Annotated in this window: 55 protein-coding genes and 2 pseudogenes (2 of these 57 running past the window's edge); 36 read left to right on the forward strand and 21 right to left on the reverse strand. The window is 64.0% G+C overall.

Annotation, left to right across the window (positions count from 1 at the left end):
• A pseudogene (locus EYQ35_04140) lies at nt 1-1,081 on the reverse strand (phosphoenolpyruvate carboxykinase (GTP)); it reaches 698 nt to the left of the window's first position.
• Between the two features lie 138 nt (nt 1,082-1,219).
• Nucleotides 1,220-1,861 (reverse strand): class I SAM-dependent methyltransferase, encoded by a 642-nt coding sequence (locus EYQ35_04145; protein HIF63333.1) that lies wholly within the window; start codon nt 1,859-1,861, stop codon nt 1,220-1,222.
• A gap of 95 nt (nt 1,862-1,956) precedes the next feature.
• Here EYQ35_04145 and EYQ35_04150 point away from each other — a divergent pair, with 95 nt between their 5' ends.
• Both EYQ35_04150 and EYQ35_04155 read left to right on the forward strand, forming a co-directional pair.
• A complete protein-coding gene (locus tag EYQ35_04150; GenBank protein ID HIF63334.1) occupies nt 1,957-3,393 on the forward strand; it encodes a hypothetical protein in 1,437 nt (478 codons plus the stop codon).
• Entirely contained in the window at nt 3,390-4,808 is a 1,419-nt protein-coding gene (locus EYQ35_04155) for a hypothetical protein (protein HIF63335.1), read from the forward strand. The genes EYQ35_04150 and EYQ35_04155 overlap by 4 nt, the downstream gene beginning before the upstream one ends.
• Nucleotides 4,809-4,824: 16 nt before the next feature.
• Here the strand turns inward: EYQ35_04155 and EYQ35_04160 are convergent, their stop codons facing one another.
• On the reverse strand, nt 4,825-6,237 hold the full coding sequence (locus EYQ35_04160; GenBank protein HIF63336.1) for a hypothetical protein: 1,413 nt from the start codon (nt 6,235-6,237) through the stop codon (nt 4,825-4,827).
• 16 nt (nt 6,238-6,253) lie between these two features.
• On the opposite strand from EYQ35_04160, the gene EYQ35_04165 reads away from it, so the two are divergent.
• Nucleotides 6,254-7,723 (forward strand): hypothetical protein, encoded by a 1,470-nt coding sequence (locus EYQ35_04165; protein ID HIF63337.1) that lies wholly within the window; start codon nt 6,254-6,256, stop codon nt 7,721-7,723.
• Here the strand turns inward: EYQ35_04165 and EYQ35_04170 are convergent.
• A complete protein-coding gene (locus EYQ35_04170; GenBank protein ID HIF63338.1) occupies nt 7,711-9,192 on the reverse strand; it encodes a hypothetical protein in 1,482 nt (493 codons plus the stop codon). The two genes, EYQ35_04165 and EYQ35_04170, sit on opposite strands and share 13 nt — an antisense overlap.
• Before the next feature lie 197 nt (nt 9,193-9,389).
• Between EYQ35_04170 and EYQ35_04175 the strand changes: the two genes are divergently transcribed.
• Both EYQ35_04175 and grxD read left to right on the forward strand, forming a co-directional pair.
• Nucleotides 9,390-9,656 (forward strand): BolA family transcriptional regulator, encoded by a 267-nt coding sequence (locus EYQ35_04175; GenBank protein ID HIF63339.1) that lies wholly within the window; start codon nt 9,390-9,392, stop codon nt 9,654-9,656.
• Between the two features lie 4 nt (nt 9,657-9,660).
• Nucleotides 9,661-9,978, forward strand: a complete 318-nt coding sequence (gene grxD, locus EYQ35_04180; protein HIF63340.1) for a Grx4 family monothiol glutaredoxin — start codon at nt 9,661-9,663, stop codon at nt 9,976-9,978.
• A 6-nt stretch (nt 9,979-9,984) separates the two neighbouring features.
• Here the strand turns inward: grxD and EYQ35_04185 are convergent, their stop codons facing one another.
• Genes EYQ35_04185 through EYQ35_04195 form a run of 3 tightly spaced genes read right to left on the reverse strand, consistent with a single transcriptional unit; the run spans nt 9,985 to nt 12,190 of the window.
• Entirely contained in the window at nt 9,985-11,235 is a 1,251-nt protein-coding gene (locus EYQ35_04185; protein HIF63341.1) for a VWA domain-containing protein, read from the reverse strand.
• Complete coding sequence (locus EYQ35_04190) at nt 11,235-11,753, reverse strand: hypothetical protein (protein ID HIF63342.1); 519 nt, start codon at nt 11,751-11,753, stop codon at nt 11,235-11,237. Before EYQ35_04190 ends, EYQ35_04185 begins: the two co-directional genes overlap by 1 nt.
• The gene (locus EYQ35_04195) at nt 11,750-12,190 is read right to left on the reverse strand and encodes a pilus assembly protein (GenBank protein HIF63343.1); all 441 of its coding nucleotides are present in this window, start codon (nt 12,188-12,190) and stop codon (nt 11,750-11,752) included. Before EYQ35_04195 ends, EYQ35_04190 begins: the two co-directional genes overlap by 4 nt.
• Nucleotides 12,191-12,424: 234 nt before the next feature.
• On the opposite strand from EYQ35_04195, the gene EYQ35_04200 reads away from it, so the two are divergent.
• A complete protein-coding gene (locus tag EYQ35_04200; protein ID HIF63344.1) occupies nt 12,425-14,032 on the forward strand; it encodes a DUF4301 family protein in 1,608 nt (535 codons plus the stop codon).
• Here EYQ35_04200 and EYQ35_04205 read toward each other — a convergent pair whose 3' ends face one another.
• Nucleotides 14,033-14,521: a hypothetical protein gene (locus EYQ35_04205; protein HIF63345.1), complete on the reverse strand. Its 489-nt coding sequence runs from the start codon at nt 14,519-14,521 to the stop codon at nt 14,033-14,035. It abuts the gene before it with no gap.
• A 253-nt stretch (nt 14,522-14,774) separates the two neighbouring features.
• Nucleotides 14,775-17,606: a hypothetical protein gene (locus EYQ35_04210; protein HIF63346.1), complete on the reverse strand. Its 2,832-nt coding sequence runs from the start codon at nt 17,604-17,606 to the stop codon at nt 14,775-14,777.
• A gap of 247 nt (nt 17,607-17,853) precedes the next feature.
• Between EYQ35_04210 and EYQ35_04215 the strand changes: the two genes are divergently transcribed.
• Nucleotides 17,854-18,165 carry a type II toxin-antitoxin system RelE/ParE family toxin gene (locus EYQ35_04215; GenBank protein HIF63347.1) on the forward strand — a complete coding sequence of 104 codons (312 nt, stop codon included), beginning with the start codon at nt 17,854-17,856 and terminating at the stop codon, nt 18,163-18,165.
• A gap of 122 nt (nt 18,166-18,287) precedes the next feature.
• Complete coding sequence (locus EYQ35_04220; protein HIF63348.1) at nt 18,288-18,545, forward strand: hypothetical protein; 258 nt, start codon at nt 18,288-18,290, stop codon at nt 18,543-18,545.
• On the opposite strand, the gene thiE is transcribed toward EYQ35_04220, so the two are convergent.
• Genes thiE through thiS form a run of 3 tightly spaced genes read right to left on the reverse strand, consistent with a single transcriptional unit; the run spans nt 18,526 to nt 20,229 of the window.
• Nucleotides 18,526-19,206 (reverse strand): thiamine phosphate synthase, encoded by a 681-nt coding sequence (thiE, locus tag EYQ35_04225; protein HIF63349.1) that lies wholly within the window; start codon nt 19,204-19,206, stop codon nt 18,526-18,528. The two genes, EYQ35_04220 and thiE, sit on opposite strands and share 20 nt — an antisense overlap.
• The gene (locus tag EYQ35_04230; GenBank protein HIF63350.1) at nt 19,196-19,990 is read right to left on the reverse strand and encodes a thiazole synthase; all 795 of its coding nucleotides are present in this window, start codon (nt 19,988-19,990) and stop codon (nt 19,196-19,198) included. Before EYQ35_04230 ends, thiE begins: the two co-directional genes overlap by 11 nt.
• A gap of 23 nt (nt 19,991-20,013) precedes the next feature.
• Nucleotides 20,014-20,229 (reverse strand): sulfur carrier protein ThiS, encoded by a 216-nt coding sequence (thiS, locus tag EYQ35_04235; GenBank protein HIF63351.1) that lies wholly within the window; start codon nt 20,227-20,229, stop codon nt 20,014-20,016.
• On the opposite strand from thiS, the gene alr reads away from it, so the two are divergent.
• The 8 genes from alr to EYQ35_04275 are packed head-to-tail and all read left to right on the forward strand — an operon-like array spanning nt 20,093 to nt 28,311.
• On the forward strand, nt 20,093-21,511 hold the full coding sequence (gene alr / locus EYQ35_04240; protein ID HIF63352.1) for an alanine racemase: 1,419 nt from the start codon (nt 20,093-20,095) through the stop codon (nt 21,509-21,511). The two genes, thiS and alr, sit on opposite strands and share 137 nt — an antisense overlap.
• Nucleotides 21,504-23,138 carry a bifunctional phosphoribosylaminoimidazolecarboxamide formyltransferase/IMP cyclohydrolase gene (gene purH / locus EYQ35_04245; GenBank protein ID HIF63353.1) on the forward strand — a complete coding sequence of 545 codons (1,635 nt, stop codon included), beginning with the start codon at nt 21,504-21,506 and terminating at the stop codon, nt 23,136-23,138. Before alr ends, purH begins: the two co-directional genes overlap by 8 nt.
• 33 nt (nt 23,139-23,171) lie before the next feature.
• A complete protein-coding gene (gene purD / locus EYQ35_04250; protein HIF63354.1) occupies nt 23,172-24,458 on the forward strand; it encodes a phosphoribosylamine--glycine ligase in 1,287 nt (428 codons plus the stop codon).
• 39 nt (nt 24,459-24,497) lie between these two features.
• On the forward strand, nt 24,498-24,998 hold the full coding sequence (purE, locus tag EYQ35_04255; protein HIF63355.1) for a 5-(carboxyamino)imidazole ribonucleotide mutase: 501 nt from the start codon (nt 24,498-24,500) through the stop codon (nt 24,996-24,998).
• A gap of 31 nt (nt 24,999-25,029) precedes the next feature.
• Nucleotides 25,030-25,671: a threonylcarbamoyl-AMP synthase gene (locus EYQ35_04260; protein HIF63356.1), complete on the forward strand. Its 642-nt coding sequence runs from the start codon at nt 25,030-25,032 to the stop codon at nt 25,669-25,671.
• Between the two features lie 5 nt (nt 25,672-25,676).
• Complete coding sequence (locus EYQ35_04265; GenBank protein ID HIF63357.1) at nt 25,677-26,987, forward strand: DUF1015 domain-containing protein; 1,311 nt, start codon at nt 25,677-25,679, stop codon at nt 26,985-26,987.
• 11 nt (nt 26,988-26,998) lie between these two features.
• Nucleotides 26,999-27,793, forward strand: a complete 795-nt coding sequence (locus tag EYQ35_04270) for a thymidylate synthase (protein ID HIF63358.1) — start codon at nt 26,999-27,001, stop codon at nt 27,791-27,793.
• Nucleotides 27,794-27,810: 17 nt separating this feature from the next.
• Nucleotides 27,811-28,311, forward strand: a complete 501-nt coding sequence (locus tag EYQ35_04275) for a dihydrofolate reductase (GenBank protein HIF63359.1) — start codon at nt 27,811-27,813, stop codon at nt 28,309-28,311.
• Nucleotides 28,312-28,329: 18 nt separating this feature from the next.
• On the opposite strand, the gene EYQ35_04280 is transcribed toward EYQ35_04275, so the two are convergent.
• The 4 genes from EYQ35_04280 to EYQ35_04295 form a co-directional block, all read right to left on the reverse strand.
• Nucleotides 28,330-28,944: a tetratricopeptide repeat protein gene (locus EYQ35_04280; protein HIF63360.1), complete on the reverse strand. Its 615-nt coding sequence runs from the start codon at nt 28,942-28,944 to the stop codon at nt 28,330-28,332.
• An 82-nt stretch (nt 28,945-29,026) separates the two neighbouring features.
• Entirely contained in the window at nt 29,027-29,239 is a 213-nt protein-coding gene (locus EYQ35_04285) for a hypothetical protein (protein HIF63361.1), read from the reverse strand.
• A 97-nt stretch (nt 29,240-29,336) separates the two neighbouring features.
• The gene (rlmD, locus tag EYQ35_04290) at nt 29,337-30,668 is read right to left on the reverse strand and encodes a 23S rRNA (uracil(1939)-C(5))-methyltransferase RlmD (GenBank protein HIF63362.1); all 1,332 of its coding nucleotides are present in this window, start codon (nt 30,666-30,668) and stop codon (nt 29,337-29,339) included.
• Between the two features lie 260 nt (nt 30,669-30,928).
• Entirely contained in the window at nt 30,929-31,546 is a 618-nt protein-coding gene (locus tag EYQ35_04295) for a hypothetical protein (GenBank protein HIF63363.1), read from the reverse strand.
• A gap of 424 nt (nt 31,547-31,970) precedes the next feature.
• On the opposite strand from EYQ35_04295, the gene EYQ35_04300 reads away from it, so the two are divergent.
• Nucleotides 31,971-32,714, forward strand: a complete 744-nt coding sequence (locus tag EYQ35_04300; protein ID HIF63364.1) for an MBL fold metallo-hydrolase — start codon at nt 31,971-31,973, stop codon at nt 32,712-32,714.
• Here the strand turns inward: EYQ35_04300 and EYQ35_04305 are convergent.
• The gene (locus EYQ35_04305) at nt 32,711-33,316 is read right to left on the reverse strand and encodes a CoA pyrophosphatase (GenBank protein HIF63365.1); all 606 of its coding nucleotides are present in this window, start codon (nt 33,314-33,316) and stop codon (nt 32,711-32,713) included. The two genes, EYQ35_04300 and EYQ35_04305, sit on opposite strands and share 4 nt — an antisense overlap.
• Between EYQ35_04305 and thiI the strand changes: the two genes are divergently transcribed.
• Entirely contained in the window at nt 33,109-34,614 is a 1,506-nt protein-coding gene (gene thiI / locus EYQ35_04310; protein ID HIF63366.1) for a tRNA 4-thiouridine(8) synthase ThiI, read from the forward strand. The genes EYQ35_04305 and thiI overlap by 208 nt on opposite strands.
• 31 nt (nt 34,615-34,645) lie before the next feature.
• Here thiI and EYQ35_04315 read toward each other — a convergent pair whose 3' ends face one another.
• The gene (locus EYQ35_04315) at nt 34,646-35,095 is read right to left on the reverse strand and encodes a DUF721 domain-containing protein (GenBank protein ID HIF63367.1); all 450 of its coding nucleotides are present in this window, start codon (nt 35,093-35,095) and stop codon (nt 34,646-34,648) included.
• Between the two features lie 205 nt (nt 35,096-35,300).
• Between EYQ35_04315 and EYQ35_04320 the strand changes: the two genes are divergently transcribed.
• Complete coding sequence (locus tag EYQ35_04320; protein ID HIF63368.1) at nt 35,301-38,171, forward strand: vitamin B12-dependent ribonucleotide reductase; 2,871 nt, start codon at nt 35,301-35,303, stop codon at nt 38,169-38,171.
• Between the two features lie 33 nt (nt 38,172-38,204).
• Here EYQ35_04320 and EYQ35_04325 read toward each other — a convergent pair whose 3' ends face one another.
• Nucleotides 38,205-38,513 carry a hypothetical protein gene (locus tag EYQ35_04325; GenBank protein ID HIF63369.1) on the reverse strand — a complete coding sequence of 103 codons (309 nt, stop codon included), beginning with the start codon at nt 38,511-38,513 and terminating at the stop codon, nt 38,205-38,207.
• Between the two features lie 102 nt (nt 38,514-38,615).
• Here EYQ35_04325 and EYQ35_04330 point away from each other — a divergent pair, with 102 nt between their 5' ends.
• Both EYQ35_04330 and EYQ35_04335 read left to right on the forward strand, forming a co-directional pair.
• Nucleotides 38,616-39,902 carry a phosphopyruvate hydratase gene (locus tag EYQ35_04330; GenBank protein HIF63370.1) on the forward strand — a complete coding sequence of 429 codons (1,287 nt, stop codon included), beginning with the start codon at nt 38,616-38,618 and terminating at the stop codon, nt 39,900-39,902.
• Between the two features lie 52 nt (nt 39,903-39,954).
• Nucleotides 39,955-40,584: an MgtC/SapB family protein gene (locus EYQ35_04335; protein HIF63371.1), complete on the forward strand. Its 630-nt coding sequence runs from the start codon at nt 39,955-39,957 to the stop codon at nt 40,582-40,584.
• A gap of 174 nt (nt 40,585-40,758) precedes the next feature.
• On the opposite strand, the pseudogene EYQ35_04340 reads toward EYQ35_04335, so the two are convergent.
• Nucleotides 40,759-41,055: pseudogene (locus EYQ35_04340) on the reverse strand (hypothetical protein).
• Nucleotides 41,056-41,353: 298 nt separating this feature from the next.
• On the opposite strand from EYQ35_04340, the gene EYQ35_04345 reads away from it, so the two are divergent.
• Nucleotides 41,354-41,695 (forward strand): SCP2 sterol-binding domain-containing protein, encoded by a 342-nt coding sequence (locus EYQ35_04345; GenBank protein HIF63372.1) that lies wholly within the window; start codon nt 41,354-41,356, stop codon nt 41,693-41,695.
• Nucleotides 41,696-41,732: 37 nt separating this feature from the next.
• Here EYQ35_04345 and EYQ35_04350 read toward each other — a convergent pair whose 3' ends face one another.
• Nucleotides 41,733-42,500 carry a phosphoadenylyl-sulfate reductase gene (locus EYQ35_04350; GenBank protein ID HIF63373.1) on the reverse strand — a complete coding sequence of 256 codons (768 nt, stop codon included), beginning with the start codon at nt 42,498-42,500 and terminating at the stop codon, nt 41,733-41,735.
• 38 nt (nt 42,501-42,538) lie between these two features.
• Here EYQ35_04350 and EYQ35_04355 point away from each other — a divergent pair, with 38 nt between their 5' ends.
• The 14 genes from EYQ35_04355 to EYQ35_04420 all read left to right on the forward strand — a co-directional run.
• The gene (locus EYQ35_04355; protein HIF63374.1) at nt 42,539-43,732 is read left to right on the forward strand and encodes an anhydro-N-acetylmuramic acid kinase; all 1,194 of its coding nucleotides are present in this window, start codon (nt 42,539-42,541) and stop codon (nt 43,730-43,732) included.
• Nucleotides 43,546-44,814 (forward strand): hypothetical protein, encoded by a 1,269-nt coding sequence (locus tag EYQ35_04360; protein HIF63375.1) that lies wholly within the window; start codon nt 43,546-43,548, stop codon nt 44,812-44,814. Before EYQ35_04355 ends, EYQ35_04360 begins: the two co-directional genes overlap by 187 nt.
• The gene (locus EYQ35_04365) at nt 44,811-45,572 is read left to right on the forward strand and encodes an NDP-sugar synthase (GenBank protein HIF63376.1); all 762 of its coding nucleotides are present in this window, start codon (nt 44,811-44,813) and stop codon (nt 45,570-45,572) included. Before EYQ35_04360 ends, EYQ35_04365 begins: the two co-directional genes overlap by 4 nt.
• Complete coding sequence (locus EYQ35_04370; GenBank protein HIF63377.1) at nt 45,358-46,923, forward strand: hypothetical protein; 1,566 nt, start codon at nt 45,358-45,360, stop codon at nt 46,921-46,923. The genes EYQ35_04365 and EYQ35_04370 overlap by 215 nt, the downstream gene beginning before the upstream one ends.
• A gap of 205 nt (nt 46,924-47,128) precedes the next feature.
• A complete protein-coding gene (locus tag EYQ35_04375) occupies nt 47,129-47,485 on the forward strand; it encodes an NADH-quinone oxidoreductase subunit A (GenBank protein ID HIF63378.1) in 357 nt (118 codons plus the stop codon).
• Nucleotides 47,455-47,988, forward strand: coding sequence for an NADH-quinone oxidoreductase subunit C (locus tag EYQ35_04380; GenBank protein HIF63379.1), 534 nt, complete (start codon nt 47,455-47,457; stop codon nt 47,986-47,988). Before EYQ35_04375 ends, EYQ35_04380 begins: the two co-directional genes overlap by 31 nt.
• 29 nt (nt 47,989-48,017) lie before the next feature.
• Complete coding sequence (locus EYQ35_04385) at nt 48,018-49,199, forward strand: NADH-quinone oxidoreductase subunit D (protein ID HIF63380.1); 1,182 nt, start codon at nt 48,018-48,020, stop codon at nt 49,197-49,199.
• A gap of 27 nt (nt 49,200-49,226) precedes the next feature.
• Entirely contained in the window at nt 49,227-49,745 is a 519-nt protein-coding gene (locus EYQ35_04390; protein ID HIF63381.1) for an NAD(P)H-dependent oxidoreductase subunit E, read from the forward strand.
• On the forward strand, nt 49,738-50,841 hold the full coding sequence (locus EYQ35_04395) for an NADH-quinone oxidoreductase subunit H (GenBank protein HIF63382.1): 1,104 nt from the start codon (nt 49,738-49,740) through the stop codon (nt 50,839-50,841). Before EYQ35_04390 ends, EYQ35_04395 begins: the two co-directional genes overlap by 8 nt.
• Nucleotides 50,691-51,401, forward strand: a complete 711-nt coding sequence (locus tag EYQ35_04400; GenBank protein ID HIF63383.1) for a hypothetical protein — start codon at nt 50,691-50,693, stop codon at nt 51,399-51,401. The genes EYQ35_04395 and EYQ35_04400 overlap by 151 nt, the downstream gene beginning before the upstream one ends.
• A gap of 1 nt (nt 51,402) precedes the next feature.
• Nucleotides 51,403-51,705, forward strand: a complete 303-nt coding sequence (gene nuoK / locus EYQ35_04405; protein ID HIF63384.1) for an NADH-quinone oxidoreductase subunit NuoK — start codon at nt 51,403-51,405, stop codon at nt 51,703-51,705.
• Nucleotides 51,705-53,648: an NADH-quinone oxidoreductase subunit L gene (gene nuoL, locus EYQ35_04410; GenBank protein ID HIF63385.1), complete on the forward strand. Its 1,944-nt coding sequence runs from the start codon at nt 51,705-51,707 to the stop codon at nt 53,646-53,648. The genes nuoK and nuoL overlap by 1 nt, the downstream gene beginning before the upstream one ends.
• A 3-nt stretch (nt 53,649-53,651) precedes the next feature.
• Nucleotides 53,652-55,169: an NADH-quinone oxidoreductase subunit M gene (locus EYQ35_04415; GenBank protein ID HIF63386.1), complete on the forward strand. Its 1,518-nt coding sequence runs from the start codon at nt 53,652-53,654 to the stop codon at nt 55,167-55,169.
• On the forward strand, nt 55,166-56,366 hold the 5' portion of the coding sequence (locus tag EYQ35_04420; GenBank protein ID HIF63387.1) for an NADH-quinone oxidoreductase subunit N. Its footprint extends 284 nt past the window's final position; 1,201 of the gene's 1,485 nt are visible here — the first part of the coding sequence; its start codon is at nt 55,166-55,168; its stop codon lies off the right edge, out of view. The genes EYQ35_04415 and EYQ35_04420 overlap by 4 nt, the downstream gene beginning before the upstream one ends.

Below are 56,366 nucleotides of genomic sequence, written 5' to 3' on the forward strand. Positions count from 1 at the left end.
GGGCCGCTTTCTCTTCACTGGCCGGTGTCCAGTCGTTGCCGCGCCAGTCGGTGGCGTGGGCCGGCGGGTCACCGTCCATGCCTTCCCACCAGGGCTGGCCGTCATCGGTCAGCGCCACGTTTGTGAATATGGTGTTGGCCGAGGCGCTGATCATCGCGTTGGGGTTGGTCTTGCTGCTCGTGCCCGGCGCGACACCGAAGAATCCGTACTCCGGGTTTATGGCGTAGAGGCGGCCGTCTTCACCGAATTTCATCCAGGCGATATCGTCGCCCACGGTCCAGATTTTCCAGCCGTCCTGGCACTCGGGCGGCACCAGCATGGCGAGGTTGGTCTTGCCACAGGCGCTGGGGAAAGCCGCCGCCATGTATGTGATGTCGCCCTCGGGGCTTTCGAGCCCGAGGATGAGCATGTGCTCGGCCAGCCAGCCCTCGTCGCGCGCCATGGTCGACGCGATTCGCAAGGCGAAGCATTTCTTGCCCAGCAGTGCGTTGCCGCCGTATCCCGACCCCACGCTCCAGATCTCGCGACGCTCGGGAAAGTGCATGATGAAACGGCGATCGGGTGAAAGGTCGCCCAGCGAGTGCAGGCCCTTGACGAACTGGCCGTCGTCACCGAGCTGGTCGATCGCGATCTGTCCCATGCGCGTCATCGTGCGCATGTTGATGACGACGTAGGGCGAGTCGGTTATTTCGACGCCTACCTGGGATATGGGCGAACCGGCAGGTCCCATGATGTAGGGCACCACGTACATGGTGCGGCCCTTCATCGCGCCTTCGTATAGCGGGCGGACCTTTTTCTCGGCGTCTGCCGGCGACATCCAGTTGTTGGTCGGGCCGGCGTTTTTCTCGTCTTCGCTGCAGATGAAGGTGAGGTGCTCCACCCGGGCGACGTCCTGGGGGTCGCTGCGGTACAGGTAACAGCCCGGGTAGGTCTCCTCGTTGAGGACGGTAAAATCACCGCTGGCCACCAGCTGGTCGATCAGGCCCTGGTACTCCTCTTGTGAGCCGTCGCACCAGACCACGCGGTCGGGGCAGGTGAGCTCTGATATTTCGTTGACCCAGTCGTTAAGAACCTTGTTCATCCTGGTTATGAATACTCCCGTGGCGCTGCCTGCCCAGACCCTCGACTGCTCTTACGGGTGGGCGGTTGGACAGCGTATATCACGCCACACTAGACCGGAAAATAAACGGTTTCCACTTTTGTCGCGTAGCCGGATGGATCAGCCCTTGCCGGCTTTCCAAAGCTCTACGTCGCCCGAAAGGGCCACGAATCGCTGTACCAGGCGGGGCTGGCTGAAGCCGGCCGACTCAAGTTCGTAGCCGGGGCCGCGGTCATCCGGGGGGTCCGGGCCTATGCCGGCGGCCTGGGCCAGCACGCGCGCGGGTGCTGCGGCCAGTGCCAGCCATGCGGGCCAGGCGGCCGACCAGTCGGCGACCAGCACGTGGCCCCCGGTGGCGAGCACTCTCCTGGTCTCGGCCAGCACCTGGTGGCGGGTGGCCAGTCCCAGTTCGTCGAGCACCATGGTGAGTGCGATGACATCGAAAGAGTTGTTTTCAAAGGGTAGCGATTGGCCGCAGCCTTCGAGCAGGCGCACGCGCTCTCCGCTGCCTCCCAGGCGCCGACGGGCTACGTTGAGAGCGTCGGGGGTGGGTTCCACACCGTAGAGCAGCGCCCCTGGTTCGTCGTAGGCCGCGCGCTCGAGCAGCGAACCCGTGCCGCAACCGACATCGAGCATGCGGGTGCCGGATTTTAACTCGCAGGCAGCCACCAGGTCTTCAATAAACGAACTTTCCGGCCACAACAGTGACCGCCAGCTGCGGTTGAAGCTGTCGTACATCGACCAGGTTTCGGCAACGATCATCTATACATTATAGCCCACGCGACGGCGGGCGCAGGCTATTTGTTGCAGGTCCATCCTTGTAAGCATTGTCGCCCGGTGGCAAGCATGGTGCTGCGGTGGGTACGGGGGCCTCAAGGATGATCAGGGCGCTGGCCCTGATGCTGCTGCTCGGGGCAGGGCTGGCCGCATTCTGTCACGACCTGCACCCTGTTGCGTTGGCTACCGGCCCCGACATCCTCCTGGTCACGATCGATACGCTCAGGGCCGACCACTGCTCGGCTTATGGCTACGCCATTGAGACTACGCCTTTTCTTTCCGACCTGGCCCACGAGGGGGTGCTCTACGAGCAGGCGTGGGCGCCCTCGGCTACGACGGCCCCTTCGCACGCGGCACTGTTTGCGTCGAGGTGGCCGCGCTCGATGGGCGTGATGAAGAACGGCCAGCCGGTGCCAGGCGGCGAGCTCATGTTGGCCGAACTGATGTCAAAGGGTGGATACGCCACGGCCGCTTTCGTGAGCTCGCTGCCCGTGAGCTCTCAGTTCGGTTTCGGCCAGGGCTTTGACTACTTCGACGATGATTTCAACGCCGAGGGATCCTCGCGCGATAAACGCAAGGCGCAGGGCCATGGCAGGAAGTACACGCACCGGCTCGACCGTCGCGCCGACGCCACGGCCCGGCATTTTGAGAACTGGTTGCGGCAGCGCGATGACCCGCGGCCACTGTTTGCCTGGCTGCACTTCGTTGACCCCCACTATCCCTACGGCAGCGATCGCCTGTTGGATCTCGAATGGCCAGATTCGGTTGGGGTGTCGATACGCGCTTACGACAGCGAAATTTTGAGGGCCGACCGTGGTCTCGAAACCGTCGTTAACGCTTTTCGCCGACACTCGGCGGCGCTCTCCCCGGGCGGAGAAACTTCGGACAGGGGTTCGGTGGTGCTGGTTACCTCCGACCACGGCGAGGGGCTGGGCGATCATGGCTGGAGCTTTCACGGCATCAACGTGTATGAAGAGGCCGTCAGGGTACCCCTGGTGCTATGGGGCAGCCCGGGAATCGACATCGGCGACACCGTGACTGGCGACACCGTCACTGGCGATACAGTGCCGGGGCAGGTTCGCAGCCAGCCGGTTACCCTGCTCGACGTGGCGCCCACCCTGACCGGCCTCGCGGGGCTTGACCGTGCGCCGTCTTTTCTCGGCCGCGAGCTTACCGGGCCGCTGCCCGAGGACCACGCCGTGTTCCTGCAGCGACGCAACTACCGGTCGCGGAGGGTAAGGGGACGCGAAGTACGGGGGACGCTTACTGCCGTCGTCGCCCAGGGCCACAAGTACCTGGTCACTGTATCGGGGGAGCAGTCGAGTACCGCGGAGCTCTACCACCTGGCCGATGACCCCGGCGAACTCGACGACCTGTCGGCATCCAGGCCCGGGCTGTCGTTGGGACTGGCCCGCCTCTTGTCGGGATGGGAGTCGGAGTACCCGGCCGTGAAGACGGTCCGCGTTTCTGACCGCGAAGTCATAAAGGCGCTGCGGTCGCTGGGCTACGTGGAGTGAAGCGGGGGTTGCAAAGAATAGCTGCCGCCTTGTCGGTGGCCTTGTTGCTTTCGCTGTCAGCCTGCAGCGAGCCGTCATCTACCGAGCCATTCCCCACCGGTCCGTATCCCGAAGCACCGCTGCTGGTGCTCGGCGTCGACGGTCTCGAGTGGAACGTGGTGCTCGAACTGGTCAAGCGCGGTGACCTTCCCGTAATCGCCGGCCTCATGCGCCGCGGCGTGTACGGTAGTCTTGGCGTCGATCGTCCCACCTTGTCGCCGGTGCTGTGGACAACGGCGGCCACCGGTCACCTCGCGGCTGAGCACGGGATTTCCGGCTTCGTGTACAGGCACAAAAAAAAGACCAAGTTGTTTCGCAGCTTCGATCGTCGTCGCCCGGCTTTCTGGAACCTCCTGGGCATGGCCGGCCAGCGAGTGGCCACGGTGGGTTGGTGGCTCACCTGGCCCGCCGAAGAAGTGAACGGCGTCATGGTTTCCCAGGCCAACACGATCACCAACTCCATGCGCCGCGACGGCATGGGTATAAGCAAGGGGGCGTTGTTTACCGGCCTGCAGCGGCAGGTATGGCCGCCGGCCATGGAGGCCCGCGTGTTGGCCGTACCCGCGCGGGTTGAGAGCGAACTCGACGAGCACATGGAGCGGGTGTTGGGACGCCTGCCCGGTGATCTACCCGAGGTAGAGGCGGTACTCATGCGCCACTGTCGCTGGGCCTTGCGAGCCGACGAAACTTATCGTCGCGTGGCGCTCGACCTGCTCGCTGCTGACGAAGGGTTTGATCTGCTGTCGGTGTACTTCGGTGGATCCGACGTGCTGGGGCACCGCTTCTGGCGCTACGCCTATCCGCAGCAGTACAAGCACCCGCCCACCGCCGATATGATAGACGCACTGGGCGATGTTCTGCACGACTACTACCGCTGGCTGGACACGACCCTGGGCGAGTTGATCGCGGCCGGGCCCGGCAACGCCAACGTGGTCGTGGTGAGCGATCATGGCATGCACGCCATTCGACCGCGCGCGCGTTTTGCTTCTGCCGACCGCATTCCGGCCCTCAACTCGGGTGGCCACTCGGACGCGCCCGATGCCTTGCTCATCGCCGCCGGTCCCTCGCTGCCGCTGGGCGACGGTGGCCTGCCGGAGAATCGCGAGGAGATCGTCGAGCTTGGCCGCCTGGTGGATCTCGCCCCTTCGCTGCTCGCGCTGCGGGGGCTTCCCTACGGGCTCAACATGACGGGCAGACCGATGCCGGCACTGCTGTCGGCGTCCTTTGCCGAGAAATTTCCGCTGACCTCTCGCCGTCGCTGGACCAGTGACGATTGGCGTCCGAGCTGGACCACGCCCCTGTCCGAGGAGAGTCTGCAGGACGATGATTCGGAGCAACGGCTGGAGCAACTGCGCTCGCTCGGCTACATAAAATAATCCCTGTCTGTGGGGGTCAGTCGAGGTAACCCAGGGCCTTGAGGGCGGCGCGTTCAGATGGGCTGATGTCCGCCTCGCCGCCATCCTTCCGGCTGCGGGCCGGTGGGTTGGCTTGCTTCCACGCCTCCAGCGCCGCGCTCATCCGGGCCAGGCGAACGGGTTGTTGGTCGGCCCGGTTGCTGCGTTCGCCCGGGTCAAGGTCGAGTCGGTACAGTTCGGGCGGCCGCTGCTCGGCGAGGATGAGTTTCCACGGTGTTTCGAACCAGGCTTCTTCGCTGCCGGCCAGGCGCTTCAGGGGCGGCGAACGAAAGGGACGTCGCTGGGCATAGAACGGCGCCACGGGCGGCTGGGCTTCTACGGACAGCCAGGCCGACAGGTCGCGGCCCTGGGCCGTAAAAGGGCGGGTGGGGTTGAGCAGGCCGGCGACGGTGGGCGCGAGGTCCACCAGCGACATGGGCGTGGTTATTACCCGCGGTGCGAGCTTTCCCTGCCACTGCATTATGAGCGGCACGTGCAGGGTTTCTTCGTACAGCAGCGTGCCGTGGCCAAACCCGATACCGGTTTCCTGTTGCCGTTCGGCCAGAGATTCGCCGTGGTCAGAGGCGACGACGATCAGCGGAGCCTCGCCGCGTGGTGACGATTGCCGGGCGAGTTTCACGATCGCGCCGAGCGCGCTGTCCACGTGGCTGACCTCGCCGTCGTATAGCCCACGTGCAGTCTCGACCTGTCTGCCGGGGAGCACAGCCGAACGAAGAAAACGCGGCGGGTCGCTGAAGCGTCGCGGTAGCTGATCGTGGCGGGCCATCGTGCCGCGACGCAGAGTCGACGGGGGCTCGTAGGGTTTGTGGGGTTCCCAAAGGTGTACCCACAGGAACCAGGGCCCGTCACCGTTGTTGGCAAGCCACTTGCGCGTGAGCTCGACTATTTCCCCGGAGTTGCGCCAGTGTTGCTCGCGCTGTGGCGAGTCGCTGCTGTCAAAGCCCGACAGGTTGCGGCGTGGCGGATCCAGCCCCAGGCGTGCCGTTATCGCGGCGGTGGTTTTGCCTTGCGCGCGCATCCAGTCGGCGAGCGTGGGCAGGTCGTCGACCGCGCGGGACGCGTTTACCAGCAGGCCGTGGCTGCGCGGGTACAGCCCGGTAAGAATGGAGGCGTGCGAGGGGTCGGTGGTGGGCACGGTAGCGTGTGCCGACTCAAAACGTACGCCGCCGGTCGCCAGCCGGTCGAGGGCCGGCGAGCCGTGGCCATTATTGCCGGGGCCGTAGCCCCAGCTCCCCAGGCGATCGGCCCTCAGCGTGTCGATGGTAACCAGCAACACGTTGGCGTTGGCCCGGTCAGTGGCGGGTTCGGGCTGGGAGCAGGCGCCGGCAATCAAGGTCGCGGCGACGAGCGCTGCGGCGATCCTGCCCGACATCATCATCGTGACCTGCATAGAAGGTACAGGTTAGATGTATGGCCCGTCCTTAGCTACAGTCGCCTCCGTGAGAGTCGTGACCGCAGCGTTGTTTAAGCGCAGGCTGAGCCCGCGCGTCGTCGTCCTGTTGTTGGCCCTGGGCGTGGCCTGCGCGGCCGGCTGCGTGGGCGATCCGGGGCCAACTCCACGTCGGGCCTACGACGATAAACCCAACGTGCTGCTGGTGAGTATTGACAGCCTTCGCGCCGACCACCTGGGCTTCATGGGCTACGAGCGCGCCACAAGCCCGGTAATGGACCGCCTGGCCAAGAGCGCGGTCGTCTTCGACAACGCCCACAGCAGCAGTTCGTGGACGCTTCCTGCTCACGCCGCGCTCATGACGGGCTTGCCCGACAGCGCCCACGGCGTGAGTCGTGGAGGGCGAGCAATACCGGCCGCCGCCGAGACCCTGGCCGAGGCTTTTAGTGTTGCGGGCTATCGCACCATGGGCTTCTACTCCGGGCCCTTCCTTCATCCGGTGTACGGCTTTGGCCGCGGGTTTGACGAGTACGTAGACTGCAGCTCCTATGGCCTGGGCTCGGCAGACGCTGACCCCAAGCGCCTGCACTCGGCGTCGCACCGCGACGTGACCGGCCCCATCGTTAAGCGCGAGCTCGAGGCGAGGGCGGCGTCACTGGGTCGCGGGCCGTGGTTTGTTTTTGTCCACCTGTGGGACGTTCACTACGATTACATACCGCCGGCACCTTACGACACGATGTTTGATCCCGATTACACGGGCTCGATGACCGGCGTCAAGTTCAAGGGAAACCGTGATTTTAAACCGGGAATGGACGAGGCCGACCGTCGCCACGTGCTGGCGCTGTACGACGGCGAGATAGCCTCGACCGACGACACGCTGGGCAGCATCGTTCGGGCCTTGCTCGCTGAGCAGGGGGATCTCGATAACAGCATCGTGGTCGTGACCTCGGATCACGGCGACGAGTTTCTCGAGCACGGTGGCAAGGGGCACCGGCGTACGCTTTACGAAGAGGTGTTGAAGATTCCGCTGCTGCTGCGCTGGCCGGCGGGGCTCAATCCACGTCGCGTCAGCGAGGCCGTGGGCCTTGTTGACCTCGCGCCGACCCTGCTCGACCTGGCCGGGCTTCCGCCGATGGCGAGCGTGGTGGGGTCGTCGTTGGCGGGGCTCGCCCGTGGCGGTGTCGAGGCAGACCGCGCCGTCCTGGCGGAGCTCAACGTGCCGCCCTATCTGCTGAGTGCGGTCGTGCAGGGTCAGTCCAAGTTGATTACCCGCCGCCGTGGTCGCCGGCCCGAGTACTTTGACCTGCGCACGGATCCGGGCGAGCAGCGGCCCCTGCCTGCAGACAGCGGGGGCGTTTTGTCTGGCCGCCTGCGCGGGCTGCTCGACGAGGCCGAGCAGCGGGCGCTCGAACCGCTGCTGCTTTCGCCGTCTGATGTTTCGCCGGCGATGGAAGAACAGCTGCGGCAGCTGGGCTACATAGACTGATCGATCAGCATGTAGACCTTGACCTTGTGCGATGCGAACTGGGTGTCGGCTACTCGGCGGTAGTAATTTTTCAGCCAGCGGTTGCCGCCGGGCATGGGGCCGCGGGAGTGCAGCACTACGTTGGGAAGCCGACCGTCGCGCAGCGGCTTCCACGGCAGATCGCCGCGGTCGTGCATCCACGCGGTCATGCCGCGTATGCCCAGGCCCAGCGGCACGTGGTTGTCCATGTGCGAGAAAGCCAGCAGGTGGGTGCAGCCCACCGCGTAGATTGACTGTCCCGACTCCTGCATGGCGTGCACGCGTTCGGACAGCCGGTACTGCGAGGCGAGCTTGTGCCCCCGGGGTACGTTTTTACCGGGCTGCGCCAGGGGCAGCAGGACGGCCACAGCCACCGCCAGCAGCAGGGCCGCGGCGGGGTAACGACTGTTTCGTGCCAGCGCTGAGACGGGCAGGCCCAGCAACAGGCCTATGCCCACGGCCATGAAGGGCTCGACCAGGAAGCGGTCGGGGAAGCCCTGGTAGTCGTACAGCGTAAAGAGCAACGCGGCGTGGCCGCCTGCCACCAGCGCTATCCATCCCGGCCGGGCCGACAGCCAGCCGCCCACGCGAGATGGCCTGGCCAGGCACCAAAGCCAGGCCCCGGCCGCCGCGGCCACCGACAGGGCTGGCAAAACGCTCGCGCTGTTGAATCCCTCCTGCACGCGCAGGAACCAGGCCACGTGGCGGCCGAATAATTTGAATCCCGGGCCGTGGACCATGTACACCGAGGGGTAGATGATTGTCTGCTCCCACTGCTGGGCCAGCGCGTCGTGGGCCAGGAAGTAGAGCTCGTAGGGCAGAAGCGCCAGCGCGAAGCCGGCGCAGTACAGCGCAAAGCTGCGCAGGCGCCCAGGTGCCATGAGCAGGTCGACCAGCGCAAACACGGCAACCAGCGCCGTTGATTGCCAGCACAGGAAGGCCAGTGCCGAGGCCGCGCCGCAGGCCAGCGGACGCCGCCGCGATGAAGCAAGCACGGCCCCGAGCGTGAACAGCGCCATGAAAACTTTAGGGCGCACGCCCATGGCGCCCATGCCTATGAAGCCGCTGAAGCCCAGCATCGACAGGGCGGCCACCAGTCCGGCTGCGTTGCCGCCCAGGCTGCGCGCGCACAGGAAGACCAGTGTCACCACCCCGGCGGTCGCGGCCACGCTCAGCGCGCGGGCCGAGTGAAGGTCGTTGACGCCCAGTGTTCGACCGCTGCGTATGGCGGCCGCCGTGGCCAGCATGGTGAAGGAGGTCTTCGGATCGAACTGCGACACGTGCGGGGCCACGCCCGAGGCGGCCCGTTCGGCTATGAAGAAGTAGTGCTGGTTGTCGCTGATCAGCGGTCCATCGAAGGGCGCCACGGATAGCACTCGCAGCAATGCGAAGGCCAGTACCGCGAGGGCGGCCATCGAGAACAGCCCAGCTGGTTTTTCGATTGCTGTCACGTCGGGTGTTGGGTGCCCGGTTAGCTCGGATGGGCACCACGGATTGTAGCTGATTCGGGCCTTTTTCGTGCGCAGGGGCCAACGCGGGCCTGGAGTTAGCTTGCATGCTGATCGTTCAAGCGGCGCTTGCTTAACGGGGGAGATTGGTAGAGCTTGAAGGTCTACGATGCGTAGCGAGCGCAGCAGGACGAACAGATATGGAAGCCAGTGAAATAGAAAAAATCCTGGGCGAGGCTATCGCCGGTGCCCAGGTGCAGGCAGAAGACACCAAGGGCAACAGTGGCGATCACTTCAGGGTGATCGTCGTGGCCGAGGTCTTCGAAGGCTTGGGCATGGTTGCGCGACACCGCGTGGTCTACGAGGCCCTGGGCGACAACATGCGGGAGCGTATACACGCCCTGACCATGGAGACGCTGACGCCCGAACAGTACCGCTCACAGATCGTAAGCCTCGAGGAGGGCTGAAGACATGGCCACCGATATATTCAAGACCATCGAAGAACAGGTAAAAGCCGAACGCGTTGTCGTTTATATGAAGGGCACGCCCGATCTTCCCCAGTGCGGGTTTTCTAAAACTGTCTGCGAGGCCCTGCGCCTGTCCGGTGCCGAGTTCACCAGCTACAATGTACTCGACGACCCCGAGCTCAGGCAGGCCATAAAGCAGTATTCCGACTGGCCTACCATCCCTCAGCTCTATGTAGACGGCGAGCTGGTAGGGGGCTGCGACATAGTGGTGTCGCTGTACGAGAGCGGCGAGCTCGAGAAGACCCTGGCCGCCTCGGGCTGAGACCGGTCAGCCGGTTATTCGTCGCAGGATACGGTCGGCTATAAGCGAAAACATTTCTTCCAACTCGCTGTTGTCCGGCGAGAACACCATCGTTCCCTCGGGCTGGTTGGGGTTGACCATGCCGTTCTCATTTGCCAGCCGACGCAGAAACTCGAGGTCGGGTTGGGCGTATTCGTAGGGCGACGTGGGGTTGCCCAGGGCGATGGTGTAGACCGTGTAGCCCGACGCGCGCAGGAGGTCAGCTTGGTCCTCGGCCTGGGAGATGCCCAGCGCACGGATGTTGTCGCCGTTTACTGACAAGCCACCTGGCAATGAGAAGGGCCACGGCGACCAGTAGTACGACAGGTTAGGGTACAAGACCGGGTTGCCGCTGCTGTAAAATCCTACGACCTTTTTGCCGTTGTCGGGATCGAAGAGTCCCCGGTACCAGGAGCTGCTTCCGTAGGCAGCCACCACCCCGTCGTAGGGTTCGGGTGCGTAGTAGTGGTTGATGGTAAAGGTGTCACGAAACGCGGTCGGCCGCCCGTCGGTAAACAGCACCACTATTTTTACGGCGTCTTCGCGCACGGGGGCGTTGTCGAGTTCGACGCGTGCCAGCCTGAGCCCCTCGTCTATGTTGGTGTCCGAGATCGGGTCCAGGGATCCAATTATGGACTGGGCTGTCGACTTGAAGTTCTTGGTGATGGGCATGTTGGTCATGCCCCAGGTGGAGTAGGTCACCAGCGCGAACTGGTCGATGTCGTCGTCAAAGTATTCGACGAAGGCCTGTGCCGCGTCCTGCAGGTCGTCGAACGAATTGCTGGTTTCGAGCGAGTACGAGACGTCGAGCACGAGCACGAGGTCGAGCGGAAAGCGCGTTGCCTCGCCGACCGCGTAAAGATCAATGTCGTCCTGGCCGATCAGCCGCGAGAACACTCCTGGCAGTTCGTGGTTACTCGATAGTTCTACGCGTACCGCGTCGGTGCTCGGAAAATCTATGTCGACCTCGTAGTCGAGGTTACCGCCGGCGGTGAAGTTTGCGCGCGCGATGTCGAGCGCGATCTCTTCCATCGCGGCCACGCCCTTGTGGGTGTAGCGCGATGCCGCGAGCGCGCCGGCGTCGATGGCCTTGGCCATGCGCGAGCGGGTTATGTAGGCCGTGCCGAGGTCGACGGCCAGGCCGACGGCCGCGAGCGTGGCCACGAGCGAGAGCACGAAGAGCACCAGCACCACGCCGCTTTCGCCGTTACGCCGAGTTTCCTGGTAGCGCGTCGTCATCAGAACCACGCCACGTCGTAAAGATCGTCGGGCCAGGGCGACATGCCCCAGGCTGAAAGATTGAATACCGGGTCGTAGTCGTGAGCGATTTCCACCGCGGTGAGTATGACCCCGTCGTCGAGTTCGGTTATTCCCGGTATGTTGGCCGTCGCCCCCAGCACGCCGACCTTGCTCGCGAACGAGGAGAGTGGTCCGTTGGCGACCTGTTCAAAGATGACTGGCGTGCCGTCAAAGGCGCCCTGTCGTCGCACGCGCGAGATGATGACTATGCCGTCAACCGAAATGTCGAGCGGGTCGTCGCTCAGCTCGGTGGCGGCCACGGCCTGCTCGGGTGTAGATCCGCGCGACACAAGTGAACCTGCTTCGCGGGTGAGATTGGCCATCACCTGGCTGAAGAAAATGAGCCTGCCCAGGTCGATCGAGCCCAGCAGGATGATCGCGAGCAAGGGGGTTATCAGCATGAGCTCCACGTAGGCCATGCCGCTTTGCCCGCGCGGTTTTCTGTCGACAAGTGTCACGACCCGGCTCCCGGAAATTCTTCGTTGCGAAAGCTGGCCGAGGTGCTGAACTCGTAGCCGTCAGGCGGGAAAAGTGTCCCCAGCAGGGGAGTGATGATGTCAACGCTGTGGGTCACGCGCACAGTCATGACGTCGCCGGGGCCGCCGGGGCCGGCTACCTGCTGGCCACTGCCGTTGATGGCGGTGAGCGATATGTCGCCCTGGTCGATATCGACCAGCGAGTAGTTGTCGATAACCGCGAGTACTGAATCCTGGCGGGAGAGTTGCTGGCCCGGGTTGAGGGGATCTTCCATCGTTCCGCCAATGGTCGCGTAGCGAGCGGCCTCGCTGACGGCGTGTTGCAGCATGGAGCGGACATAGTAGATGTGGCAGAAGTCGAAAATAGAGAACAGGAACATGGCAAACGCCACGCTCGCGAGCGCCGCTTCGGTTACCATGGTGCCTCTCTCGCCGTTTCGTCGTTGTCTCAAAACCGGGTTCCCCGGTCCTCAGTCAGCAATTTGCGTGCCCGGTCGGTACTTCCAGCGAGGCGCGGTGAACTGCGCAGAAACTGTCCCCGCCGCGTCCGTACAGGTGCAGGATCGGCAGCTAAGCGTCAATAAAATGACGCCACGTATGCGTTGCTTGTCCCCCGTGGATAACTCGGCAGGGTTCTTGCGCTATAGTGTACTCTGCCCGCTCGGCGGGCCGATCCCGTGACGGTACTGGACCCCGAAGATATACAGGCCTGCCTTGATCACGGCCTGCCTGCCGGCGAGGCCGAGCGTCAGCTGGCATTGCTGGAGTCGGGCGTGGCGCCGGTGAGGCTGGCCCGGCCCTGCACGGCAGGGGATGGCTTGACCGTGCTGACAACAAGCGAGGCTGACCGCCTGGTGGAGGCCTGGCCGGAGCTCGGGCGCAGTTGTCGACTGGTTAAGTTCGTACCCGCTTCGGGTGCAGCCAGTCGCATGTTCAGTGCCCTGTCGGGCGTGCTGGGCGAGGGCGACCCCCCTGGGCTCGATGAGCTCAAGCACGCGGGCCAAGAGGGTTCTGCCGACGCGGCACTGGTGGCCGAGTTTGCCGAGCGCGTGAGCGAATTCGCTTTTTACGAAGAGCTGGCACTGCGGGTAGGAGCGTCCGCTGAACCTTCCGATACCGGTCATGCCTACCTGGGCTACGGCAGGGGCCTGCTGTCTGCCGAAGGACTTGACTACGCCCGGCTCCCCAAGGGTTTGCTGGCGTTTCATCTCTACGCTGACGGTTCGCGCACGCCGCTCGAAGAGCAGCTGTTCGAGGCCGCGGGCTACGCGGCATCCAGTGATGGCTGTTGTCGTTTGCACCTCACCGTGTCGGGCGAGCACCTGGGGGCCTTCGAAGAACTGGTCGCTCGTGTCGCTCCGCTGTACGAGCAGCGCTTCGGCCTGCGCTTCGAGCTTTCGTTCTCCGAGCAGAAGGCTTCTACCGACTCCTTGTCGGTTGACGACGACGGTGGCTTGTTCTGCGTGGAAGGGGTGCCGCTGTTTCGTGCCGGAGGGCACGGCGCGTTGATTGCCAACCTCGCCGACATCGATGCCGACCTGGTCTTCATCAAGAACATTGACAACGTGGTGCCCGAGTCGCTGGCCGCACCGACCGTGTACTGGAAGAAGGTGCTTGGCGCCGTTCTGTTGGAGCTGAGGCGTGACGTATACGCTTCGCTGGCCGAACTGCGCGCCGAGGATTGCGGTGAATCCGCGCTGGACCGAGCCGACCTTCTGATCAGCGACCGCCTGGGCGGTGAGCCGCCGCGTGGATCGGCCGAACAGCGACGCCGTGGCCTGCTGCAGAGGCTGGATCGACCGATACGGGTGTGCGGCATGGTGCCGGTGACTGGCGAGCCCGGGGGAGGGCCGTTCTGGGTAGAGACCGCCACCGACGAATCCGGTTCCGGGTCGTCACAGTCGGTGCAGGTGGTAGAGCCGGCGCAGGTGGACCTGTCTGATCCAGAACAGGCGCGTGTAATGGCCGCCTCTACGCACTTCAACCCCGTGGATCTTGTTTGTTCGACCAGGGATGAGAGCGGCAGGGATTACGAGCTTGCGGGTTTCGTCGATCCGGCCACGGCGTTTCTCGTTGCCAAGTCGGTGGCCGGTCGCAGCCTGAGGGCGCTCGAGCGTCCCGGCTTGTGGAACGGTGCGATGGCCGGTTGGAATACGGTTTTTGTCGAGGTCCCCCTGGAGACCTTCAACCCGGTAAAGACCGTGAACGACCTGCTGCGCCCGACCCACGTGGGACGGATGCAGCAGGTCGACAACAACTGATCAGCCCTTCCAGGTGTAGCGTGTGCCGCGCTTCTGTCCCTTGCGGCTCACTTTCTTAGCCTTGCGCAAACGGTCGAGCGACTGTCTGAGCTGGGCCGACGTTCCACCCAGGGCTGAGCGGATCTGCTCGGCGCCGGCCTCGCCGGCCGAAGAAAGGAAGTCTGAAACAGCTGCGTCGATCTTCTTGCGCCCCGCGTCGGTGCGGGTGCTGAAGCTCTTGCGGCTTTTCGTTCCTGCATTCTTCGCAGGGGCGCTGCCGGCCGCGGCCTTCTTGCCGCTTCCCGGCGGGCGGCCGCGACGGGGTTTGGAGGCACCGCTCATTGCTTCGAGCAGCTCACCGATGGTGAGGTCACGGAAGCGGTCGAGGTAGGGTGAATCGGCGACCTGGTCGAGCAGGTTACCCACGGGTGTTCCGTGGGCGACAACACCGAGGGCTTCTTTAAGCGCGTTGCGCGAAGCCTCTTCGATGGCACTGGCTACGGTCGCCATAAAACCCTTACGTGGTTTTGCAGCCGCGCGACGACGCGTGGCTTTTTTTCGTGTTTTCCGTTTTGCAGTCTTCTTTTTGCTTGTTGCCATAATGGCGACAATTATCACTGTACTTATTGTGCTGCAATAAAGCCGACAATAAAAAATAAACTGATAGTGTCGTTTAAGGGAGTATTATTAACTCCCTTTATTCAGTCTATTAACGGGAGGTACTAAACAGTGCCCGAGCGGACACCGGTGAAGAGCCCGAAAGTCAGTCTTTCAGCTTGCGACTGAACTGTTCTACGAAGGCGTCGAGTTCGGACAGGGGCAGCAGGTGATCGCGCGTACCCGGGGGCAGCGCGGCTCGCAGGCGGTTGAAATAGCGGCGGTCCGACCTCGGGTCTACCACTACCACTATGCCCTTGTCATCGGGCGTTCGGATTAAACGGCCCACCATCTGCTTGAGCCTCAGCAGCATGCGCGGTATCGAGTAATCGCCGAAGGGGTGGCCGCCGGCTTCCTGTACCAGTTGGCCGCGTCTTTTTATGAGCGGGTCGCTGGGTACGTCGAAAGGTAGTTTTTCTATTATGACGGCCTGGCAGGCGTCACCCGGTATATCTACACCCTGCCAGAAGGCACGGGCGCCGAGCAGTACCGCGTTATCGGTAGACATGAAAGTGCGCACGAGGTCATGCGGGTCGGCGCTGCCGGTGGCGGGCGCGATAACGGTTATGCCCTGCGACGCGAGGCGGGCGTCGAGCGCCTCGGCTACGTACTCGAGTCTTTCGCGGCTGGTGAACAGCGCCAGTGTGCGTCCACCCAGGTGGCCGGCCACCGTGGCGATGGCGTCGGCGGTACGCGGTACGAGGCTGGAGGGATCGGTACGGTCTGAGAGGAAAACGACCTCGAGATTTTTTTCGTAGTCGAAGGGGCTGCCGACTGGTTTTTCCAGGCGGTAGCGGCTGCCCGCTCTCTCTGACAGCTCGAGCGCTCCAACCGATCCGCGCAGGTCTTCACCAACGCACACCGTGGCCGAGGTCCCGAAAAGGGTTTCGATACGGTCGAGTACCTCGCACTGGAAGTCGGCGGCGGGCGACACCGGGGTGGCGACCACGCGCCATGATCTGCGTGATTTACGGGTCAGCCCTCTGAAGCGTACCACGAGGTGCGAAGGGGGACGCGGCAGTATGGTGTTGAGCACTCCGGCGGCGTCGAGCAGCGCCGACGCTGCGCCAGCCTCGGGACTGTCGTCGGGCTTGCCCATGTCGTCGAGCATGCTGCCTATGCTGTCGAGCAGCTCGGCCAGTTCGAGCACGCCGTCAACCAGCGGCTGCCACTCGCTCGAGCTTACCCCGTCAGCCGGTATTGCCAGCTCGTCTACCCAGCCGCGGCGGCCGTCCGAGGCCCCGGACAGCAAGCGTGACTGGTCTGATATCAACTCCACGAGGTCCAACGCCCTCCGGGCAGCGTCGCCCGCGCGGGCATCACCCAGGGGTTTGCGTCCGCCGCTTCCCGCGACCGTTTCGAGTCGGTGGCTGATTTCAACGGCCTCGGCCGACTGCGCGTAGGCGGCGTCGGCGCGCTCGGCGAGATCGTGGATTTCGTCTACCACCAGGTGCGTGAGCGTGGGGTAGTCGGGGGGCCAGCGCAGCAACAGGTCGTGGTTGGTGACGGCGATCTCGGCGCCTTCGAGCCTGGCGCGGGCCTCGCGAAGCACGCAGTCGCCATGGCAGCTTTCGCAAGCCTGGCGGCTGCACTCGCTCGCGTCTGAGCTTGTTATTTCGCGACGGTGGCGGTCGAGGCCGGGGTTCATCTGGTACAGGGCCTGGGGGATACGGTCGACTTCGCCGTGGCCGGCACTGCGCGCGAAGGCGGCCACCAGGGGCACGGCCATCGATGCTTCGAGGCCGGGTTGTTCGAGCTGGCGGTCGAGGAAGTCGTCCAGCCGGGCGCGGCACAGGTAGTTGGCCCTGCCCTTTATGGAAGTGAAGCGCAGGTCGGGGTAACCCATGAGGGCTGCTGCTGCGGGGATGTCCTTTTCGAGCAGTTGCCGTTGCAGCAGCTTGCTGGAGGTGGTCACCAGCACCTGCTCGCCGGTGCTGCGTGCAAACGGTATCGCGACCGCCAGGTAGGCCAGCGTCTTACCGATACCGGTACCGGCTTCGCACAGGCGCACGCTTCGTCCCTCTTCGCCCTTGAAACAGGCATAGACATGGCGCATGAGGTCTACCTGTTCCTGGCGCGGCGCGTAGCCGGCGATGACCGAGGCTCCGGCGTCCTGGTCGAGAAGACGATCGGCGATGGCCTCCACGTCAAAGGGAACGGCTTTGAGCCGGGGCGAGTCACCACTGCGCAGCTCGAGTGGGGGCTCACGTTTCAGGTCGGACACTGGCAAGCGCTTGAGCCTGGGCAACCAGTTGCAGGTGGGCCCGTAATCTTCGAGCGCTTTCCTGGCGTTGGCCCCGGCGGGATCGCCCGCGGCCGATTCTTCGAAAATCCTCAGTACCAGGCGAGCTGTGTCCAGAGTGTCGTCCAGGGCGCGATGGCGTTCGCTGCGCCCGAGTTTCATGCGGCACAGCGTGTCGAGTTTCATATTGGGCAGGTCGGGGTACGCCAGCGCAAACAAGTCCAAGGTTTCGAGAAACTCGTGGTCACCGAAGCGCGGGTTTACCTGTTTTCTAAGCCAGCTGCCCTCGAACGAGGTGTTGTGCGCCACCACGGCCGCGTCGCCAATGAACTCGTCGAGCGCGGCGAACACGTCTGCCGGCGCGGGGGCTGCAGCAAGATCGGCGTCGCTTATGCCGGTCAGGCGGCGGATGAAGGCGCTGAGCGGCTTGGAGCTCTTGATGAAGGTGGAAAAGACGGCGAGGCCTCTTCCGCCGGGATCAACGAGCAGGGCGCCGGCCTCTATGAGGTCATCGTCGTCGGTGTCGAGTCCGGTAGCCTCGAAATCCAGGAAACACAGCGGCCCCGCGTCGGCGAGCCTCTCGAGCAGGTCGGGATCCAGTCCGAGGTCCTCGGCGCTGACCGATGTTGACCAGTTATCGTCAAGCGTAAATCCCATTTCGTCCTGAAACGGGGCCCGTGCCTCTTCGCCAACCATCGCCCGTGAGTATCTCAGCCCGGGGGCAGGCGCCAGCCTACGGCGTACAAAAACCGGCGATGCTGTTCAGCCAGGTGCGTCGCGCTGCGTCGAAACAGCGCCCCCCGGGGTGCCCCGGCGCTGTCAACGCAAGGGGCACGCCATGGCACGGCCGTTGCTGTTGAGAGTGGGCACGAGCGGGGACGGGATAAGTCCCACGGGACAGCCGCGGCAAACAGGTCCCGGCTGTCCAGGCGGAGAATTGATCATGGCTAATGAAGAAACGCATAGAGAACAGGGTAGCGAGAGCGGGCAGACCACCGGCATCGCCATGGCGATGACCTACAGCGCTTACCGCGAGATGGAGATGGTGCCGGCCTCCATAGCCGACACCCTGAGCACGGCGATACTTTCGTTGGCCGATGACCCCAGGCCCGACGGAGTCGTAAGGCTCGATGACAACCGGGGCTGCTATTACCTCCCGGTCAATGGCTGGTACGTGCTGTATCACCTGAGCCTTGACCAGGATTCGCTGACCGTACTCGGGGTGCTCGACGGCCCCTATCACACTGTCCACTGACGCCCGACGGCGGCAGGCGTACCGGTAGCGGTGCCGGTGATTGGACCGGCCGGCACCGCCTTACCGTGGCGATCAGTAACTGCATCTATCACGACAACGGAAACAGAGGGAGAGGAAGGACGATGAGGGTGAAAGAAAAAACAGATGCGCGACTCGAAGCATGGCTCGAATACCAGGGAGAGGGCCGGGGCAGGGCTGTCATAGCCGGGCCCGCCGGTGCCTACCTGCTGCAGAACCTCAGGCTGGCGGCCGCCCACGGGGTGGGCAGCGTTCGCGTCAACCTTTACAACGACCTTGACGGCAGCGCGCGCAAAAGCGTATCTGCCTGTCTCGAAAAAATAGCCAGTCGCGGAGTCAGGGTCAGCTTGAACAGGCGCTGAGGGCGTCCAGCAAGCGGGTGGTTTCCAGTCCTGGATCGGGGGCCGACATTACCGCCCCGATTACCGACACGCCCGCGCAGCCTGTGGCCATGACGCTTTCGACACAAGCGCTCACGATTCCTCCCACAGCGATAACTTTTACGGCCCCGGCCGATTCCACCACCCGCTCCAGGGCTTCTATGCCCTGGGGCGGGCCATATTTTTTCTTCGATCCGGTGGCGTACACCGGGCCGAACTGCAGGTAGTCAACCACGCCCTGCTTGGCCGCCAGCCGGGCTTCTTCGACCGAATGAATCGACAGTCCCAGCATTGCGTGTTCACCCAGCAGGCGCCTCGCGTCGCGGGCATCAAGGCCGCTCGAGGGCAGGTGTGCGCCGTCGGCCCCGGCGGCCAGCGCCAGGTCGAGTCGTTCGTTTACCAGCAACAGCGCGCCAGCACGGCGGGTGATGGCACGAAGTTCCAGTGCCAGCTTGAGCAGCGGTCCACCGGGCAGCTGTCGTTGGCGCAGCTGGACCGCGCGGCAGCCGGCCTCGCAGGCCGCCTCGACCCGCTCAAGCAACTGCTCGTTGGCCAGGGCGTCGTCGGTGATGACGAACAGCGGCGGGCGTGGAAAGGACGGCGTCCGAGGCTCCTGCCGCGGCAATATCTTTTCAGCCGACAAGGCCTGTTACGGGTGACGAGGCCGTGGCGTATTTTTTCATCGCTATGCGTCCCGCCATCCAGGCCTTGCGCCCGGCCTCCACGCCCAGCTTCATGGCCTCGGCCATGAGCACCGGGTTATCGGCGCCGGCTATGGCGGTGTTCATCAGCACCGCGTCGCAGCCCAGTTCCATCACCCGTGCGGCGTCCGAAGCGGTGCCCACGCCGGCGTCAACGATCACCGGTACGCCCGAGTGTTCGCGGATGATCGAAATGTTCCAGGGGTTGCGTATGCCCAGGCCCGAACCGATGGGCGCGGCCAGGGGCATGACGGCCGGGCAGCCGATGTCTTCGAGCCGTTGGCAGGCCACGGGGTCGTCGGTTACGTAGGGCAGCACGTCGAAGCCTTCATCGACGAGAATTTTTGCCGCCTCCAGTGTCGCCGCTACGTCGGGGAACAGCGTGCGCTCGTCGCCGATGACCTCCAGCTTGACCAGTTTTCCGACACCCGCTTCGCGCGCCAGCCTGCAGGTGCGAACGGCCTCGTCGGCGGTGTAGCAGCCGGCCGTGTTGGGAAGTATCGTGTAGTGCTCGGGGTCGAGATAGTCGAGCAGGTTTTCTTCGTCAGCGTTGGTGATGTTCACGCGTCTTAGCGCGACCGTGACGATTTCTGCGCCCGACGCCTCGACAGCTATCCTCGTCTGCTCAAAGTCGACGTACTTGCCGGTGCCCACGATGAGCCGGCTTTTGTAGCGCCGGCCGGCCAGCTCAAAATAGTCGCCAGTTGTTGTTTTGCCATCAGCCACCGCTTCGTTGTCAGCCACCGTACTCAGCCTCCACCCACAAAGTTGACGATTTCAACCTGGTCGCCCGCCGCCAGCCCGGTACGTTCCCAGTCTTCGCTGCTGATGATGTTGCGGTTGAGCTCGACCGCGCAGCGCTTGCCCGCCAGGCCCAGCCGTTTGATCAGGGCAGCCACGCTGCAGCCGTCGGGCACGCTGGAGGCTTCGCCGTTGATGGTCAGCTGTGTCGTCTCTTCGGGCATAGTCTCTTCGGGCATGTCTCTTCGGTATATCGCGTATCGGGGTCCAACTGACCCCGATAGCCGCGGCCCGCCTTCTTTACAAGTCAGGCCCTGCTTGGTACTGGTGACCGTGGCGCGTTCGTCGCAGGTTGGCAAAGCCCCGTCTGTGGGTACTTCGGATTCAGGGTCCGGGCTGCAGCAAGCGCGCGCCACCATCAATCTCACCGCCCTCAGGCACAACTACCGGCAGGTGCTCGGCCTGCTGTCGGGATCCGACACCACCGTCATAGCCATGGTCAAGGCCAACGCCTATGGGCACGGCGCCGCCAGGGTCACCCGCGCGCTGGTAGACGAGGGATGCACGACTTTCGGCGTGGCCACGCTCGAAGAGGCTCGCGAGCTGATCGAAGAATCGGCCTGCGCGGCTGAGCAGATAATCGTCTTCGGCGGGGTGTTGCCTGGTTCTGCGGCTGCGGCCGTTGCGCTGGGTGTGCAGGTGGCCGCCCACAGCGAGGCCACCGTACAGGCACTGGCGCGCGAGGCCACTGCTGTCGGCCGCGAGGTAGCCGTGCACATCAAGGTCGACACCGGCATGCACCGTCTCGGGGTCGAGCCCGAGCAGGCCGGCCGCTTCGCCCGCCTGCTGGCTGATACCGAGGGCACGCGCCCGGTGGCCCTGTGCTCGCATTTTGCCCAGGCCGAGTCAGTGATCGGCAGTGTAACCGAGGGCCAACTGGAGGCCCTGCTGCTGGCCGACCGGCTCGTGCGCGACGAGGGCATGGAGCTTACCCGTCACCTGGCCAACAGCGCGGGCGTCATGACGCGCCCGGAGGCCTGGCTCGACCGGGTTCGCCCCGGCATCATGCTCTACGGCCTGTACCCCGACTCGTCGCTGCTGGGCAAGGTGGAGCTCAAGCCGGTGATGACGCTCGAGGCTCCCGTGTTGCGCGTCGCCGAACTTGGAAGCGGGCAGGGCATAGGCTATGGCCACAGCTTCCATACCACGAGGCCAAGCCGCGTGGCGACCCTCAGGTGTGGTTACGCGGACGGATATCCCAGGGCCCTGGGCAATCGCGGGCGGGTGCTGCTGGGCGGAGGGTTGGCGCCGGTCGTGGGCCGTGTATGCATGGATCACACGGTGGTCGATGTAACCGATCTCGGCGAGGTGCGCGAAGGCGACAGCGCGGTGATGTGGGGCGACAGCCCGTCCACCGAAGACGTGGCCGTGGCGGCAGAAACTATTTCGTATGAGCTGGTGGCGAGGGTGGGAGCCCGGGTAGAGCGTCGCTATAAGGATGACTGACATCGACGATGGAGCAGGCAAAGTGCAGGCAGCAGGCGAGCGGGTAGAACAACAGGTGCAAGCGAATATTAACAAGGTGAGCACGGCGCTGGTAAGCGTGAGCGACAAAACGGGCGTGGTGGAGTTCTGCCGCGGACTTGCCGCCCTGGGCATAAAGATCCTCTCCACGGGCGGCACGGCCCGGGCGCTGCGCGACGCCGGGCTCGAGGTCGTCGACGTCAGCCAACACACCGGCAGTCCCGAGATTCTCGACGGCCGCGTCAAGACACTGCACCCCCGCGTGCACGGCGGCATACTGGCGCGCAGGCAGGACCCCTCTCATCGTCAACAGGTCGAGGAAAACGACCTGGAGTATATCGACCTTGTGTGCGTCAACCTCTATCCCTTCGCCGAGGTTACCGCGCGTGACTGCAGCTTCGAGGAGGCCATAGAGAATATCGACATAGGCGGCCCGTCGATGGTTCGCTCGGCAGCCAAGAATCACGCCGACGTTGCCATAGTGGTTGACCCGGACGACTACGACGTCGTCCTGGCCGAGATCGGCGAGACCGGCGGCGTGGCCGACGCCACCAGGCGCAGGTTAGCGACGACGGCCTTTCGCGCCACGGCGGCCTATGATGGCATGATCGCCGATTACCTCGGGCGCGACGAGGACGGCGACTTTGGTGAGACCATTCACCAGCAGTGGAGCCGTGTGCAGGGTCTGCGCTACGGCGAGAACCCACACCAGCGCGCGGCTTTCTATCGCGCTCCCGGGGTGGAAGGCCCCTCGATAGCGACCGCCCGCGTGCTCCAGGGCAAGGAGTTGTCTTACAACAATATTGTTGATGCTGACGCCGCCCTGCAGTTGGTGAGCGAGTTCGAGCAGCCGGCCTGCATGGTGATAAAGCACACCAACCCCTGCGGTGCCGCGTTGGCAGGATCAGCAGCCGAGGCGTTCCGGCTGGCCCGTAGCTGCGACCCGGTTTCGATTTTCGGCGGCATCGTGGCGCTCAACCGCGAGCTCGACGGCGAAACTGCCGAGCTCATGAAGGACGTGTTTCTCGAGATCGTGTTGGCGCCTTCGTTCAGCGATGAGGCCCTGGCCTTGTACTCGTCCACCAAGAAGCTGGCCAATGTCCGACTGCTCGAGGTGGATTCGGCCCTGACCGGTGGCGAGCAGGCGCTCGACATGAAGAGGGTGCTGGGTGGATTGCTCGTGCAGACACGAGACCTCGAGCCCTCGCTGGCCGCCGACTGCCGGGTGGTGAGCGCGCGCCAGCCGAGCGCGGCTGAACTCGAGGCCATGGATTTTGCCTGGAAGGTCTGCAAGCACGCCAAGTCGAATACCATTGTGCTGGCCCACGGCGATCACGTGGCCGGCGTGGGAGCCGGCCAGATGAGCCGGGTCGACTCGGCGAGGATAGCCGTGGCGCGGGCAGCCGAGCACGGCCTGGACACCGCGGGTACGGTGGTGGCTTCGGACGCGTTCTTTCCCTTTCCCGATGGCTTGCAGGTCTGCGCCGATGCCGGCGCGACGGCGGTCATACAGCCGGGAGGAAGCATGCGCGACGACGAGATCATAAAGGCGGCCGACGCCGCCGGCATGGCGATGGTTCTGACGGGGGTGCGTCATTTTCGCCACTAACCCCGAAGTAGTGAACACGGTAGCGGTAACAGCATGAAGGTGATGGTTGTTGGTAGCGGCGGACGCGAGCACGCGCTGGCCTGGAAGCTGGCCGGGGAGGACTGCGTTGAGCAGTTGCTGGCCGCACCTGGGTCAGTGGCCATCGCCCAATGCGCCGAGTGCCTGCCAGTAGCTGCCGACGACGTCGAAGGGCTGGTGTCGGTGGCCCTTGAACGCGGCGTTGACCTCGTGCTGGTCGGCCCCGAACAGCCGCTGGCCGCCGGGCTGGTTGACCTCGGCCGTGAGCGTGGGCTGAAGGTGTTCGGCCCGGGCCGCGACGGCGCGCAACTGGAATCTTCCAAGGCGTTTACCAAGACCCTGCTCGACGAGGCCGGCGTTGCCACGGCGCGCTGGGGCGAGTTCACACAGGTGGCTCCCGCGCGGGCTTTCGCCGAGGAGCTGGGCTTGCCGGTGGTCGTCAAGGCTGACGGACTGGCGGCCGGCAAGGGCGTGGTCATCTGCGAGGACGCCGAGCAGGTCGACGAAGCTCTTGTCTCCATGCTCGAGGGCGGCCGCTTCGGCGAGGCCGGCGCACGCGTGGTCGTTGAGGAGTTCATGTGCGGCGAGGAGCTGTCGTTCATTGCGCTCACCGACGGGCGCACGGTGCTGCCGCTGGCCACTTCGCAGGATCACAAGGCCGTGTTCGACGGCGACAAGGGCCCCAACACAGGCGGCATGGGCGCTTACTCGCCCGCGCCAGTCTGCGACCAGGCAATGCAGGCGCTGCTGTTGTCCGACGTGCTCGAACCCACCGTCGCTGCACTTGCAGCCCGCGGCATAGATTACCGCGGCGTGCTCTACGCCGGCATCATGGTCACCGACGAGGGACCCAAGGTACTCGAGTACAACGTGCGCTTTGGCGACCCCGAGTGCCAGCCGCTGATGATGCGGATGCGAGGCAGCCTGGCCGAGGCCGCGCTGGCCTGCGTGGAAGGCACGCTTGAGCGCGTGAGGCTGGACTGGGCCGACGACGCGGCCGCCTGCGTGGTGATGACGGCGCCGGGCTACCCGGGCGAATACAGCAAGGGAGACGTCATAGAGGGCATCGCCGCAGCCAACGACTTGGACGGCGTCAAGGTGTTCGAGGCCGGTACTTCTCGCGATGACGACGGTCGCGTGGTCAGTTCAGGCGGCAGGGTACTGGGCGTGACTGCCACCGGCGGCAACATAGCCGCGGCCCTGCACGGGGCCTACTCGGCGGTATCGGCGATCAGCTGGCCGGGCGCGCATTATCGCCGCGACATCGGTCACAGGGCACTCGACAGCGGGGCGTCCGGATAAGCAGGCGCCGCATAAGCAGGCGACAGGGAGAGATAGTAAATGGCGAAGTTCAAACCACTGGTGGCAATACTCATGGGCAGCAACAGCGACCGCGAGGTCATGTCGGCTGCGTCCGACGCGTTGACCGAACTGTCGGTAGCCCACGAGGTCGTGGTGACCTCGGCTCACCGTTCGCCCGAGCAGACGGCCGACTACGTGCGTGCAGCACCCGGTCGCGGCGTGAAGGTGTTCGTGGTGGGTGCCGGGCGAGCCGCGCACCTGGCCGGTGCCGTGGCGGCGCACACCACGTTGCCAGTGCTGGGCGTGCCGCTGGAGTCGGGCGCGCTCAAGGGCATGGACGCTTTGCTGGCCACCGTGCAGATGCCCGCCGGTGTGCCGGTGGGCACGCTGGCCATAGGCGAGGCCGGCGCGCGTAACGCGGGCCTGCTGGCGGCCCAGGTGCTGGCCTTATCCGACACCGCCCTGGCCGGGCGCTTCAAGCGCTTGCGAAAACGCATGACGGCGGCCGTGCCGGGAGTGGTCGAGCAGGTCGACCCCTGAGGGGCTTGCCGGCGACCTCGTCGAACTGTTGATGGATTCTACGCCGACGATGGCCGAGCAGGCCGAACAGCTTGAGGCGGCCGTGCTGCGCGCCGCCGATGTAATCAGGGCCGGTGGCCTGGTGGTGTATCCGACCGAAACTATTTACGCCCTGGGCGCCGACGCTGGCAACGCAGAGGCCGTGCAGCGCTTGCTGGCCGCCAAGGGCAGGGACGATGGGCGTGGTATGTCGGCGCTGGTTGCCGATCTCGGGCAGGCGCGCGCCCTGCTGGACACTAATCCCGGCCCCGAGGCGGTGGAACTCGCGCGGCGCTGGTGGCCCGGGCCCCTGACGCTGGTGTTACCCGCCGCTGCCGGTCTTTCCCGCGGGCTGGTAGGAGAGTCCGGAGGCGTGGGCCTGAGGTGCAGCAGCGACCCGGTGGCGGCCGCCCTGCTCAAGGCCGCGGGTGTGCCCCTGACCGCTACCTCGGCCAATCCCTCGTCGCTGGAGCCTGCGCGCAGTGTGCAGACCGCTCGCGAATATTTCGGTGACAGCGTGGCCTGTTATGTTGACGACGGCCCGCGCATGGCCGAGTCTGCAAGCACGGTGGTTGAGTTTTTGGATGGTCGGGCCTATCTGCGAAGGAGTGGCTCTGTTGACGTTACGGGCACGATAAACGTGCAAGGTGGGTGAGAGAAGTGGCCAGGTTCAGACCGTTTAAGGGAATACGTTTTGCGGGTGAAGCCGCGGGCGACATGGACGCGGCGGTCGCCCCGCCCTACGACGTTATCAGTGCGGAGCAGCGCGACGCGTTGTACGACGCCGGCCGTTGGAACGTCACCCGGCTGATCCTCAACCGAGACGGACACGCCGAGGCGGGCCGCCTGTTCCGGGAGTGGACGGAGCAGGGCAACGTGGCCCCCGACGCCGAGGATAGCTTTTATCTCTACAGCCAGGAGTTCGAGGTCGAGGGCAGGCTGTTGCGCCGCACGGGCGTGATAGGCGCGCTGGCCCTTGAGCCCTTTTCACGCGCGGTAGTACTGCCGCACGAGCGCACCTTTTCTCATCACAAGAAAGACCGCCTCGAGCTCACCACCGAGGTACGGGCCAATCTCAGCCCTATTTTCGGTCTCTACTCCAACCCCGATTTCAAGCCCGAGCCTCCATCGGGCTGGGACAGCCCGGCAGACATCGACGTTGAGCACCAGGGCGTGCGTCATCGCATGTGGGTGGTTGCCGACCAGGAGGCGGCCGAATCGGTTCAGGCGGCGCTGGCCGGTCGCCAGGTATACATAGCCGACGGCCATCATCGCTACGCGACCGCTCTCAACTATTACGCCCAGCTCAACGACGGGGCTGACCCTCCCTCGGCGGACGACGCGCCGGGTGACTCCGAGCAGCCGGACGCGCACGTGATGGCTTTCCTGGCCACCTTCGAGGATCCGGGCATGGTCATACTGCCCACCCACCGCGAGCTGGTCAGCAGCGGTGGCGCCGATCACGGCAGGTTTGAAGAATCGTTGTCTTCTGGCTTCGAGCTGCAGCGCTTTGAGCGTACGCCAGACGGAAGGGGAGAACTGCTGGCCGCGCTCGAGCAGGCCGGTGCCGCGGTCAACGCCTTCGGCGTGGCCTTGAAAGACCTCGATCACTACTTGCTGGTGAGCAGGCCAGCCGTGGCCGAGGCGGGTTCGCCGCTGGCCGCGCTCGACGTAAGCGCGCTGCACGGCGCGGTGCTGGCAGAGGCGCTGCAGGCGGCGGGCGGAAGTGGCCCGCCGGAAATAACCTACACAGTGGATGCAGCGTCGTTGCTCGACAGGGTGGACGCGGGTGAGCTCGAGGGAGGGTTTCTTCTCAACGCTACGCGCAGCGAGCAGATCGCCGACGTGTGTCTGGCCGGCGAACTCATGCCCGAAAAGTCGACGTATTTTTATCCCAAGCTACTCACCGGCCTGGTCTTCCATTCGCTGGAGGCCATGAGCGGCGAGCAAAAACACCGCGCGAACGGCTGAGCGGTCCCACCGTGCGCCAGTATCTCGATCTACTACAGAAGGTGCTCGACGAGGGCAGCAGCAAGCAGGACCGCACGGGCACCGGCACGCTGAGCATATTCGGCTGCCAGTCGCGCTACGATCTTTCGGCTGGCTTCCCGCTTCTTACTACCAAGAAACTGCACCTGCGCTCGATCATCCACGAGCTGCTGTGGTTTATCGCCGGCGATACCAACGTGGCCTACCTGCAGCAGAACGGTGTCAGGATCTGGGACGAGTGGGCCGATGAGAACGGCGAGCTGGGGCCTGTCTACGGTCGCCAGTGGCGCAGCTGGCCGACGGCCGACGGTGGCAGCATTGACCAACTGGCCCAGGTCGTGGAGCAGGTGCGCGACAACCCGGACTCGAGGCGCATGCTGGTGAGTTCGTGGAACCCGGGCGAGATCGAGGGCATGGCGCTGCCGCCCTGCCACCTGCTGTTCCAGTTTTACGTCTGTGACGGGCGCCTGTCCTGCCAGATGTACCAGCGCAGCGCCGACCTGTTTCTCGGCGTGCCGTTCAACGTAGCTTCGTACTCCCTGCTGACGATGATGGTGGCCCAGGTCACCGGCCTTGAGCCGGGGGAGTTCATCCACACGCTGGGCGACACGCATCTCTATCTCAACCATCTCGACCAGGCCCGCGAACAGCTTTCGCGGTTGCCCGGTCCGTTGCCGACCATGAAGATCAACCCCGAGGTCGACGATCTTTTCGCCTTCAGCTACGACGACTTTGAACTCGAGGGCTACCAGGCCCAGCCCCACATAGCCGCAGCGGTGGCCGTCTAACTGGTGGGTCGCGGCCGGTGATCGTTGCTTGCGTAGTGGCCGTTGCCGAGAACGGCGTCATCGGGCGCGATGGCGGCCTGCCGTGGCGGTTGCCGGCCGACCTGGCTTACTTCAAGCGTCTGACCGAGGGGCACCGGATGATAATGGGACGGCTCACCTTCGAGTCTATCGGGTCGCGTCCCTTGCCCGGCCGTCCCTGCGTGGTGGTGAGCGGCCAGGGCGACTACCAGCCCGACGGCGTTGTCGTGAGGCCGTCGGTCACTGCCGCGCTCGACTATTGCCGCGAGCAGTTGTCGGACGATGACACTGTGTTTGTCGCCGGCGGCAGCCGGGTATTCGCCGAGGCCCTGCCGTTGAGCGACCGGGTGTACCTGACGCTGGTGCACGCGAATGTTGAAGGTGACACGAAATTTTCGCTCGAGGCACTCGACGGCTGGAGCCTGTCGGAAGACACCCGCCGCGAGAGCGATGAGAAGAACCCCTACGCGTTAAGTTTCAGGGTCTACGACAGGCCCTGACGCCGGCCGGGCTGACCTCTAGCTCGGGATTTTTTTCAGCAGGCGGCGCGCGCGTACGGCGTAGCGTCGGTTGGGTAGGCGCAGGTAGGCGGGCAGGTGCTGGTAGGCGTGGCGTGCCTGGTCCAGCGTCTCGCGGGCGTCGTCGCTCTGCCCGAGCGCGGCGGCAGACTCGCCGGCAATGAGCCATCCCTCTACGCTGCTGGTGTTGATCTTGACCGCCATGCGCGCCTGCTCAAGCGCTTCGCGCGGGCGCTTGGCCTCGGCGTACCAGCGCGCCAGCGCCAGGCGGGGTTCGCCGTAGAGAAAGCCCGGCGAGATTTTCAGTGCTCGCTCCACGTCGGCTAGTCCGCGCTCGGTGTCGCCGGTGTGCAGCCGTGCAAGTCCCAGGAAGTAGTTCGTCTCGGCCGCCTCGTCCATGCGCGCGATGGCCTTCTCCATGTGCGGCACGGCCTCGGCGTGCCGACCCTTGTCGACCAGTATGCGCCCGAGGTCGTTGTGCGCGCCAACGTCGTGATCGTTTACGTCTAGCAGTTTCTTGAGTTCGTTGACGGCGTTGTGGCGGCGCCACAACGAGGCCGGGTTGAACCAGCGCCCGCTCACCCTCGCGTTGGTCAGCCAGACGACCAGGCCCACGATCACGAGCGCCAGCAGCGGGTTGTGCAGCAGGTAGCTGAGGAGGTAGAAGAGGAAGAAGGTGCGCAGTTGGCGCTACCAGTCAGTCGCCGTCTTCGCAGAAGTGCGAGCGGGCGATGCGTTCCTTGAGGTACTCGAGCGTGCCCAGGTCCTCGATGATGTCGCCGCCGGTGTCGTAGAAGAATATTTCACCCTGCTTGTTGCGGCCCACCGCCACCAGCCACTCCAGCTCGTCGCGATCTTCGAGCAGGTAGTTGATGGCCTGCGAAACCCCCTTGCCGGGGATAATCGTCACGGTGGCGCGTTTTGGCCGCTTTTTTACAGGGCTTAAGGTTGCAATCTTCTTTTTCATGGCGACCCTCAGGTGCCGACAGGATGCTGTTCTGCCAGGCTCAAGTCAACCTGAGTGTGCACACGCTTTCGACGTGAAATGTGTGGGGAAACAGGTCCACGGGCTGCACTTTCTCAAGGCGGTAGCCTTGGTCGACCAGCACCCGCAGGTCGCGGGCCAGCGTGGAAGGGTTGCAGGATACGTAGACGATTTTTTCGGCTTCCAGCCGTGCGATGTCGTGAGCCGCCGAGCCGAGCCCGCTGCGGGTGGGGTCGACAACCACGAGATCAGGCCGTTGTCTCACACCGGCGGCGAGGTACTCCTCGGCGCGTGCCGTGACGGCGCTTACATGCCTGAACGAGGCCCGGTGCGCCGAGCGTTCAAGCGCGTGCGCGGCCGCGGCGTCGGATTCCACGGCCACCAGTTGGTCGGCCAGCGGTGCCAGCGGCAGGGTGAGGTTGCCCGCCCCGGCGTAGAGCTCGAGGATGAAGCGTTTACGTTCACTGCCGGCCGCCTCGAGTACCCGTTGCACGAGCAGTTCGTTGGCCAGCGTGTTTACCTGGCCGAAGGCTGTGCCGGGAGCTTCGATGGTCGGGCCGTCTGGCACTGGCCGCCAGCGCCGCCGGGTGTCGCCCCAGTCGCGTTTCCAGCCCTTGCCCCAGGCAACGACGCCTTTTACCGGGCAGCCTGGCTGATCGAGAAACTCGCGTACGCGCGCTGTGTCCGAGCGGCGCAGGCGGCCGCGGCTGTTGATGGCCACCACCAGCCCAGCCATGCGCCCGCGCGACACGATCTCAACGCGCGTGGCCTGCGTGGACATGCCGGCCACCAGTTCTTCGACCAGCGGCATGGCGTTCCTGATGTAGGGCTCGGCCAGCATGCAGTCGTCCACGGGTACCAGGCGATGGGTAGAGGCGCGGTAGAAGCCCATCCTGTGTCCGGCGAAGCGCAGCTTGAGTCGGTTGCGGTAGCCCAGGTTGAGCGGTGACGGGTCGGGCGCGGCGACGGGGGGATTGTCGATGCGGCCGATGCGGGTGATGCAGTCGACCAGGGCGTCGCGCTTGGCCTCGAGCTGGGCCTGGTAGTCGACGTGCTGCCAGGGGCAGCCGCCGCATTCCTTCACCAGCGGGCAGGGTGGCTCCACCCTGGCTTCGCCCGCTGTGAGTACTTCTGCGACCACGGCCTCGTCGTAGCCAGAGTGCGTGGCAGTGATGGTCGCGCGCACCCGGTCACCGGGCGCAGCGCCCTCCACGAACACCACCCGGCCCTCGTGGCGCGCAATGGCGGCGCGGCCAAAGGAGAGGCTCTCGATGTCCAGCTCGAGCTCTACCGGGGTCTCCGGTGTCGCGCTGTCTTTTGCCGCGCTGTCTTCTACTGTCGTGCTGTCATCCATCTGCTGGTGCCGTGGCCCGTTATCCTGCGTCCCCGAACGGCGGCGGCAGCAGAGAGTGATAGGGGCAGCCTGCAGTGGCAAACGGGGCCGGCTGGCCGGGGGATCTTCCTTCTCTCAGCTGGCAGGGCTGATCCTCCGGGGACCTGGTGGACATTGGACCCAAGCGGGCAGCAGCCCGGCGTTTGTTTTATGCTCACAGGAGCATCATTTGGCGACGGGGAAAGTAACCAACGGTGCGGCTTCTGAGTTGGGAACGTTAGTTAGCCTTTGAACTGCACGGTCTCTTTGAACCTATTTAGGCTACCGAGTAGATCATCGAAAGACTTTGAAGTAGTAGCCTCATCTTTCTCATTTTTCGAGAACAAGTCCCCGATACCGCTCTGCTGTGCGCTCAGGCTGTAAATGTAACCTCCCGACATGAAGTACAAATAGCCTCTTGTCGAATTCATTCTCGTTTCCGTTTTCATGTCGACGAGCGGAGAGCCTCCAGGGATTTCAAAAACAAAAAAATATTCTTCGCGTTCATCCGTGTTTAAAAGCTCTTCATGGAGCATTTTCGTGCCCGGGAAACGAGATTGCATATCCGGAAGAACTACATTTTGAATTAGATCGCGATACACCACCGTCGCGTTCGCTGGCAACGGTGAGTAATCAATGCGTCTCAGCTCTCCAAAATCATCATGAAATGAAACAAAGCCACTGGTTTCAAACGTTTGATCCTGGATTCTTAAGCCTAGTCCCATATTCGGAACAGGAACAGTGAAATTTTCATGAGGCGAGGTGTAGAGGCCATTCGCAACTTGACTTTGAGTCGTTGCACATCCTGCGACGACTAAGCTGCCGATTACCAATCCGATCAAGGTCAGTACAGGTTTCATCATTATTTTCCTTCGAATTTAGATTGCGGCATTACGTTCCCTACCGACCCCGACTCATAGTACCTAATAAGGTCGTCGGCAATAGCCATCCAGTGGCAGTACTCGCAGTCGACACGACCGGAACCTGGCCGACCGTCGTTATGTGCGTGTCCGCAGTCATTGGAATGCTGGATCTTGAACCGCCCCGTCCAGTTAATTGCCGGTGCCCGGTGTGTCAAACCGGTAACGCTTCGAGCACCGATCTTGTTCGCCCGGCGCATATCCCTGGCTCCACGGGGGAGAATAGCAGCCGCCTGGACGAGGCAATGCAGCCAGGAAGCAAGTCGGGGCGCGCCCGGCAGCAGCGGCCCCTGATTACTGGTCGCACGCGACCGGCTGGCTTCCCTTCTTGACTAGGCTGCTCACCGTGGCCTAGGTTGAGGCCATGCTGCGACTGACCGTCCTCGGTTCGGCGGATGCCTTCAACAGCGGGGGCTATCTGCACAGCGCCTACCTGCTCGAAGGCAAGGCCGGCACGCTGCTGCTCGAGTGCGGGCCGTCGGTGCTGGCCGGCTTGAAACGCCAGGGGCTTAACGGCGACTCCATCGACGCGGTGCTGGTCTCGCACCTGCACGGTGATCACTTCGGCGGCATTCCCTTCCTGTTGCTCGAGTACCTGTTCGAGTCGCCGCGCACGCGGCCCTTGCTCGTGGCCGGCCCGGCTGGCACGCAGGAGAAGGTGGAGCAGCTCTACGACTGTTACTACAGCAGGGATCACCTCGATCGCCTGGGCTTTGACCTGCGCTACATTGAGATCGCACCCGGTGACGAACTCGAGTTGGCGGGCCTGGAGGTCGGCGCCTTCGAGGTGCCGCACGGCGCCGAGCCCTACTGCCTGGGCTACAGGATCGAAGACAGCTCGGGGGGGAGCCTGCTGTTTTCCGGCGACTCGGCCTGGACCGAGGACTTCGTCGAGCGCAGTGCCGGGGTCGATCTGTTTCTGTGCGAGTGTTGCTTCATGGACAAGATCACGGACTTTCACGTGAGCTACGCCCAGCTGGCGGCAAACCGTGAGCGTCTTGGTTGCGAGCGCCTGCTGGTCACGCACTCGGGCTCGGCCGTCAGGCAGGCCGCGGATCTCGATGCCGAGCTGGCCGTGGACGGGCAGGTAGTGGAGCTGGGCGCCTAATCGGCCCGCGCAGAGCGCACGCAGTCGAGAAAATTGAGAGTAATAGAGTAGGTGGCGCCCCAGATGTTGTGGCGGCCAGCGGTTATCACGGGCATGTCGTACTGCGTGCCGCCCCAGCTTTTCTTCACGCTGCCACGATGGGCCGGGTCGCCCAGCAGGTCGACGGGTACGGTGAACACGTCGGCCACCTCGCCCGGGTTGGGCGACAGGGTCGCCCCTTGGTCAAGTACGCCTACAACGGGCGTGATCAGGTACTCCACGCCCAGGGTGTACACATCGTCCAGGCGGCCTATGACGCGCACGTCGCCGGTGGCTATGCCCAGCTCCTCGGAGGCCTCGCGCAGGGCGGTGTCCTCGGGGCCCTGGTCGTGGGGGGCCTTCTTGCCTCCGGGAAATGACACCTGCCCGCCGTGGCTGGGCAGGCTGTCGGTGCGCAGGGTGTAGAGCAGCTCGTAACCAGTTTCTGTGGCCAGCAGCGGCAGCAACACGCCGCAGGGCGTCGAGCGATCCGAGGGCAGCTCCACGCGGGTGCGCTGGTCGAGATGTCCTTGTATTAGGCGGGCCAGTGGCATGGGGCGACATCGTGGCCCGTGGACGGTCATTTGCCAAGCGGGTGCCGGTGGGGCTAGGTTCAGTCGTCGTGGCAGAAGAACAACGCAGGCTGGTGATCGCGCACTACAATGAGATCACGCTCAAGCTCGGGAACCGGGGCGCCTTTACCGCGCGCCTCCTCGACAACATGCGGCAGGCACTGGCCTCGCTGCCCAGTGGCGCGGTGCGTTCGCAGGACGGGCGCGTGACGGTAGAGCCGGGGGCGGCTGATCCCGAAGAAGTCTGCCGCCGCCTGGCCCAGGTGCCGGGCATCGCCAACCTGTCGGTAGCCACCGTTTGCGAGCCCGACATGGATTCGCTGCTGGCCGAGGTCGAGCGGATGATAGCCGGCTGGCAGCCCGCGGGCAGCTTCAGGGTGAGGGTGCGCAGGGCCTGGAAGGGCTTTGCACTGGAATCTCCCGAGATAGGCGCCCGCGTGGGTGCCGTTGTGGCCGATCGTACGGGAGCGCCCGTCAACCTTAGTCGGCCCGACGAGGTGGTCTACGTGCACGTGGTTCGCAACGCGATCTACCTGTCGCTGGGCCGCGTGCAAGGCTGCGGTGGCCTGCCGGTGGGCACCGGTGGCCGGGCCCTGCTGTTGCTCTCGGGCGGCATAGACTCGCCCGTGGCCGGGCTGCGCATGATGCGGCGTGGCTGCCGGGTGGACGCCGTGCATTTTCACAGCGTGCCTTACCTCGACCGCAGCAGCATGCGCAAGGCGCGCCGGTTGGCCGCGGTGCTGGCGCGTGGGCAGTCGGCCACGAGGCTGCACATGGTGGCTTTTGGCGAGGCCCAGGCCGAGGTGGTGCGCTTGGTGCCGCGGCCCTTGAGGGTGCTGATGTACCGCAGGTTGATGGTCAAGATAGCCTCCCGCCTGGCCAATCGGGGAAAGGCCGCCGTGCTGGTAAGTGGCGAGAGCCTGGGCCAGGTGGCTTCGCAGACCATGGCCAACCTGGCCGTCATAGAGCAGGCTGCCGAGCTGCCGCTGTACCGGCCGCTGCTGGGTATGGACAAGCTCGAGATCACCGACTACGCCAGGGCTGCCGACACTTACGAAATATCGATCGAGCCCGACCAGGACTGCTGCACCCTGTTCGTGCCACGCCACCCGGCCACCAGGGCGGCGCTTGAAGACGTTCTAAGGGCAGAGGCCGCACTCGAGGTCGAGGCCTTGATAGACGCCGCCGTCGAGGCGTCGGAATACGAGTACATAAAGTCTGACTGGGAGCAGCAGGTGCAGGAGGAGGTCAGCGCGGATCCTCTCCTGGGAGCCGGTGGGCCCCCCGACGTCTCTGCCGAAAACCGTTAAGCTTCTGTTCCGGGCTGTGGTCTGCCAGGGGTTATTCGGGCCGGCCGGGATTTTTCCAGAGCTTGTCGAGGGCTTCGCGGTTGCGCTTGCGATCGCTCGTGGGCCCGTGGTCGAGCTTGCCGACGAAGAAGTACAGCTCGCGCACTAATTCCCGCCCCATCTTTTCGTTCAAGCGTTCGCGCAGCTGCTTCTTGAGAAGGTCGAGCTCCTGCAGCCATGACGAGTTACGCACAGCCACGATCAATCGGTCGCCGTCCAGCCGTGTGGGCTGCGCGTTGCGCGCTATGGCCGGACCGACCACTTCGTCCCAGGCATCCCAGGCCCGGTAGTCGTCGAGCTTGCGCTCAAGTCCCATGCGCTTGAGGGTTGAAGTAAACAGTTCGCCCAGTTTTTTGGGCTTGTCGGCTCGTTGACTCACCGGCGGAGATTCGTAGCGCCGGGCGAATGCTTTGTCCAACCTTTTTAATGACAGCCCTTGCATCAATACGGGTTTTTGTGTTTTATTCGCCCCCGATCGCGCATGACTGGGGGCTGAGGCAGAATTTGCTTTTTTTCCTCCAATACCACAACATGTAGTGGTACGGTGATCGGACGCCTACCAGATAAGGTAGGTATCAGACAGCGACAGATTAGTGTTTTATCAGTGAGTTCGGGTAGTTCCCCGGCGGTAAGGAGCGGAGGCGGAAATGGAAAAGAAGTCGGGGATGGTGGTACAGGCCACTGAGATACTGGAAACCGAGGCGCTGGAGGCTACAGGCGAGGCTACGACCGGGTTGTCTTTCAGCAGGCGGCTGTCGAGTGAGGGGGTTGATCCCTGGTCGACCGTAGAGTGGGAATACCGCGACGCGCTCATACAGGGCGAGGGCGGCAAGGCGGTTTTCGAGCAGAAGGGGGTGGAGTTTCCTGCCACCTGGTCACAACTGGCCACCAACGTGGTCACTTCCAAGTATTTTCGCGGCGCGCTCGGTACCGACGCCCGCGAGACCAGCGTCCGCCAGCTCTTAGGCCGGGTCGTCGAGACCATCACCGGCTGGGGCGAGCGCCAGGGCTACTTTGTCGATGACGAAAGTCGCGACATTTTTCGCGACGAGCTGACCCATATTCTCCTGGGCCAGCAGGCCTGCTTTAACAGCCCGGTGTGGTTCAACGTCGGGGTGGAAGAGCATCCCCAGTGCTCGGCCTGTTTCATCCTGTCGGTCGACGACACCATGGACTCGATCCTGCAGTGGTACCGCGACGAAGGCATCATCTTCAAGGGAGGCTCGGGCTCGGGCGTCAACCTGTCGCGCCTGCGTTCTTCGAAAGAAACGCTGTCGGGCGGCGGCACGGCCTCGGGGCCGGTGTCTTTCATGAAGGCCGCCGACGCGTCGGCCGGCGTGATCAAGTCGGGAGGCAAGACCCGCCGCGCTGCCAAGATGGTGGTGCTCGACGTCGACCATCCCGACATCAACGAGTTTGTCGACTGCAAGGCCGGCGAGGAAAAGAAGGCCTGGACGTTGATCGACGCTGGCTACGACGGCTCGATCGACGGGGACGCTTACGCGTCGGTCTTTTTCCAGAACGCCAACAACTCGGTGCGCGTGAGCGACGAGTTCATGCAGGCGGTGGTCAACGACAAGGAGTGGAGAACCCGCAACGTCAAGGACGGCGAAGTCTGCGAGACCATGCGCGCTCGCGAGCTGATGGGCCGCATCGCCGAGGCCACGCATTTCTGCGGCGACCCGGGCATGCAGTTCGATACCACGATCAACGACTGGCACACCTGCCCCAACAGCGGCCGCATTAACGCGTCGAACCCCTGCAGCGAGTACATGCACCTGGACAACTCGGCCTGCAACCTGTCTTCGCTCAACCTGATGAAGTTCCAGTCCCCGGACGGCAAGTTTGATGTTGATGGTTTCCGCCACGCGGTAGACATCATGACGACTGCCCAGGACATCCTGGTCGACAATTCCAGCTACCCGACCGACCAAATTGGCGACAACGCCCGGGCCTATCGAGAGTTAGGCCTGGGCTATGCCAACCTGGGCGCCATGCTCATGTCGTTGGGGATGCCTTACGATTCGGACGAAGGCCGGGCGTCTGCAGCGGCTGTTACCTCGTTGATGTGCGGCGAGGCTTACCTGCAGTCGGCGCGGCTGGCCGAGGCCCGCGGACCTTACGCGGGTTACGCGCGCAACCGCGAGCCCCAGCTTCGCGTGCTGGGCAAACACCGCGCTGAGTCCCGCGAGCTGGATTCCAGCCGGGTGCCCCTGGACCTGCTGTCGGCCGCCCGTGATGTCTGGGAAGAAGCTGAAACCGTGGCCACGGAGCACGGCGTTCGCAACTCCCAGCTGACGGTGCTGGCGCCCACCGGGACCATCGCCTTCATGATGGATTGCGACACCACCGGGGTGGAGCCGGATCTCGCGCTGGTCAAGTACAAGAAGCTCGTGGGTGGTGGCACCCTGAAGTTCGTCAACAACACGGTCCCTTCGGCGCTCGTGCGGCTTGGCTACGAGAGTCGCGAGGTCCAGGACATCGTGGAGTACATAGACGAGCACGACACCATTGAAGACGCTCCCCACCTCAAGGACGAGCACCTGGCGGTGTTTGACTGCGCTTTCAAGCCGCGCAACGGCGCGCGTAGCATAGAGCCGCTCGGTCACCTGCGCATGATGGGTGCCGTGCAGCCGTTTATTTCGGGCGCGATCTCGAAGACGATCAACATGCCCAACGAAGCCACCGTCGACGAAATCGAGGGGGCTTACATCGAGGCGTGGAAGCTCGGCTTGAAGGCTGTCGCCATTTACCGCGACGGTTGCAAGCGCATACAGCCGCTCAACACGAGCGGTACGGAAAACAGCTTGGCCACGGCGGGGAGTGGTGATTCAGCTGCTGCCGATTCAGCTGAAGGCGAGTCCTCCGTGGGTCGGCCCGTGCGCAGGCGCCTGCCGACCGACTGTTCTTCGTGCAGGCACAAGTTCGAGGTGGCCGGCCACGAGGGCTACATCCACGTGGGTTTCTACGACGACGGCACCCCTGGCGAGATCTTCATCAAGATGGCCAAGGAGGGCAGTACGATCTCCGGCCTGATGGACACCCTTGCCACGCTGACCTCGCTGTCGTTGCAGTACGGCGTGCCGCTGAGCGCGCTGGTGTCCAAGTTCTCGCATGTGCGCTTCGAGCCCTCGGGCTTTACCAAGAACCCGGACATCCCGATAGCCAAGTCGCTGACCGACTACATATTCCGTTTCCTGGGCACGCGCTTCGGTCAGCCGGTGGTTCCGGCCGGTGTTGTAACCCCTGGCGGCGAATCAACTGCGGGCCGGGAGTCCGGGGATGTCTCGAAGAGTGTCTCCACCCCGGTACCGTTGAGAGTGGTTCCGGCGGCCAGGCCGACCGACACTTCGGCGGCTGGCGGTGGTCGGGAGGAAGGCCGCCGCGAGGAAACCAGCGTTGATTTCATCCTGCCGCAGTCCGACGCGCCGAGCTGCGCCGACTGCGGTGCGATCATGGTCCGCAACGGCGCTTGCTACAAGTGTCTTAACTGCGGGGCGACCAGCGGCTGCTCGTGAGCGGCCGGGTCGCAGGCATCCGGAAGAAACTATTCAGGGCGAGTGACTGAAGCGAAACAGGAACTCGTCGTCGGCCACGACACCGAGCTTCTGCCGGGCCACCGCTTCGAGCACCCTGGGGTCATTGCGCAGTCCTTGGAAATCCTGGTAGAGAGAGTCGTTGCGGGCAATGCGCAGGCTTGCCTCGGCCGACAGGCGTTCGAGCCTGTTGTTGAGATCGCCGGCCTGGCGAAGACCGTGGCGTCCGAAAACGAGGCTACCCACCTGCAGTATGAAAACCCCGGCCAGCACCCAGACCATCAGAGCGAGCTTACGCGCGTCTCGTTGTTTTCGCCTGGCCATTCCACTGTTGAGGATACCCCAGCAGTTAGCGCTACACTACAGGGCAAGTATGATTGAAGCGGTCTGGCGTGGTGGCGGTCGCGGCAGAGGAGATATAACGGCGTGAAGATAAAGTCTGTCAAGGGACGAGAGATACTCGATTCGAGGGGAAATCCGACCGTGGAGGTCGACGTTTTACTGAGATCAGGCGCGCGCGGGCGTGCCTGTGTGCCGTCGGGTGCTTCGACCGGCACCCACGAGGCCCTGGAGCTGAGGGACGTTCGCCGTAAGCGCTACGGTGGCAAGGGGGTCCTGCAGGCGGTCAAGAACGTCAACGACCACATCGGCCCGGCCGTACGTGGCCTTGAGGCCAGTGATCAGCAGGCGGTCGACAGCTGCATGTTGGAGCTGGACGGTACCCCCAACAAGTCGCGCCTGGGTGCCAACGCCATCCTCGGCGTGTCGCTGGCCGTGGCCCACGCGGCGGCGGCCGGCAGTGGGCGCTCGCTGTACAGGCAGATCGGAGGGCCCCGCGCCCGCACCCTGCCGGTGCCGTTGATGAACATAATCAACGGGGGGGCCCACGCCGACAACGGGCTGGATTTCCAGGAGTTTATGATCGTGCCCCACGGCGCGCGCAGTTTCAGCGAGGCGCTGCGCATGGGCACCGAAGTTTTTCACGCGCTCAAATCGGTGCTCAAGGCCCGCGGCATGAGCACCAACGTGGGCGACGAGGGCGGCTTTGCCCCCGGCCTGAGCAGCAATGACGAGGCCATCAAGTGCGTTATGCGCGCCATTGAAGACGCGGGCTACAAGCCGGGTCGGCACGTCTCGTTGGCGCTCGACGTCGCGGCCAGCGAGTTCTGCCAAGACGGCGTCTACCGTTTCGTGAAGTCCGACGGCAAGACACGCAGCAGCGCGCAGATGATCAAGCTGTACCAGCGGCTGACCGACCGCTACCCGCTGGTGTCGATAGAGGACGGCCTGGACGAGGACGACTGGGATGGCTGGGCTCGCTTGACCAACAGCCTAGGAGACCGCGTACAGCTGGTGGGTGATGATCTCTTCGTCACCAACAGCCAACGACTCAAGCGCGGCATAGACGAGGGCGTGGCCAACTCGATACTGGTCAAGGTCAACCAGATAGGAACGTTGAGTGAAACTATAGAGGCCGTGCGCACGGCCGAGCGAGCAGGATACACCGCGGTGATTTCGCATCGGTCGGGCGAGACCGAGGACTCCACGATCGCCGATCTCGCGGTAGCGCTCAACGCTGGGCAGATTAAAACAGGCTCGCTCTCGAGGGGAGAGAGGACGGCCAAGTACAACCAGTTGCTTCGCATAGAAGAAGAGCTGGGCGATCGCGCTGTCTACCCGGGGGGCCGGGTTTTCGGCCGGCTGCGGGCGTGATCATGGAAGGGAGCGGAGTATGCCACTGATAAACGAGTTGCTCGAATTCGTGATGACCGATGGCGCCAAGTTGTTGCTGGCGCTCGTGCTCGGCGGCGCCATGGGCATGGAGAGGGAGCTCACCGGCAAGCCCGCTGGACTACGCACCAACCTGCTCATCGCCGTGGGCGCCGCGCTGCTGACGATCGTGTCGCGTCACGTCGCCGGCGAGTCGGGTGACCCCGGCCGTATCGCGGCGCAGGTGGTAACCGGCGTCGGCTTTATCGGTGCCGGGGCCATCATACAGGCGCGCGGTGCGGTGACCGGTTTGACTACGGCCGCCACCATATGGGCGGTCGCCGGCGTGGGCATTGCTGCCGGTAGCGGGGCCTGGGAAGCCGCCGTGGCCTCGACGGTGATAATAATTTCCTGCCTCGTGTCGTTGCGCGGCTTGGAGTCACGCGTGCGTGGGCGTCGTAGTCTCGTGCGTTACAATGTCACGATGCTAAGCGGTGCTGATTCTGTGCCGGTCATTGACGCTGTGCATTCTAACCCTTCGATAGACGCAGAATCGCTTACAGTACGCGTAGATGGGCCGCAGCGAAGCGTAGAAATCACCTGCGTGGGCAGTAAAAAAGCGCAGCAGGAATTGTTTCGCGAGTTTTGTGCGCTCGATGGAGTGCAGCAAGTGCAGAGCGACTGACGGTGGGAGCTATTTCTGGCCCTGTTCGTTTATCGTTCTGAACTATTGACTCCGACCATCGGTGAAAACTATAATTTTAGGTAACAGTACAATGGAAAGAAAAAAGAGAGTCGTGTGAAGTTTCGTCGGACGGTGCCGGTAGAGGAGTGAAGGAGGATACACAATGGCAGTACGAAAAAAGAAAGCTACTAAGAAGAAGGCAACCAGGAAGAAGGCCGCCAAGAAAAAGGTAACCAGGAAGAAGGCTACCAAGAAGAAGGCGACCAGGAAAAAGGCAACCAAGAAAAAAGCTACTAAGAAGAAGGCCAAGAAAAAGGCCAAGAAAAAAGTAGCCAAGAAGAAAGGCAAGAAGAAGGTAGCCAAGAAAAAGGCTACCAAGAAGAAGGCCAAGAAAAAGGTAGCCAAGAAGAAAGGCAAGAAGAAAGCCAAGAAGAAGGCTACCAAGAAAAAGGCCACCAAGAAGAAAGCCAGGAAACGAAGATAACCAAACCGATTGAGCCTGCCCGGTCGTTGCTTCGGTGACTTCCGGGCAGGCTCTACCCGACGACGAAACAAGAACCCTTAGGGGTTCAAGGGGCCTCCCGGCAAGTGTCGGGGGGCTTTTTTCGTTTGGGGTTTTGTGCGCCGCAGGTGAGCGCATAGGCGTTTCCTTCCTTCGTCGGTAGGGGGGGGAGATAACCGTTCCGGTTGACTCAGGTTCACTCTACGCTTAATACGCCATCGACAGCGTGGCCTTGCTCAAGAGCGCGGCGAGGGGCGGAAGTTAAGCATGGTAAGGGCCGACAACATTCAGAAGGTATTCGAAGAGATGCCCAAGCGCTTCAACTCGGCGGCCGCCGCTGGGTTGACGGCTGTCTACCAGTACGAGCTTTCCGGCGACGGTGGCGGCACCTGGCACGTGGTGATCACTGACGGTGTCATCGAGGGAGACCTGGCCCAGGCCGGGACCCATACAAAGCCCAACATTTCGATAACGATGTCGGTCGCCGATTTTCTCGACATGATCAACGGCGAACTCAACCCCCAGATGGCCTTCATGGGTGGCAAGCTCAAGATCAAGGGTGACATGAGCCTCGCCATGAAGATGCAGCAGATCTTTCCAACCGGCTGAACGCGCCGCCGGGTGGGGCGCTCAGCGCCACTGCCGTTCAGGAATCTTCGCTCGAAGCAGAATCGTTCGTTGCCAACTCGGCAACTTCGGGGCTGTTCGGGCCGCCCGCGTCCATCACGGTGTGTATACCGCACTCGCGCTTGTTACTGCCCGCCCAGCGTCCCGATCTCGCTTCGCCGAGCGAGGTGCAGGGCGCGCAGCCTATGGAGGCGTAGCCCCTTTCAAATAACGGGTGTTCGGGCAGTCGGTGGCAGTTGAGGTACTTGTAGGTGTCCTTTGACGTCCAGCGGGCCAGCGGGTTTATCTTGACCACGCTTCCGGCCAGCTCAACGTGCCCCATAGCGGCCCGTTCTTCGGTCTGGTTACGCCGCCGGCCGTTGATCCAGGCCGAGGTTCCTGCCAGCGCTTTTCTCAGCGGCTCGACCTTGTTGATCTGGCAGCACAGGTCCGGGTCTCTATCGTAGAGATTGTCGCTGTGCTTGGCCCGGAACTCGTCGGCGCTCATCTCGGCTTCGAGTTGTCTCAGGTTGAGGCCCAGCAGTTTCACGATATTGTCGCGGTACTTCAGCGTTTCGGCAAAGTGAAAACGGGTTTCGATGAAGACCACCGGGATGTCGGGCTTTATGGTACGCAGCATGTGCGCAAGTACCACGCCGTCGTGCTGGAAAGAGCAGGTGAGGATGATGTCCTCGGGGAACTCGGTCACCGCCCAGCCCAGTATCTGCTCCGGCGACGCGCTTTCAAACTGGTCGTTAAGCTCGGCCAGCCTTGACGGGGATATCGGAGCTTCTGGACTGGCAGCCATCTACTTAAAATGACAGTATAATCGGAGTGTCGCAAGCAATGGTTAAAGCGCGGCCACTGGTCGTGGTCGGTTTGATGTCGGGCACATCCCTTGACGGGGTGGACGCAGCGCTGGTCAGGATAGTGCGCAGCGCCGGTGGCCGGGTGGCTATAAAACCGCTCGCCTCACTCGTGAGGTCCTGGCCGCGGGGCTTGAGGCAGCGACTGGTGGATGCTTGCGAGGGACAGGCTGTGAGCGTAGCCGAACACGCGGCGGTTTCACTTGACCTCGCGAGGGTCTTTGCCTCGGCGGTGGAAGACGTGCTGTGCGCTGCTCGAAGATCCACACCGCCCGACCTCGTGGCCAGCCATGGCCACACGTTGTGTCACCTGCCGGCGCGCAACACAGTTACAGTGCAGGCAGGGGACGGCGCGCTGCTGGCCGAACTCACGGGCACGACTGTCGCCAGCGATTTTCGCGTGGCTGATACGGCCGCCGGTGGACAGGGTGCGCCGCTGGTCCCCTTCGTTCACCACGAGTTGTTTTCCCATCCCCGGCACGACCGCGTCGTACAGAACCTGGGCGGCATAGGCAACGCGACGCTGCTTCCCGCCGGACGCGATGCAGCTGCCGTGGGCGGTAGCGACACCGGTCCTGGCAACATGCTCATCGACGGCTGCGTTGAACTGCTCAGCTCGGGGCGTCGCCGCATGGACAAGGGGGGGCGCATGGCTGCCCGCGGTACGGTTAGCCGGGAGCTGGTGGCGCAGGTAATGCGGGCGCCTTTCTTTCGAAGGAAACTACCGGCCTCCACCGGCAGGGAAGAGTTCGGGCGGCACCTTGCGGCCGGACTGGTGGAGTCGGGCCGCAAGCGTGGCCTCGCCGCCGATGACATCGTGGCCAGCGCGACCATGGCCACGGCGGTAGCCATGCGGCGAAGCCTGTCGCGCATGGGCATGCCCGATCCTCGCGAACTGTTGCTCTGCGGCGGCGGCGTACTGAATCCCACGCTGGTGGCGATGGTAGCCGAGGCCTTTCCTTCTTCGCAGGTGAAGTCGGTAGCAGGGTGTGGCGCAGACCCCCTCATGCTCGAGGCCCAGGCTTTTGCACTGCTCGGCTTCTGCCTGGTCGAAGGTCGAGCGGCGGGCCTGCCGGCCGTCACCGGTGCCGCCGGCGCGAGGGTACTGGGCAGGATAAGCCCGGGAGCCAACTACAGGGGCACGGTGTTGGCGCCGGGCAGGCGGAAGCGTTGAGCGATCCACGCATAGAGACGTGGCTCGACGCCACCATCGCCGACCTGTGGCCCGGTGCCCGGTGCGAGTCCCTGGCCGAGGTCGCTGGTGACGCCTCTTCGCGTGTCTACGCCAGGGTCTCACTGTCGGGTAGCCAACAAGGGGGAGACAGCTGCCCCGCGTCGGTGGTGCTGATGATCCTGCAGGACGCGGGCGTGGCCATGTCATCTGACGAGCTGGGAGTTTTTGCCGAGGGCGGTCCCGACGAGCTGCCTTTTGTCAACGTGCTGCGATTCATGGCCCGCTCTTGTCCCGCGGTTCCGCGGCTCTACGCGGTTTCGGATGCCCGTGACCTGCTGCTGCTCGAAGACCTGGGCGACACTCCCCTGTGGGACGCTGCGGGTCTGGACGGCGCCGACCCGGTGGCGTTGTTCACCGCTGCGCTGGAGCTGCTCGCGGCCCTGCAACACGACTGCATCGACGACGGCAGTGGCTGCTACGCTTTCGGCCAGGCCTTTGACCACGAACTGTTCGCCTGGGAAGTGGAGCACTTTCTCGAGTTCGGGCTGTTGCCTGCTGCGGCGAGCGGCATCGATGAGTGCCGGGCCGAGCTGGGCCTTGTCGTGGACAGGCTGGCGGCCCTGCCTCGCGTGTTCTGTCATCGCGACTACCACGCTTGGAACCTGATGGTGCAGGGCGGCGGTAACGACGACCTGCGCATTCGCCTGATCGACTTCCAGGACGCGCTCATGGCGCCTTCGCTCTACGACGTGGCCTCGCTGTTGACCGACCGCGTGACGCCCACCCTGCTGCAGCCCGACATGGAGAGCGAGCTTCTCGCTCGCTGGCACTCGCTGGCAGATTCTGCGGCCGGCTTGTCCTTTGACCAGGTGGTTGAGCAGTACGAGTGGCTGGCCTTGCAGCGAGTGCTCAAGGTGGTCGGCAGGTTCAACTACCTGGCCACGGTGAAGGGCAAGCCGGCCTACGCCCGGATGCTGCCCGGCGTAGTGGTTACCGCGCGGCGCTTTGCTGCGCGAGTCGAAGGCCTGCCGGTGACCCGCCGGTTGCTGGACGAACAGGTGCGTGAAAAGGTGCCCACGTGACAGGCATGATACTGGCGGCTGGGCTTGGTACGCGCTTGCGACCGTTGACCGACAATACGCCCAAGGCCATGGTCCCGGTCGCAGGCCGTCCCCTGGTCGACTACGCGCTCGACACGCTGCTGGCGGCAGGCATAACCGACGTGGTTATAAACCTTCACCACTTCGGCGAACAGATACGCGGCCACCTCGGCGACGGCTCGGATCGCGGCGCGCGTATTCGCTACAGCGAGGAGCACCCCCTGCTCGACAGTGGCGGTGGAATCCTGCGCGTGCGTCCGATGCTGGGCGAAGGCGCGTTCGTGACGATCAACGCCGACACCATAGTCGACGTGGACCTCGCCGAGGTGCTTCGCTTCCACGAGCAGCACAAAGCCCTGGCCACGCTGGTGTTGCGCAAGGACGCCGACATGGACCAGTTCGGTGTCATCCGCACCGACGGCGAGGGCCGCGTTCGAGGGTTTCTTGACTCCAGCGACCCCTCGGCCGAAGGAGCGCTGGAACCCTGGATGTACACCGGTGTGCAGGTACTGGAACCGGAAGTGTTTGATTTTATGCCGGCGGGCGGCGTGTTTTCTATCACCAGGCAAACTTACCCACGCATGGTCGTGGCCGGCGAGCGCGTTTTCGGGTACATTTTTAAAGGGCTTTGGCTCACGGTCGGAACGCCCGAAGAGCTGGAGCTGGCCGAGCTGGCCCTGGCTGGGCAGGCAGCGGGCCGACAGGGTCCTGCCGGTGGCGAGCGGGCGGCGGAGAACTGATTTGGGTATCAGCATAGTACAGAAGAGCGACCTCTCGGTTCGCAAGAAGGACGCCAAGGTGGCGCTGGTACTCGCCGGTGGTGCGGTTACCGGCGGTGCTTTCAAGCTGGGTGGCATCAAGGCTCTCGACGACTTTCTCATCAACTGCAAGACCACCGACTTTGATCTCTATGTCGGCCTGAGCGCTGGCGCCCTGCTGGCCGCGCCACTGGCCGCCGGCGTTCCGCCCTCCGAAATGTTGCGGGCACTCGACGGGTCATCGGTGCAGTTCTCACGGTTTCGGCCCGGCGATTTCTACGGGGTAGACGGCGGCGACTGGGTAGGCAAGCCCGTTGAGTACGTGCTCGACCTTATGACTTACCTGCCGGGTATAGTCGTGGACATGTTTTCGCAGGCCCCCGACCTGGTCGAAGAAGTCAGGCCGGCGTTGGGCGTGTTTGCCCGCTATCCCTCGCTCAGCTCGCTGCAGGACGTGGCCATGCCGATAGCCCGCGCGTTGTTCGCCCGCCGCATTCCGTTTCCCACCGATTACTTGCCCTCGGGCGTGTTCACCAACAACGGCATCGAGCGCTACATGCGTCACAACATGGAGAACAATGGTTTTCCGAACGAGTTTCGCAGCCTGCAGCGCTACACGGGCAAGGAGCTGTACATATCGGCCATGAACCTCGACACCGCCGAGCGGGTGGTGTTCGGCCACGACGAGGACTGCTCGGTCACGGTGTCCGAGGCCATACAGGCTTCGACCGCGCTTCCTGTTTTCTACAAGCCGGCGCGCATCAACGGTGTTGATTACGTGGACGGCGGCGTTCGTCGTACGGCCAACATCGACGTGGCCATGGAGCACGGCGCCGATCTCATCATCTGCTACAACCCTTTCAGGCCGTTCTCCAACCGCGTGACGCATCGCTACGACGCTGACCGCGGAACCTTTGTGACCGAGGGAACCCCGCTGGCCGACCAGGGTGTGGGCACGGTCATAAACCAGGTGTTCCGCACCCTGCTGCACTCGCGTATCCAGTACGGACTGCGCGCCTACCAGGACGACCCCAACTTCCAGGGCGACATCATCGTGATCGAACCCGCCGAGTCGGACACCCATTTCTTTTCGATGAACCCGGTGGCTTTCTGGGAAGGGCCGCGTGCCGGCCGGCACGGCTACACCTCGGTGACCCAGTCGATCGAGAACCACTACGACATCGTCAAGCAGATACTAGGATCCTACGGCATCCTGATGACCCGCAGGGAAGTCCGCGAGGGGCTCGAGCGTATGAAGCGCCACAGCTTTGGCGAGGGCAGCAGCGATGTGCTGGTTCGCGATGTCCCGCGCCGCGACCTCAACGTGGCCTGAGCGATTCTATCCGGCCCGCGACCGGGGGCTGGCCGGGCCGGCGAGGCTGTCAGCCGGCCGCTGTCTTCAGCTGATCAAATACACTGTTGAAGTAGCGGTAATGCCTGCCCCTTCACGTTGACTTGCCGCCCTGCGGTGGCAATAAATCGGCGTTCAGCGGGCGCGTGCCGAGGCCTTTTTGCATGGCGCGGCGGGCCTGCGGCAGCTGATGTCCCAGTATATTCCTGTTCTTGTCACTTTTGCTCTTGCGGCGGTCATCGTCGGCGTAATGGTGTCGATCAACTCTTTTCTGGGTCCGCGCAGTCACAGCCGCGTAAAGGACGAGTCATTCGAGTGTGGCAATGAGCCCACCGGCCCGGCCTGGGTCAGGTTTTCGATCCGTTTCTACATCGTGGCGATTCTCTTCATAGTTTTCGATATCGAGGTCGTGTTTCTCTATCCATGGGCGGTTATTTTTCGTGAGCTGGGCCTGTTCGGCTTCATTGAGATGTTGATGTTCGTGGGCGTGCTGGGAGTGGGCTTTGTGTACTCCTGGCGCAAGGGGGCTTTCGAGTGGAGCTAAGCGCGCAGGTAGCCGCTGCCGTGCCCGGCTGCGGTGCCGAGCAATACGATTGCGCCAGTGGCACGGTACTCGTAGTCGAGCCCGAGCAGCTGCTGGCTGCCCTTCGTTTTCTCAAGCAGGACCCCGGCCAGGACTACAACGTGCTGGTCGACCTGACGGCCGTCGACCGCGTGGCCACCGAGGGCGTCATCGAGGTGGTGTACCAGTTGCGCAGCATCGCTGCCGGCCGCCGGCTGATGGTGAAGACCCGCCTGGCTGGCGAACCCTGGACGCTGGCTTCGGCCACCCCGCTGTGGGGTTCGGCCAACTGGGCCGAGCGCGAAGCCTGGGACATGTTCGGCCTGCGCTTCACCGGTCACCCCGACCTCAGGCGCATACTGATGTACGAGGAGTTCGAGGGCTACCCGCTTCGCAAGGACTATCCCTACAACAAGCGGCAGCCGCTGGTCGAAGAACGCGACCCGATCGCCAACCCCTGGCCGGGCACTGGTAACCCGACGTGACCGATAGCCGGGCCGATATCCATGGCGCGATGGCGCCCGATCCTCTCACCGAGGAAATGGAAATACAGATGGGACCGTCGCACCCGGCGACGCACGGTACCCTCAAGTTCAATCTCCGCCTGGACGGCGAGACCATCCGTGCCTGCGAGACCGAGATCGGCTACCTCCACCGCGGTTTTGAAAAGATGTGTGAGCAGGGAACCTGGAACCAGGTTATTCCTTACACCGACCGCTTGAACTACGCGTCGCCGTTGATCAACAACTTTATTTTTGTAGAGGCGGTTGAACGTCTCGCGGGGATAACGGTGCCGGCGCGCTGTTCGTGGATACGCACCCTGTTGTCGGAGGTTTCGCGCATAGCCGATCACCTTACCGCGCTGGGCATGGGGGCCACCGAGCTGGGAGCTATAACGGTCGGGTTCTACATGAACGAAGCCCGCGAGCGGCTCTACAACCTTGCTTCTACCGCCACCGGGGCGCGCGTGACCGTGAGCTACGGCAGGGTGGGCGGACTGGCCCGTGACCTGGACGAACAGTTTTTTGAAGAAATAGGCCCGGCCCTCGAACACGTAAAAAGGGTGATGGTCGATTGCGAAAAACTGCTGGAGAGCAATCGCATTTTTCTCGACCGCATGGCCGGTGTCGGCGTGCTTGAACTGGAGCGTGCCCTCGACATGGGCGTCACTGGCCCCATGTTGCGCGCCTGCGGCCTGGCCAGTGATCTTCGCCGCGATGAGCCCTACATGGTTTACGATGAACTCGACTTCGACGTACCGGTGGGCAGCAAGGGCGACAACTTCGATCGCTTCAACGTGCGTTTCGAGGAGATCTTCCAGTCCATCAAGATGGTCGAGCAGTGTATCGAGCGTATGCCGAGCGGCCCGTGGTGCATAGACGATCCAAAGCTGGTGCTGCCTCCCAAGGAAAAAGTCTACGGCTCTATCGAGGGGTTGATGAACCAGTTCAAGCTCGTCATCGAGGGTGTGCGCATTCCCGAGGGCGAGGTCTACTTCGCGGGTGAAGGCGCCAACGGTGAGCTGGGGTTTTTCCTGGTCAGCGACGGCAGCGGCCGACCCTACCGCGTGAGGGTGCGCCCGCCCTGCTTCTACTCGGTGGGCGCGCTGGAGAGCATGGTGACCGGGGCCAAGCTGTCGGATCTCGTGGCGGTGTTCGGCATGGTGAACATGATCGGCGGGGAGTGCGATCGCTGAGGCCCGTGCTCGGCGACCAGTAACTACATGGGCCAAGAGTCAGGCAAAGAGCAGGAGTCCCCGGTGTTCAGCGATGAAGCGCTGCGGCGCTTTGAAAAAATTGTGGCGAGTTATCCCGAGCGTCGCGCGGCTCTCATGCCGGTGCTGTGGCTGGCCCAGGAAGAATTCGGCTGGATAAGCCCGCCCACGCAGGCATACGTGGCCGGCTTGCTCGAACTGCCTGTAGCCTGGGTGGAGGGTGTGGTGTCGTTTTACACCATGTACCGACGGCGGGATATGGGTTGCCGGCTCGAACTGTGCACCAACGTGTCGTGTCGTCTCAAGGGTGCCGAGAAAGTGCTGGCCGCCATGGCCCGGGAGCTGGGCGTGGAGCCCGGACAGACCACCCGTGACGGGCGCTTCACCCTCGACCGCGCCGAGTGCCTCGGGGCCTGCGAGCTGGCGCCGGTGTTGCAGGTGGACGCAGGGCGCTACGTGGCGAGGCTCGACGTGCCCCGTGCGCTTGAGCTCATAGGGCAGCTCAAGAGGGGCGAGGCCGATGGCTGAGTGGATAGAAGGGGGGCTGAAATCCCTGCTCGTCCTGGTGATGGTGCTGCAGCTGTCGCTGTTCCTGTTGTGGCTTGAGCGCAAGGGTAGCGCCCTGATACAGAACCGCGTGGGAGCCAACCGCGCCAACATCTTTGGCGGCTTGTTGCCCTTCAACCTCGGCATTCTCAACACCGCCGTCGCCGATCCGCTCAAGCTCTTCAGCAAGGAAGACTTCCGCCCCGAGTCGGCCGACCGCGTGGTGCACTCGGTGGCCCCGTTCATGGCGTTGTTTCCGGCCATGATAGCTTTTGCCGCCATACCTTTCGGCGACACGCTGACCATTGGCACGCGGGTGGTGAACCTGCAGGCCGTGAGTCTCGACGTGGGCCTGCTCTACATCCTGGCTACCGCTTCGATGGGTGTCTATGGCGTGGTGCTAGCCGGCTGGGCGTCCAACAACCGCTGGGCGCTGCTGGGCAGCGTGCGAGGTACAGCGCAGATGATCAGCTACGAGGTCGCCATGGGGCTGGCGCTCGTGAGCAGCGTGCTGTGGTGGGGGACGCTCGACCTGCAGGAAATAGCCCGCGCCCAGGGCGAACTCCTCTTCGGTTTTCTCCCCGCCTGGGGCGTGTTTACCCAGCCGCTGGCCTTCATCATCGTGCTCGTCGCGGGCATGGCCGAGACCAAGCGAGTACCCTTTGATCTTCCCGAGGCCGAGTCGGAGCTCATTGCTGGTTACTTCACCGAGTACTCCGGCGGTAAGCAGGCCGCCTTCATGCTGGCCGACTTTGCCGAGGTAGTGATGGTGGCCGGCCTGGTCACGGCCCTGTTTTTCGGCGGCTGGCAGGTACCGTGGCTCGGTAGCGCGGGCTGGAATTTTCCCGGCCTCGATCTCATCGCGGTCTCGCCGCTGGCGGTAACACTGATGCAGGTGACAGCCTTCACCTTCAAGGTCGTGTTTTTCTGCTGGCTGCAGTTTCTCGTGCGCTGGACCGTACCCCGCCTGCGCTGGGACCAGCTGATGAATCTCGGCTGGAAGGGCATGCTGCCGCTGGCGCTTGCCAACTTGCTGGTCACGGCCGTCATCGTCTTGTTCAAGGAGGGGCTCGTGTGAGCGAGCTGGTCTTCTACCTGCTGGCCGCCGCTACCGTGCTCTGCGCGCTGGGCGTGATAACCCGGCCCAACCCGGTGCACAGCGCGTTGTCCCTGGTGATGACGCTGTTCATGCTGGCGGTGTTTTACATATTCCTCGAGGCTCATCTCGTGGCCGCGCTGCAGATCATAGTTTACGCGGGCGCGGTGATGGTGTTGTTCCTGTTCGTCATCACTCTGCTCAACCTCAAGGGAGACCCCGACGAGCCTGCCCATCCCCTGCTGCGCATCGTTGCCTACGCGGTGGCCGCCACGCTGGCGGCGGGCGTGGCCGTTGTACTGATGGGCGACACCGGCGCTGTTTCAGGGGGAGCGGGCGCGGGCGCCGTGCTGGCCGAGGGCTTCGGTGGCACCCGGGTCCTGGCGCGGATGCTCTTTACAGACTACCTGGTGGCGTTTGAGCTGACCTCGATGCTGTTGCTGGTGGCGGTGGTGGGCGCGGTGGTCCTGGCCCAGCGCGAGCCGGTGGCTGAAGCCCCGTTGGCAGAAACCCCCTTGGCAGAAAACGGAGAGGACGCCTGACGTGGTCGGCCCTGCTCACTTCCTGGCCCTGAGCGCGGCGTTATTTTTTATCGGCGCGGCGGGCGTTGCCACGCGCCGCAATATTGTCGTCATCTTCATGTCGGTTGAGCTCATGCTCAACGCCGCCAACCTCGCCTTCGTGGCAGTGGCCCGCGGGCTGGGCACGATGGAAGGGCAGGTAATCGTGTTTTTCGTGATGACGCTGGCAGCTGCCGAGGCCGCCGTGGGCCTGGCCGTCATCCTGGCCATGTTCCGTAACCGGCAGACCGTGGACGCCGGGGAGATATCGTTACTCAAGTGGTAATAGCCGAACACTGGCTCAGGTGGATACCGCTGCTGCCGCTGTTGGGAGCAGTGCTGCACGTGGCGGTGGGCTACCGCGTGGGTCGCAGGGCCACCGGCGTGTTGGCCTGCTCGGTGGTGGGTGCGAGTTTCCTGCTGGCTTTGCGCGCCTTCTCGGCGCTGGTGTCGGCGCCCGAGGGCGCGGTGCTGGCCGACGACGTCTATCGCTGGATCGCGGTGGCGGGCTTCAACATCGACGTACGCTTTGTACTCGACTCGCTCAGCGTCGTGATGTGCCTGGTCATCACCGGCGTGGGCTTCCTGATCCACGTGTACTCCACCGGCTACATGGCCCACGACGACGACTACGCGAGATTCTTCGCTTACCTGAACCTGTTTACCTCGGCCATGCTGGTGCTGGTGATGGCCGACAACCTGGTGCTGATGTTCGTGGGTTGGGAAGGCGTGGGCCTGTGCAGTTACCTGCTGATCGGCTTCTGGTACACCGATACGGCCAAGGCGTCGGCTGGTAAGAAAGCCTTCGTGGTCAACCGCGTGGGCGACGCGGCTTTCGTGCTTGGCACCTTCCTGTTGTTCTGGGCGCTGGCACCGGGCGCTTCCGACCTGGGCGCTTCGTCGTTGAGGTTTGCCGATATCAACGCCGCTGCCCCCGGGCTTTCGCCCGGCCTCGTGACGGCCGCTGCCCTGCTGCTGTTCGTTGGTGCCACGGGCAAGTCGGCGCAGATACCGTTGTTTGTCTGGCTGCCCGACGCCATGGCCGGGCCCACTCCGGTGTCGGCTCTCATACACGCAGCCACCATGGTTACGGCCGGGGTGTACATGGTGGCGCGGCTGAACGGTCTGTTCGAGGCAGCGCCCGCGGCGATGACGGTGATCGCCTGGGTGGGTGCCATCACGGCCCTCATGGCCGCGACCGTGGGCGTGGTGCAGAACGATATCAAAAAAGTGTTGGCCTACTCGACCGTGAGCCAGCTGGGCTACATGTTCCTGGCCCTGGGCGTGGGTGCCTTCGGCGCGGCGGTGTTCCACGTCATGACCCACGCGTTCTTCAAGGGCTTGCTGTTTCTCGGCGCGGGCAGCGTCATCCACGCGCTGCACGAGGAACAGGACATCCGCAAGATGGGCGGGTTGAGGGCGAAGACGCCCGTGACCTGGGCCACTTTCGCCGTGGCCACCCTGGCCATCGCCGGTGTGCCCGGGCTGGCGGGTTTCTTTTCCAAGGACGCGATCCTTGCCGCGACCTTCGCCGGTGGTCACTACGGCTTGTGGTTGATCGGGCTTGCCGGCGCGGCGCTGACGGCGTTCTACATGACCCGCTTGCTGCGCCTGGTTTTCTTTGACTCCTTCCGCGGTGATCGCGAGCGCGGAGAGCAGGCCCACGAGAGCCCGCGGTCGATGACGGTTCCGCTCATCGTGCTGGCCGTATTGTCGGTTGGGGGTGGTTACCTGGGCGTGCCTCACGCGCTTGGCGGGCACGACGCGCTGGGTTCTTTCCTGGCCCCGTCGGTTTCGTCAGCCGCCCACGCCGCGCACTCGGTACACCTGTCGGTGGCCGTGGAGTGGTTACTCATGCTGGTGTCGACCACGGTGGTGCTGGGGTCGATGGGATTTGCGTGGAAGTTGTACTCGGCCGGCCCTGACGCCGACGTCGTCGTGCGCGGCGCGCTGGGCAGGGCCTGGCAGTGGATGGCCTCTGCGTGGCGCGTGGACGAGGCCTACGAGCGCCTGCTGGTGCGGCCCATAGGTCGCGGTGCGGGGTTCCTGTGGAAGTCGGTTGACGTGGGACTGATCGATCGCTTTGCCGACGGCGTGGCCATGGCGGTCGGCGTGCTGGCCGAAACCTGGCGCCGCTGGAACAGCGGCAGCGTGCAGCACTACGCCTTGAGCTTGCTGGCCGGCGCGCTGGCGCTGGTGGCGGCGGTGTTGCTGGGCGGGAGCGGCTGACCGATGGACCAGCAGCTGCTCAGCCTGTTGATAGCCGTGCCCGTTGTGGGTGCCGCGCTGGTGGCCCTGGCGGGCCCGGGCGCGGTGAGGAGCATGCGCGCGATTGCCCTGACCGCGTCGCTGGCTGTTTTTGCCGTGGCACTGCGCATCGCGGCGCTTTTTGATTCGAGTACCGGCGAGTTCCAGTTCACCGAGCAGGCTGCCTGGATACCGCAGATGGGCGTCACCTGGTCGCTGGGGCTCGACGGCATCTCGCTGTTGCTGGTGCTGCTCACGGTCTTCCTGACGCCGCTGGTGGTGCTCAACTCGGCCACCTCGATCAACAAGCGGCAGAAGGGCTACCTGGTGAACGTGCTGCTGCTCGAGTCGGCCATGCTGGGAACGCTCGTGGCCACCGACGTGCTGGTCTTCTACGTTTTCTGGGAGCTGATGCTGGTGCCCATGTTCCTGCTCATCGGCATCTGGGGAGGCCGGCGCAGGGTCTACGCGAGCATGAAGTTCGTGTTGTTCACGATGGTGGGCAGCCTGCCCATGCTGGTGGCGCTGGTCTGGCTGGGCCTGGCCCACGCGGGAGCCACCGGCGCTCCGAGCTACGCGATGACCGACCTCTACGATCTCGAGCTCACGCGCAGCGCCCAGGCCTGGTGCTTTGCAGCCATGGCCTTGTCGTTCGCCATCAAGGTTCCCATGTGGCCGCTGCACACCTGGCTGCCTGACGCTCACGTCGAGGCGCCCACCGGCGGCTCGGTGATACTGGCCGGCGTGCTTCTCAAGATGGGCACCTACGGATTTCTGCGCCTGGCCATGCCCATATGTCCCGACGTACTGGGGACCGCCATGCCGATTATCGGCGCGCTGGCGGTGGTGGGCATCATCTACGGCGCACTGGTTGCCATGGTGCAGCCGGACATGAAAAAACTGGTCGCCTACTCGTCGGTAAGTCACCTTGGTTTTGTCATGCTGGGCTTGTCTTCGCTCAACGTCGTGGGTGTAGAAGGCGCCGTATACCAGATGATCAGCCACGGCATCTCCACCGGGGCGCTGTTCCTGCTCGTGGGCGTTCTTTACGAGCGACGCCACACGCGCCTGATAGCCGACTTCGGCGGACTGTGGCGGCAGGTTCCACTCTACGCATTCTTTCTGCTCGTGGTCACGCTGTCGTCCATCGGCCTGCCGGGCCTCAACGGTTTCGTGGGCGAGTTCCTCATCCTGCTCGGTGCCTTCAAGGCCAGCCCCGTGCTGGCCATCCTCGCCAGCAGTGGCGTGGTGCTTGGAGCTGTTTACATGTTGTGGATGTTCCAGCGGGTGATGTTCGGCGAAATCGACAAGGCCGAGAATCGCGAGATCTCAGATCTCAACCGGCGCGAGCTTGTCATCCTGGTCCCGCTGCTGGCGCTTATCGTGTTGATGGGCGTGTACCCGCGGCCGTTCCTGAAGACCATGGAGGCCTCGGTAGAACTCACCCTTGAGCGAGCGGGCATCACGCCCGTGGAAACAGCGCGGGTGGAGGTGAGCAGGTGAATCCCTTGCCCCTCAATCTCTTGCCCCCCGGCGCAGACTACGCCGCCGTCATGCCGCTGCTGTGGGCCTTCGGTGCGGCGGTGCTGGTACTCATCGCCGAAATGTTCTGGCCCTACCAGTCGCGTCGTGGCGTGGGTTGGTTGACGATAGCGGCCCTCCTGGCGATAGCCGTGCTGGGCAGGGCGCCCATGGAGGCGGTTTACTTCGGACCGATAGCGCTCGACGCTTTCAGCGGCTGGTGCAACGGCTTGTTGTGCATCGTGGCGGCCTTGTCGGTGCTCATGTCGCTCGACACGCTGGAGGTCAACGGCGTGACCAGGGGAGAGTATTACCCTCTGCTGTTGTTCGCCGTGGCCGGCGGCATGGTGATGGCCGCTGCTACCGATCTCGTGGTGATGTTTCTCGGCCTGGAGACGATGTCGATCGCGGTCTACGTGCTCGCGGGTATGGCCAAGGCGCGCAGGCGATCGAACGAAGCCTCGCTCAAGTATTTTCTCCTGGGGGCCTTTGCCTCGGCCTTCATGCTCTACGGCATCGCCCTGCTTTACAGCCAGGCCGGCAGTACCGACCTCGCGGCGATGGCCGGACTCGCGGGCGAGGGCGGAACGTCGGCCGTCACCCGGCTCGGCGCGGCCCTGCTGCTGGTGGGCTTTGGTTTCAAGATAGCGGCGGTTCCCTTTCATCTCTGGGCTCCCGACGTGTACGAGGGTGCTCCCAGCCCGGTGACCGCCTTCATGGCCACCGTGGTCAAGGCTGCCGCCTTTGCCGCGCTGCTCAGGTCGGTGCTGCTGGCCATGCCCTGGGTCGCGGTCGAACTGCAGACCCCGCTGTGGGTGGCCGCCGCGGCCACGATGACCGTGGGCAACCTGGCCGCGCTCAGGCAACGCAGCCTCAAGCGCATGCTGGCCTTTTCGTCGGTGGCCCACACCGGTTACCTGGCGATGGCCGTGGTGGCGGGCACGAGCGAGGCCGCCGCGGCGCTGCTCTTCTATCTCGCCGCTTACGCCGCGATGAACCTGGGCGCCTTCGCGGTGATGATGTCGCTGGCCGACCGCGGTCGCCCGGCCGAAAATATTTCGGACCTCGCCGGCCTCGGAAGAGCACGCCCGCTTGCCGCCCTGGCCATGACGGTGTGCATGCTGTCGCTCACCGGGATTCCTCCCCTGGGTGGTTTCGTTGCCAAGGTGTCGCTGTTCA

The organism is Candidatus Binatota bacterium, from assembly GCA_012960245.1.
Lineage (GTDB): Bacteria > Desulfobacterota > Binatia > UBA1149 > UBA1149 > UBA1149.

Bases quoted from the DNA above. Each gene is read 5' to 3' on its own strand.
- EYQ35_04145 (HIF63333.1), bottom strand. From the start codon at position 1,861: ATGATCGTTGCCGAAACCTGGTCGATGTACGACAGCTTCAACCGCAGC.
- EYQ35_04160 (HIF63336.1), bottom strand. From the start codon at position 6,237: ATGCAGGTCACGATGATGATGTCGGGCAGGATCGCCGCAGCGCTCGTC.
- EYQ35_04165 (HIF63337.1), top strand. From the start codon at position 6,254: ATGTATGGCCCGTCCTTAGCTACAGTCGCCTCCGTGAGAGTCGTGACC.
- EYQ35_04175 (HIF63339.1), top strand. From the start codon at position 9,390: ATGGAAGCCAGTGAAATAGAAAAAATCCTGGGCGAGGCTATCGCCGGT.
- grxD (HIF63340.1), top strand. From the start codon at position 9,661: ATGGCCACCGATATATTCAAGACCATCGAAGAACAGGTAAAAGCCGAA.
- EYQ35_04185 (HIF63341.1), bottom strand. From the start codon at position 11,235: ATGACGACGCGCTACCAGGAAACTCGGCGTAACGGCGAAAGCGGCGTG.
- EYQ35_04195 (HIF63343.1), bottom strand. From the start codon at position 12,190: ATGGTAACCGAAGCGGCGCTCGCGAGCGTGGCGTTTGCCATGTTCCTG.
- EYQ35_04205 (HIF63345.1), bottom strand. From the start codon at position 14,521: ATGGCGACCGTAGCCAGTGCCATCGAAGAGGCTTCGCGCAACGCGCTT.
- EYQ35_04210 (HIF63346.1), bottom strand. From the start codon at position 17,606: ATGGTTGGCGAAGAGGCACGGGCCCCGTTTCAGGACGAAATGGGATTT.
- EYQ35_04215 (HIF63347.1), top strand. From the start codon at position 17,854: ATGGCTAATGAAGAAACGCATAGAGAACAGGGTAGCGAGAGCGGGCAG.
- EYQ35_04220 (HIF63348.1), top strand. From the start codon at position 18,288: ATGAGGGTGAAAGAAAAAACAGATGCGCGACTCGAAGCATGGCTCGAA.
- alr (HIF63352.1), top strand. From the start codon at position 20,093: ATGATGTTGCGGTTGAGCTCGACCGCGCAGCGCTTGCCCGCCAGGCCC.
- thiS (HIF63351.1), bottom strand. From the start codon at position 20,229: ATGCCCGAAGAGACGACACAGCTGACCATCAACGGCGAAGCCTCCAGC.
- purH (HIF63353.1), top strand. From the start codon at position 21,504: ATGACTGACATCGACGATGGAGCAGGCAAAGTGCAGGCAGCAGGCGAG.
- purD (HIF63354.1), top strand. From the start codon at position 23,172: ATGAAGGTGATGGTTGTTGGTAGCGGCGGACGCGAGCACGCGCTGGCC.
- purE (HIF63355.1), top strand. From the start codon at position 24,498: ATGGCGAAGTTCAAACCACTGGTGGCAATACTCATGGGCAGCAACAGC.
- EYQ35_04260 (HIF63356.1), top strand. From the start codon at position 25,030: ATGGATTCTACGCCGACGATGGCCGAGCAGGCCGAACAGCTTGAGGCG.
- rlmD (HIF63362.1), bottom strand. From the start codon at position 30,668: ATGGATGACAGCACGACAGTAGAAGACAGCGCGGCAAAAGACAGCGCG.
- EYQ35_04295 (HIF63363.1), bottom strand. From the start codon at position 31,546: ATGAAACCTGTACTGACCTTGATCGGATTGGTAATCGGCAGCTTAGTC.
- EYQ35_04300 (HIF63364.1), top strand. From the start codon at position 31,971: ATGCTGCGACTGACCGTCCTCGGTTCGGCGGATGCCTTCAACAGCGGG.
- thiI (HIF63366.1), top strand. From the start codon at position 33,109: ATGACACCTGCCCGCCGTGGCTGGGCAGGCTGTCGGTGCGCAGGGTGT.
- EYQ35_04305 (HIF63365.1), bottom strand. From the start codon at position 33,316: ATGACCGTCCACGGGCCACGATGTCGCCCCATGCCACTGGCCCGCCTA.
- EYQ35_04315 (HIF63367.1), bottom strand. From the start codon at position 35,095: ATGCAAGGGCTGTCATTAAAAAGGTTGGACAAAGCATTCGCCCGGCGC.
- EYQ35_04320 (HIF63368.1), top strand. From the start codon at position 35,301: ATGGAAAAGAAGTCGGGGATGGTGGTACAGGCCACTGAGATACTGGAA.
- EYQ35_04325 (HIF63369.1), bottom strand. From the start codon at position 38,513: ATGGCCAGGCGAAAACAACGAGACGCGCGTAAGCTCGCTCTGATGGTC.
- EYQ35_04335 (HIF63371.1), top strand. From the start codon at position 39,955: ATGACCGATGGCGCCAAGTTGTTGCTGGCGCTCGTGCTCGGCGGCGCC.
- EYQ35_04345 (HIF63372.1), top strand. From the start codon at position 41,354: ATGGTAAGGGCCGACAACATTCAGAAGGTATTCGAAGAGATGCCCAAG.
- EYQ35_04350 (HIF63373.1), bottom strand. From the start codon at position 42,500: ATGGCTGCCAGTCCAGAAGCTCCGATATCCCCGTCAAGGCTGGCCGAG.
- EYQ35_04355 (HIF63374.1), top strand. From the start codon at position 42,539: ATGGTTAAAGCGCGGCCACTGGTCGTGGTCGGTTTGATGTCGGGCACA.
- EYQ35_04385 (HIF63380.1), top strand. From the start codon at position 48,018: ATGGCGCCCGATCCTCTCACCGAGGAAATGGAAATACAGATGGGACCG.
- EYQ35_04390 (HIF63381.1), top strand. From the start codon at position 49,227: ATGGGCCAAGAGTCAGGCAAAGAGCAGGAGTCCCCGGTGTTCAGCGAT.
- EYQ35_04395 (HIF63382.1), top strand. From the start codon at position 49,738: ATGGCTGAGTGGATAGAAGGGGGGCTGAAATCCCTGCTCGTCCTGGTG.
- EYQ35_04415 (HIF63386.1), top strand. From the start codon at position 53,652: ATGGACCAGCAGCTGCTCAGCCTGTTGATAGCCGTGCCCGTTGTGGGT.